The sequence below is a fragment of the Pantoea allii genome, from assembly GCF_002307475.1.
GTDB lineage: Bacteria > Pseudomonadota > Gammaproteobacteria > Enterobacterales > Enterobacteriaceae > Pantoea > Pantoea allii.
In genome coordinates, this window is the sequence record NZ_NTMH01000034.1 from 115,344 (window position 1) to 173,014 (window position 57,671).

The window sequence follows — 57,671 nt, forward strand, 5'->3', positions numbered from 1 at the left end:
CGGTAGAGGGCGAGCGTGAAATCCCCTTAGCTGAACGCCGGGTTGGCGCGCCGCTGCTGTGGAGCCCTGACGCGCAGGAAGATGAAATGCTGCGTCAGGACTGGGAAGAGTTAATGGATATGATCGTACTGGGCAAGGTGGAACGTATTACCGCCCGTCATGGTGCCTGGCTGCAAATTCGCCCGAAAGCGGCCAACAGCAAAGCGTTAACCGAAGGGATTGGCGATCGCGGACAGCCGATCATGACGCTGCCACGTGGTTTTTATCTCAAGAAAAGTTTTACCGGCCCCCTACTGGCACGCCATTTCCTGGTCTGACGACGGCGTTCTCATGTCCGATACTGTATTTAAAGGTGAGTTAGACAAATTTGGTGCGTATAATCTTTGTTTAATTTTCGTTTAGGATATGAGTGCAGGTATGTTCGATTGGATTTACGATCCCAACGCCTGGCTGGCGCTGGGTACCCTGACCATTCTGGAAGTGGTGCTGGGCATTGATAACATTATCTTTCTGTCGCTAGTGGTGGCGAAACTTCCCAAACACCAGCAAGCCCGCGCACGTCGTATCGGTTTGATGGGTGCCATGCTCATGCGTCTGGGTTTACTGGCCTCCATTGCCTGGGTCGCTAAACTCACCAACCCGCTTTTCACGCTGATGGATCATGCTTTTTCAGCACGCGATCTGATCCTCCTGTTTGGAGGATTATTTTTGCTGTGGAAATCCAGCATGGAGATTCATGAAACCATTGAAGGCGAAGAAACCGAGCACAAGAGCAACGTTAACTCGTTCTTTGGGGCGATTGTCCAAATCATGTTGCTCGACATCATTTTTAGTCTCGACTCGGTGATTACGGCCGTGGGCCTCTCTGATCATCTGTTTATTATGATGGCGGCGGTCGTCATTGCCGTGCTCATGATGATGTTTGCTGCCCGCACTATTGGCGAGTTCGTTGATCGCTATCCGTCGGTAAAAATGCTGGCACTTTCGTTCCTGATTTTGGTGGGTTTCACCCTGATTCTGGAAAGTTTCGCCGTGCATGTACCAAAAGGTTACATTTATTTTGCCATGTTCTTCTCAATGGCCGTTGAGTGCCTTAACCTTATGCGCAGTAAGAAAAAAGTGAGCTAGCGTTGTCAAGGGCGGCCCCGCGCCGCCCCGTTATTTTCAGATTGATACGATTAACCCAATCGGTAAAAGGATTTATTACTACACTTTTTGCTATGGACGATTCGTGAGGATAAGCATAATGAAAGGGCTGATTAAAATTGTATTACTGGCCGTTGCTGCGGTGACATTAGCGGGATGTAGTTCCAATTATGTCATGGCAACAAAAGATGGCCGTATGATTATGACCGAAGGCAAACCGAGTATTGATAAAGAAACGGGGCTGGTGCAGTACACCGATCAGTCGGGCCATACCGTGCAGATTAACAGTGATGAAGTCTCGACCATTATTGAACGCTAGATGCGAAACGTATCAGCCTGTCGCCACTCCCCTCGTCGGCAGGCTACTTCTCTTTGTTGTTCCCCTTTGTTACCCGCTACGCCTCGCGCTATAGTCCCTGAAGACAGAATACTTATCCCTACAGAAAAGGAAGCCGGCAATGCATTATCACCGTATCCCCCATAGCACGCTGGAAGTCAGCCAGCTTGGATTGGGCACCATGACGTTTGGTGAGCAAAACAGCGAAGCCGACGCCCACGCTCAACTGGATTTAGCTGTCAGTTCGGGCATTAACCTGATTGATACCGCCGAGATGTATCCGGTCCCGCCGCGTCCTGAAACCCAGGGGTTGACCGAAAAGTATATTGGTAGCTGGTTAAAAAAGACCGGCAGCCGGGATAAAATTATTCTCGCCAGTAAAGTCGCCGGGCCGACGCGCGGCAACGATGCATCGATTCGCCCTAACATGGCGCTGGATCGCAAAAATATCCGCGAAGCGCTGGACGCCAGCCTGAAGCGCCTCAATACCGACTACATTGACCTGTATCAACTGCACTGGCCGCAGCGCCAAACCAACTTCTTTGGCAAGCTCGGCTATCAATACAGTGAGAACAGCGTGCCTGTCACCTTGTTAGAAACGCTGGAAGCGCTGGCCGAGCAGGTACGGGCAGGCAAAATTCGTTATATCGGCGTATCGAATGAAACGCCGTGGGGCGTAATGCGTTACCTGCAACTGGCTGAAAAGCACGAGCTACCGCGTATCGTCTCTATTCAAAATCCCTACAGCCTGCTGAATCGCAGTTTTGAAGTGGGCCTGGCAGAAATCAGTCAACATGAAGGCGTGGAACTGCTGGCCTATTCATGCCTGGCCTTTGGTACGCTGAGCGGAAAATACCTTAACGGTGCGCAACCTGCTGGCGCGCGCAATACCCTGTTTAGCCGTTTTACGCGTTACAGCGGTGAGCAGTCGCAACTGGCGGTGGCGGAATATGTGGCGCTGGCTCAACAGCATCAGCTTGATCCTTCACAAATGGCACTGGCTTTTGTCCGTCAGCAACCCTTTGTTTCCAGCACCCTGCTGGGCGCGACCACGCTGGACCAGTTACAGATCAATATTGACAGCGCCAACCTGACCCTCAGCAATGAGGTTCTGGAAGCGCTTGAAGCGATCCATCGCCGTTATACCTATCCTGCACCTTGATATGCACTGCCAGCCGCTGTTGCGCGGCTGGCGTATATCGGCCATCGTCTTTCCCTTTCCCGACAGCCTGACTGCGCGCATTAGGCTTATTCCAGCGCCAGCAGTTCCTCAATGCGTTGCGCGCGACGAATTTCCCGCGGCTCGCCGTTTTCGAACAGGATCTCAGGAATCAGCGGACGGCTGTTGTAGTTGGAAGACATTGACGCGCCGTAAGCGCCGGTATCATGAAACACCAGGTAATCACCGACTTTAGCGGCTGGAATCGCCCGGGTTTCCACCTTGCCACCTTCAAGCTGGGTAAAGACATCGCCTGACTCGCACAGAGGCCCCGCGACCACGCTATCGATCGTCGTTTGCTCGTTGATAGTCCGGTTATCACCTGCCATCAGAGAGATATGGTGATAGCTGCCGTACATGGATGGGCGCATCAAATCACTGAAGCCTGCATCCACCAGCACAAAGTGACGACTGCCCATCTCTTTTACCGCCCGAACCTGCGAAACCAGCACACCTGACTCTGCGACCAGGAAACGGCCGGGTTCAATTTCCAGCTTCACGGCATGGCCCAGATGCTCAGCTACGCGCTGACGTGCGGCATCCCACAGGCCAAAATAGTGATCGGTATCGATCGCGTCTTCCCCATAGTGATAGGGAACAGACAGACCGCCGCCGGCAGAGATAGCCTCAATATCCTGACCAAATTGCACCACCAGATCGACCATCGCATCGCAGACCTGCTGCAGGTGCGCATAGTCCACGCCTGAACCGATATGCATATGAATACCGATGAGGCGCAGTCCATATTGTTCAATGGCGGCCTGTGCAGCAGGCAGATCGCTGGGCCAGATACCGTGTTTACTGTTTTCGCCGCCGGTATTGGTTTTTTGGCTATGCCCGTGACCAAAACCCGGATTGATACGCAGCCAGACCGCGTGTCCGGGAGACACGGCACCCAGTTGATGCAGCATGTCGACGGAGCCGGCATTCACCGGCACCTTGAGTTCAGCTATCCTGGCCAACGTGGCGTTATCCAGAACATCAGCGGTAAAGACGATTTCATCGCTGTTGGGCTTAAAGCCTGCCACCAGCGCACGCTCAATCTCGCCCAGGGAAACTGAATCGACTTTTACTCCCGCAGCATGCATCAGGCGCAGAATGTGCGTGTTAGAACAGGCTTTTTGGGCGAAACGCACCACGTCGAAGGCGTGCAGTTGGGCAATGCGCTGTTGAATAATCTGCGCATCATAAGCCCAGAATGGACCGTTATACTGGCGCGCTAGCGGCAATAAACGGTCAACGTTGAGGGCGGATTCAGTCGTATTGAGTGGACGAGGCATGAAATTTTCTCCTGTGGCAATAAAGCCATTAAGCCAGAATCGTGCCATGCCGAAAAATATCTGTTTTAATAGCATCTATGCAAAAATGATATGGAATAGCCTATGGCAAATATCAACTGGCGGCATATCGAGATTTTTCATGCCGTTATGACTAGTGGGAACCTCACTCAGGCTGCAACGCTGCTGCAAACCTCGCAGCCCACCGTCAGCCGTGAACTGGCGCGCCTTGAACGGCAGCTGAGTCTGAAGTTGTTTGAACGCGTGCGCGGCCGCTTACAACCCACGGTACAGGGATTACGTCTGTTCGAAGAGGTACAGCGCTCGTGGTATGGGTTGGATCGCATCATCGATGCGGCAGAGGGGTTGCGCCAGTTCCGCCAGGGCGAACTGTCCATCGCCTGCCTGCCGGTCTTTTCCCAGTCACTGCTGCCGCCTGTCTGTCAGACTTTTTTGCAGCGTTATCCCGATGTCAGTCTGAATATTATTCCGCAGGAATCGCCGCTACTGGAAGAGTGGCTGTCGGCACAGCGTTATGATCTGGGGCTCACGGAAACGCAGCATGCCCCCGCCGGGACCGTTCGGCAGGCGCTACTGACCTGCGATGAAGTGTGCGTGTTGCCGCAGCAGCATCGACTGGCACAGCACAGCGTGCTGACGCCGCAGGATTTTGCCGGTGAGAACTATGTCAGTCTGTCACGCACGGACAGCTATCGTCAGTTGCTCGACGCGCTGTTTCATGAACAGGGCGTGACGCGCAGGATGGTGATGGAAACCCACAGTGCAGCGTCCGTCTGCGCCATGGTGCAGGCCGGTGTAGGGATCTCAGTGGTGAATCCGCTGACGGCATTAGATTATGCCGACAGCGGTGTGGTCATGCGCCCTTTTAGCGTTGCCGTGCCTTTTACTATCAGCCTGGTCAGGCCGCAACATCGGCCAGCATCGGCCCTGGTCGAGGCGTTTGTGAGCCATCTGCAGCAACAGGTGGCCCGTTTTCCCGAGCAGATTGCGAACAAGCTCGCTTAAGCATGCACCCGGGCCGCCGTACCGCCTGACTTGCGGAAGGTGATCAGGCAAACGATCAGCCCAATCGCCGCCAGGCCAGCAGCGGCAACCGGCACCGCCGTCAGTCCATAGCCGCGCGCGATCACTGCCCCACCGACCCACGCGCCAAGCGCATTGCCCACGTTAAAAGCGGAAATATTCAGGGTTGAAACCAGATTGGGGGCTTCTTTACCGTGGCGCACAACATTGATCTGCAGGCCGGGAACCGTTGCAAAGGTTGCCATCGCCCACAGGAACAATGTGATTTCCGCCAGCCACAGCGCATGGCTGGTCCAGCTAAACAGCAGTGAGAACAGCGTAATCAGCGAAAAACTGCCGATCAGGCTCAGGGAGACTTTACGGTCGGCCATTTTGCCCCCCAGAATATTGCCCACGGTCAGGCCCGCGCCAATCAGGAACAACGTCCAGCTCACGCCACGATCGCCAATGCCGGTAACCTGCAACAGCAACGGCGCAATGTAGCTGAACAGTGCAAACATGGCGGCGGCGAAACATACCGTCATCAGCAATGACAGCCACAGTTTGCCATTTGCCAGCGCGCTGATTTCGCTTGCCAGATTGACCGGCTTCTCGTTTTTATTCCCCGGCAGACTGGTGATCAACGCGATAAATGCCAGCACGCCGATAGCCGAAACGCCCCAGAACGTGGCGCGCCAGCCAAACAGCTGACCAAACCAGGTTCCCAGCGGCACGCCTAAGACGTTTGCCAATGTGAGACCAGTGAACATCAACGCGACGGCTGAAGCCTGACGATCGGCGGAAACCAGACTGGCTGCAACCACCGACCCTATCCCAAAGAAGGCACCGTGACAGAGCGCAGTCACCACACGTGCCAGCATCAGTAAGTTATAACTGTAAGCCAGCGCACACAGCAGATTGCCGATGATAAAAATCACCATCAACAGGATCAGCGTTTTCTTACGCGGCAACTTCGCCGTTAACAGCGCCATGACTGGCGCACCGATTGCCACGCCTAATGCATAACCGCTAATTAACCAGCCAGCTGACGGAATGGTCACACGCAAATCGTTTGCGACTTCCGGCAGCAGGCCCATGATCACAAACTCAGTGGTTCCGATGGCGAACGCACTCAGCGCCAATGCCAGCAATGCAACAGGCATAACACTCTCCCAAAAATGATAATTGCTGCGTGACAGTTGACTCACGCAATGTTATGAACGAGCTATAATTTATGATCTACATCACACTGTGTATTACAGCATAGCTGCCTGTCATCTGATACTCACATAACAACAACAATCTATTGCGCAAATGGCAATAATTGACACACACACCAACTACGCTTATTAAACATACTGTTAGAGAAAGAAATACTGCTTTACGCACCAGACGTTGAGAAAGGTTGCCAGCGAAGTAGCCGTTTTTTTGCTAATACCGATTTTAGTTATCAATAAAGTATTAGCGTTGCCGATATAGCTCTTATGAATCGCCAGATGAAATGCAGTCCTACTGACGCGGAGAGAGAAAATGCAACGGCTTATCGTTTTAATGGTAATCAGTCTTACGGGCTGCTCAGTCGGTCATTATGAATACAGCAGAGAAGCTGAGAAACGCGTTGATATGACCGTGACCGGCATTCCAACCGTGCTGGGTGTGGGCACACTGGGTACCACCATTCCGTTAACCCCGAACTACAGCCTTACGGCGGCCCACGTGGCGAAATATTCGCTTTACCGTGTGAAAGCCTGGCATCCGGAATGCGATCTTGCGGTCGTGTACCACAAAAACAGCGAAGCCAACCTGCCCCCATCATTCCGTAACAGCCATATCGGCGACCAGGTGAATCTTTATGGTTACAGCTTCATCTCCGCCATGCCCGTGAGCTCAACAGGCAAAAACCTGGTGAACACGACGTTAGCCAATGACTGGAATAAAGCAAACTGCGTGGTCGTGGCTGCCAATGCAGGCGTGGTTAAGGGCATGTCAGGCGGCGCAGTTTATAACGCCTCTGATGACACCCTGGCTGGCGTGATTATCGGCTACAGTCAGCGCATCAACGATAACCATAGTGGTAAAACCTTGTATAAAGATGTGGCGCTGTATGTGCCCTATGCCCGTTTTCAGACCTGGCTGGATGATGCTGTGAAATCTTAGGATTTTTCATCCGGCAGTCCGGAATGCGTGCCCATCTGCTGCTGCGGTGGGTTAAGCCATCTGTCTTTGCGCGTTGCCTCGTAGTCGCGGTTGAGCGGATAAGTAATGCGATTCTCCGGCTTGCTGACCTCGCCGACCACCAGAAAGCGCGCGTCGGCGTCACTGTTATTAATAAAGGTGTGGCAAATACCGGTGCCGGCCGGAAAAGCCACTGCATCGCCCGGTGACAACGGGTAGAGTTCGCCATTGATCCAGGCATGGGGATAGCCTTCCAGCACGTAGATAAACTCTTCTTCTGCACTCTCTGCATGAGGATAAGACATGCGTCGTCCGGGTCGTAGCCTTTCATGATGGATGCCGAGCCGGGTTAAGCCCGACAGTTTTGCCAGAGGTGTACCAATGGACATCAGCTCATCGCTATCGGAATAATGTTCGTTGTCTTCGCCTTCCAGCGCTTGCCAGTGAAGAATGCAGTCAGGACGTTGCTTCATGATGATCGCTCCAGGTTGAGATTGTCAGCCTGGCAGACGAGGGAGGATTACTCAAGTCGATGCACATTGTGAGGTGTGGCGGGCAGCAGAAATGAAAAAAGGCCGGAATCACCCGGCCTTTAACCAGCAGCTGATAATTACTTTGAGCCAGGGCGCAACGCCGGGAACAGGATAACGTCACGGATGGTATGGCTGTTGGTAAACAGCATAACCATGCGGTCAATACCAATGCCTAACCCAGCCGTTGGCGGTAAACCATGTTCCAGCGCGGTGACGTAATCTTCGTCATAAAACATCGCTTCATCATCGCCCGCATCTTTCGCATTAACCTGCTGCAGAAAACGCTCTGCCTGATCCTGCGCATCGTTAAGCTCAGAAAAGCCGTTACCGATTTCACGTCCGCCGATAAAGAACTCGAAGCGGTCAGTGATTTCAGGATTCTCGTCGTTACGACGAGCCAGCGGAGAGACTTCAGCCGGATATTCAGTGATAAAGGTTGGCTGAATCAGGTGCGCTTCAGCGGTTTCTTCAAAGATTTCCGTCACTACGCGGCCTAAGCCCCAGCTTTTCTCAACCTTAATATGCAAGGACTGGGCAATGGCTACCGCTTTGTCGAAATCCTCCAGATCGGCCAAATCAGTTTCCGGACGGTATTTCTTGATCGCCTCACGCATGGTGAGTTTTTCAAACGGCTTACCGAAGTCGAATTCCTGTTCACCGTAAGGCACAACGGTGCTGCCTAACACGTCCTGCGCCAGGGTACGGAACAGGCTTTCGGTCAGTTCAATCAGGTCTTTGTAATCCGCATAAGCCATATAGAGTTCCATCATGGTGAACTCTGGGTTATGACGTGGCGAAATGCCCTCGTTGCGGAAGTTACGGTTGATCTCGAATACGCGATCAAAACCGCCCACGACCAGACGTTTCAGGTACAGCTCTGGCGCAATACGCAGATACATATCAATATCCAGCGCATTATGATGCGTGATAAACGGACGCGCCGATGCGCCGCCCGGGATCACCTGCATCATCGGCGTTTCCACTTCCATAAAGTCGCGTCCAACCATGAACTGGCGAATGCCGGCCATGATCTGTGAACGGATTTTGAAGGTGTTACGTGAGTCATCGTTGGCAATCAGATCAAGATAACGCTGACGATAGCGCGTTTCCTGATCGGCCAGCCCGTGGAATTTGTCGGGCAGCGGGCGCAAGGCTTTGGTTAACAAGCGCAGCTCTGAGCAGTGGATCGACAGCTCGCCGGTTTTGGTTTTGAACAGTTTGCCGCGCGCACCGAGGATATCGCCCAGGTCCCACTTTTTGAACTGCTCGTTGTAGATGCCTTCGGCCAGATCGTCACGCGCCACATACAGCTGAATGCGGCCGCCCACGTCCTGCAGAGTAATAAAGGAAGCTTTGCCCATAATACGGCGCGTCATCATGCGGCCAGCCACGCTGACCTCAATGCCTAAGTCTTCCAGTTCTTCGTTACTCTTCTCGTCATAGCTGGCATGCAGCCGATCGGAGGTGATATCACGACGGAAATCGTTAGGAAACGCCACGCCGTTTTCACGCAGCACGCTCAGTTTCTCGCGACGCGTTTTCAGTTCGTTATTTAACTCAAGTGCAACGTCAGCGCTCTGCGGTTGTTGTTCAGACATGTCGGTTCCTTATAGCCCTGCTTTTAAACTTGCTTCAATGAATCGGTCCAGATCGCCATCCAGCACCGCCTGCGTGTTACGCGTTTCCACGCCGGTACGCAGATCTTTAATACGTGAGTCATCCAAAACGTAAGAACGGATCTGGCTGCCCCAGCCGATGTCAGACTTATTGTCTTCCAGCATCTGCTTCTCGGCATTTTTTTTCTGCATCTCAAGCTCGTACAGCTTCGCCTTCATCTGCTTCATCGCCTGATCTTTGTTTTTGTGCTGAGAGCGATCGTTTTGACACTGGGTTACCGTACCGGTTGGAACGTGGGTAATACGCACCGCCGATTCCGTACGGTTAACGTGCTGACCACCGGCACCAGAGGCGCGGTAAACGTCAATACGCAGGTCGGCCGGATTGATGTCGATATCAATATCGTCATCCACTTCCGGATAGATAAACGCTGAGCTAAAGGAGGTATGGCGGCGACCACCGGAGTCAAATGGACTCTTACGTACCAGGCGATGTACGCCGGTTTCGGTGCGCAGCCAGCCAAATGCATAATCGCCAGAGACGCGAATAGTGACGGACTTGATGCCTGCCACTTCACCTTCTGACTCTTCAATAATTTCAGTCTTGAACCCTCTCGCCTCTGCCCAACGCAGATACATGCGCATCAGCATGCTGGCCCAGTCCTGTGCTTCTGTTCCACCGGAACCGGCCTGCAGATCAATGTAGCAGTCGGCGCTGTCATACTCGCCGGAAAACATACGACGAAACTCAAGCTCACCGAGTTTACCTTCCAGCACGTCCAGTTCAGCCACGGCTTCGTTGAAGGTTTCTTCATCGTCGGCTTCTACCGCCAGGTCAAGCAGCCCCTGCACATCTTCCAGCCCCTGGTTCATCTGATCGAGCGTATTAACGATGGCTTCCAGCGAGGAGCGCTCTTTACCCAGCGCCTGAGCACGTTCCGGTTCGTTCCAGACGTCGGGCTGTTCCAGTTCTGCGTTTACTTCTTCAAGGCGTTCTTTCTTGGCATCGTAGTCAAAGATACCCCCGAAGAACGTCGCTGCGCTCGCTGAGGTCCTGAATACGGTATTTGACCGGGTTAATTTCAAACATGTGTTTAGCGTCTTTTTTACGTTCGATGGAATAAGAAATTCAGCCTGCGAGTTTACCCGAAACCGACGGCAGTTTGTAGCGTTGAGAAAATGCGCAGGTCTTAATCTTTCGGCTCAGTCAGATGGACTGGCTAAGCCGAAACGGGCGTGACGATGGTAATCATGACGACAGGGGGAACAGTGCCGCGCAATCCGCCTGCCCGGCTAGCTGAGCGGCCAGAGGTGTTCAACAATCAGTTGCACCGACCGGTTACCGCGGTACTCATTGATATCAAGCCGGTACGCGAGTTCAACCTGACGCACGCTGCTGTCAGGCCACAGCGTGGTATCCACATTAAACGCGATACCGTCAATCAGCGGCCCGCCTTCCAGCGGCTCAACCATCAGCTTCAGGTGACGTTCACCGACCAGGCGCTGCTGCAGTAGCCTGAACTTGCCGTCGAAAGCCGGTTCAGGAAAGGACTGGCCCCAGGGACCGGCATCGCGCAGCATTTCCGCCGTCTGAATTGAAAACTCGGCGGGCTGTAACGCGCCATCCGACCAGATAACGCCCTGTAACGCTTCTCCGGCCAGCCATTCGCCTACCAGGTCGGCAAAGCGCTGCCGAAATTCCTCGTAGCGCGTCGCTTCCAGCGACAGTCCCGCTGCCATAGCATGGCCGCCAAACTTCTGCATCAGGCCGGGATGCAACGTATCAAGACGTTCCAGCGCGTCGCGCAGATGCAAACCCGCAATCGATCGTCCCGATCCTTTCAACATGCCGTCACCGGCAGGTGCAAAGGCAATGACCGGGCGATGGAAGCGCTCTTTCAGGCGGGAAGCCAGAATGCCGACCACGCCCTGATGCCATTCGGGGTGATAAAAGGCCAGCCCCAGCGGCAGATCGCTTTGCTCGCTCTCCAGCTTTTGGCATAACGCCAGCGCCTCGCTCTGCATGCCCTGCTCTATCTCTTTGCGCATCTGGTTAAGCGCATCCAGTTCACTGGCTAACATGCGTGACTGGCTGAGATCGTCGGTCAGTAACAGCGCCACGCCAACAGACATATCATCCAGGCGTCCGGCAGCATTAAGCCGCGGACCCAGCGCAAAACCCAGGTCGCTGGCGGCCAACTGGCGGGCATCGCGGTTGGCGATTTCCAGCAGGGCTTTAATTCCCGGTCGGCATTTGCCAGCCCGGATGCGGCTCAGGCCCTGCCACACTAAGATGCGGTTATTCGCATCCAGCGGCACCACATCCGCCACCGTGCCCAGCGCCACCAGATCCAACAGGTCCGCCAGATTAGGTTCCGCTCGCGTGGCCCCAAACCAGCCCTGGGTTCGCAGATGCGCGCGCAGGGCCATCATCAGATAAAAGGCCACGCCAACGCCCGCTAACGAGCGAGAGGGAAAATCACAATCCGGCAGGTTGGGATTCACAATGGCATCAGCATCCGGCAGCGTTTCGCCCGGCAAGTGGTGGTCAGTGACCAGCACCGCAATGCCGTGCTGATGCGCCACCTGCACACCGGCGTGGGAGGAGATACCGTTATCCACGGTCAATATCATCTCGGCACCGCGCGCCCTGGCCTGCTCCACCACTTCCGGACTCAGACCGTAGCCATCTTCAAAACGGTTGGGCACCAGATACTGCACGTTGCTGTATCCCATGCTGCGCAGTGCCAGCACCGTCAGCGCGGTACTGGTGGCACCGTCGGCATCAAAATCGCCCACAACCATGATGCAACGGCCATCCAGCAGAGCCTGATGAAGCAAACTCACGGCCTTGTCTATGCCGCTTAATGCGCTGAAAGGCAGCAGGTTTTTCGCGCCTCTTTCCAGCTCGGCGGCATCGGTAACGCCGCGTTGCAGATAAAGCCGACGCAGGAGTGGCGGTAAATCAGCCGGTAACGCCAGCTGATCGGCCACCGCCTCACGGCGACGTAGTTCGACTTCGTGCTTTACCACGCCTTAACCACCACGCTTTTGATTATCCAGTACCTGCTTGAGTTCCTGTGGGCTTTGATAGCCTGGGATCATCATTCCGCTATCGGTCAGAATAGCTGGCGTACCCTGAATGCCGAACAGCACACCCAGTTGGTACTGCTTGCCGATATCGATATTGCATGAGGCTGGCGCATCCATCTTCGGCACATCGCCTTTCATCGCCTCATCAAAGGCTTTGTTGCGATCGGCGCTGCACCAGACGGCCTTCATGGCGCTGGCGACTTTGCCGTTCATGCCTTCACGGGGGAAAGCCAGATAGCGAACGGTGATGCCCAGCGCGTTATAGTCCGCCATTTGCTCATGCAGTTTGTGGCAGTAGCCGCAGGTGATATCCGTAAACACCGTCACCACATGCTGCTCTTTTGGCGCTTTATACACGATCATTTCCGGGACCAGCGCCTCAACTTTCTTATCCAGCAGCGCATTCGTGACGTTGACCGGCTGAGTGCCGCTGACATCATAAAGCGGCCCCTGGATCATGTGTTTACCATCATCGGTAACGTACAGCACGCCACTTTCGGTGAGCACGGTTTTAAAACCCGGCAGGGGTGAAGGTTGAATCTCAGTCTGGTGCAAACCCAGTTTTTTCAGGGAAAGCTGAATGGCGCTGTCATCAGCGTGGGTCAATCCGGAAAAGGCGCTGGCCAGAAGCGCCAGCATGGCAACATGTTTGTTCATTGTTTTCCTTACTATCCGTCGGTTATGCGCGCGGATGATGCTGTTGATGTAACAGTCGCAGACGTTCCGTGGCGACATGAGTATAAATCTGTGTCGTTGAGAGGTCGCTGTGCCCCAGTAACATCTGTACGACACGTAAGTCAGCCCCGTGGTTCAGCAAATGCGTGGCGAAAGCATGGCGCAGCACGTGCGGTGAAAGCTTTTCGCTGTCGATGCCCGCCAGCGTGGCGTAATGCTTGATACGATGCCAGAAGGTTTGTCGCGTCATCTGCTGGGCACGGTTACTGGGAAAGAACACGTCCAGCGTCTGCCCATTGAGCAGCCATGGCCGCCCGTGCTCCATATAATATTCCAGCCAGTAAACCGCCTCTTCACCTAATGGCACCAGGCGTTCTTTATTGCCTTTACCGATCACCCGCACCACGCCCTGACGCAGGCTGACATCATTCAGGGTCAGTCCCACCAGTTCTGAGACACGCAAGCCGGTGGCGTATAATAATTCCAGCATGGCTTTATCGCGCAGTTCAAGCGGCACATTGACATCCGGCGCCTGCAGCAGGCGATCTACCTGCGCCTCGCTCAGATCTTTTGGCAACCGCTGGGGCAGTTTGGGGGCTGCCAGCATCGCGCTGGGATCGTCAGATCGAATCTTTTCGCGGTAGAGGTACTGAAACAGGCGGCGCATGGCGCTGAGCAGGCGTGCAGAGCTGGAGGCTTTATAGCCGCCCTCAAGCCGCTCCGCGAGAAACTGTTGCAGATCGGGCGCACTCAGCGTCGTGAGCGTCAAACCGTTATGCACCAGCCAGCCAGTGAGGGTTTGCAGATCCTGTCGATAGGAAGACAGGGTATTTTGCGCCAGATTGCGCTCAATCCATAGCGCATCAAGAAACTGTTCTGTCAGTTCACTATCTTGCACGTTTTCCCCACCGTTCAGTATGAAATCGTGCTCATTATGCCTGATTCAACCCTGCTTCTGATACAATTACGCCAAAGTCAGGATTAACAGAGCACTATCTGCATGAAAATAGGTCTTTTTTACGGTTCCAGTACCTGTTACACCGAAATCGTAGCGGAGAAAATTCGTGATTTTATTGGTGACGAGTTAGTGACGTTGCACAACGTGAAAGATGACGATCCGCGTCTGATGGAAGAGTATGATCTGTTGATTTTGGGCATTCCTACCTGGGATTTTGGTGAGTTACAGGAGGACTGGGAGGCAATCTGGCCTCAGTTACCCACTCTCAATCTGCATAACAAGATAGTGGCACTGTACGGCATGGGCGACCAGATTGGCTATGGCGAGTGGTTTTTGGATGCTTTGGGCATGCTGCATGAGCTGCTACAGCCAATGGGCGTGCAGTTTGTCGGCTACTGGCCACTGGACGGCTATGAATTCACCAGCCCCAAACCGCTGAGCGCTGATGGCAAACAGTTTGTCGGGCTTGCGCTGGACGATGTTAATCAGTTTGAAGCGACGGATGAGCGCGTCGAACAGTGGTGCGAACAGATTCTGACCGAGACTGCCGACCGGCTGTAACCTCTGTTCTGCAGCCCTTGTCCAGAAAGCGGTGTTAAAAAACCGCCGTTCAGAAACGGGGGCTAAGAAGCCGCTGTTAATTCACCGTCTTCAGACAGGGTTATCCAGAAATTATTGTTTTGAAGGTCATGTTTTAAAAGACATGTTTTGAAAACCGTGCTTTAAAACCGTGTTCTGAAAGCCCTGTCCCGGGCGCGTTATTCTGGAAACCTTATTCAGGGAACATTGTTCCGGAAACGTTGTTCTGCAAAAAGTGTTCTGGGAAGCGTGTTCTGACAACATGGCTCTGGAAGCCTTGTTCAGCGCGTCAGGTGTCACTGAAACAGCGAGCCCGTAACGCGCGCCATTCCTCTGGCTGCATGTTGTCCTGCATCAGCCAGAGCCGTAAAGTCTTGCCGTTGCCATTGCGCAGGACCAGCAAGACCGCGCCGGGTAACCAGTACAACGGCTGCTGCGTTTGCCAGCTGTCACCTTGCCAGCGCCAGTCGCGATTGCTGTCGCGCTGTAACCAGCCGTGCCGTTGGCGTAAACGGCGATCCTGTCGCCACCCTTCCCACAGCACTACGGCGACCAGAACCGACTTAATCATCCACTCTGCCGCAGGCAGCTCCATTATCCCGACGCCTGCTATAGTCATTAACAGCGTCAGGGTTAAGGTCGTGCGTGCGTGCAAAGAGGGATGAAGTTTACATCGCCACCGGTCCGCGTTCACGATTGCGCTGCTGGATAAGTTTAACCATACGATTCAGTTCGGGATCGCCCGGTTCGCCATGGTTCATCAACCAGTTGAAAAGATCGGGATCGTCACTTTTCAGCAGGGCGATAAACACTTGCTTATCCGTGTCATTGAGCGTGTCATATTCGTACTTAAAGAACGGCATAATAGCGATATCCAGCTCCAGCATGCCACGACGGCAGGCCCAGTGAATTCGTGATTTATCATCAATATCCATGCAACAGTTTCCACATTTCACATCGTGGCCGCTAGTGTACCCTGGATTAATGCTGACTGCAGGCTCACAACGCAACCCTGTGCAACGCGCCGCAGAGTCAGGTTTTTTTAACGCCTCAGTACGCGTTTTGTGCGCCCTGTTCAGTAAACAGGTTGCATTGCCAGTGTGCTCTTTTAACATTGAAGACATTGTTCCGGATGAACCTTCATACTCAGGATTTATCGATGCCAACATTTACGCTTCCCCCACGTCAGCCCGCAGCCTCGTCACGCCTGCCGTTAACGTTAATCTCTCTGGATGCCTGGGCACTGGTTTCCGTCGTCGGCCCCGACAGCACGCCTTATTTGCAGGGCCAGTTGACTCTGGATGTGGCAGCGCTGGATGCGGCTCACCATCTGCCTGCCGCCCACTGTGATGCTAAGGGCAAGATGTGGAGCAACCTGCGTCTGTTTCATCGTGGTGAGGGCTATGCCTATTTGGTGCGTCGCGAGCTGCGAGACACGCAGTTGCCTGAGCTGAAAAAATATGCCGTTTTTTCTAAAGTCACTCTGGCGGCGGATGACGATGTCGTTTTGCTGGGCGTCGCCGGTTTCCAGGCGCGTGCCGCGCTGGCGAATGTCTTTGACACGCTGCCCGACCACTCAACTCCCGTAGTACAGCAGGGGGATACAACGCTGTTGTGGTTTGAACATCCCGCAGAACGTTTTCTGCTGGTCACGTCGCTTTCACAGGCAGAAGCGCTGAAACAGAGGCTGGCAGAGGATGCGCAGTTCAATGACAGCACACAGTGGCTGGCGTTAGATATCGAAGCCGGTATTCCGATTATCGACGCGGCTACCAGCGCGCAGTTTATTCCCCAGGCTGCAAACATGCAGGCACTGGACGCAATTAGCTTTAAAAAAGGCTGTTACACCGGCCAGGAAATGGTGGCAAGGGCCAAGTATCGCGGCGCGAATAAACGTGCGCTCTACTGGCTGTCAGGCCAGGCCAGTCACCTGCCCGCCGCTAACGACTCGCTTGAGCTGCAGATGGGCGAGCGCTGGCGTCGCACGGGCACCGTTCTTGCGGCGGTCCAGCTGGACGATGGCGTAACCTGGGTGCAGGTCGTGATGAACAACGATCTGGAGCCGGACAGCGTACTACGTGTTGAAGGCGATGAAGGCGGTAAGCTGCAGATTCAGCCCTTGCCTTACTCGCTGGAAGAAAACTGAGTTCAGGGGCGGGATCTTGTCCCGCCCTTTTTTCTTTACATGACGTAGAAGTAGATGGCGCAGAAATGGCAAATACAGCCGCCTAAGACAAAACCGTGCCAGATAGCATGATTAAAGGGCACCCGACGCGCGACGTAAAAAATCACGCCCAGGGAATAGATGATGCCGCCCAACGCCAGCAGCCAGATCCCGCCTGCCGACAGTTTCATCGCCAACTGATAAACCACAATCAGCGAAAGCCATCCCATGCAAAGATAAGTAACCAGGGACAGCACCTTAAAGCGATCGGCGATAGTCAGCTTAAAAAGAATGCCCAACAGCGCCAGGCCCCAGATGACCGCCATTAATCCATAGGCCAGAGGCGACTGTAACCCCACCATCAGGAACGGCGTGTAAGTGCCTGCAATCAACAAGTAGATAGCGCAGTGGTCAACTTTTTTCAGCACGCGCTTAGCACGCGGATGACTGACAGCATGGTAAAGCGTTGAGGCCAGAAACAGCAGGATCATGCTGCCGCCGTACAGGCTGGAACTAACGATAGTGGTTATTCCAGCGTTCATCGCCATTGCCTTATCAAGCAACAGCACTAATCCTACAATCCCAAACAGGCAACCGAGCCCGTGACTGATACTGTTGGCAATTTCCTCTGCCAGTGGATAACCCTGCGTCGGTAAACTTTTGTGAGTCATAACATTCCTGCCTGAAAAGTGATAACAACTGCAGCTTTATCGTGCAACAGAGTACCCAGAAAAACTTTCAGTGTACAAGTGTAAGCTTAAAATAATTATTGCGGTCAACCCCTACACGATTTCTGGTAAAATGCTGGCTAGTCAATTGCCTGATGAGTTTTTCCATGTTCTCGCATCACGATCTTGCCACCCTGAACGATCTTGAAATGCAGGTTTATCAGTACATCATCAAACATCGCGACAGTGTCAGTTACATGACCATCCGCGATCTGGCCGAGCAGGCAGCGGTGTCGACCACCACCGTATTGCGTTTTTGTCGCAAAATGCAGTGTGAAGGCTGGTCAGAATTTCGTATCCGGCTGCGTCTGGCGCAGGAGCAAACGGCCCCTGTGCTGCCGGTCTCGGGCGTCGCGGATATGCTGAGTTTCTTTAAAAGCATCAACAACGATGAGTTTGAGCAGGTCATGCGTCAGGCGGCAGAGATGATCAATCTGGCTGAGCGGGTGTTTTTTATTGGCGTGGGAACATCGGGAAGCCTGGGAAAATATGGGGCGCGTTTTTTCTCGAACGTCGGTAAGTTCAGCCATGCCATTGACGACCCTTATTATCCGGTGAGTCCGAGCTTATATGAAAACGCCCTGGCTATTATCCTTTCTGTTTCCGGCGAAACGGAAGAAGTGCTGCGTATCGCCAGTCAGTTCAGCCTGAATAAGTGTAAAATCATTGCCATCACCAATAGTGAAACCTGCTCACTGGCAAAAATGAGCGACTTTACGGTGTCCTATCATGTACCGGTGATACGAATGGCAGACCACAGCGATATTACGACTCAGGTCCCGGTCATGTATATTATTGAGTCTCTAGGCCGGAAACTGGGTAAATAAAACAAGGCGTTTTTTCGCCGTAACAAATCCCTTTTTTGCTACGGTGTTATAGCGTGACATTATTAAGTGCTTTGCTACACTCAGCCCAATTTTATTGTCAGGGGAGAGAGCGTAATGAGCTTACCAAAAACGTTTCTGTGGGGCGGTGCGGTCGCGGCACATCAGGTGGAAGGCGGCTGGGATCAGGGCGGTAAAGGCATCAGTATTGCCGATGTGCTGACCGGCGGTTCGCATGGTGTGGACCGGGTCATCACCGACGGCGTCCAGCCCGGAAAATTCTATCCTAATCATCAGGCTGTTGAATTTTACTCTCATTACAAACAGGATATTGCGCTGTTTGCTGAGATGGGTTTTAAATGCTTCCGTACCTCAATTGCCTGGACCCGTATTTTCCCGAATGGCGATGAATTGCAACCCAATGAAGCCGGTCTGCAATTCTATGACGATCTGTTTGATGAATTACTTAAATACGGTATTGAGCCGGTTATTACCCTTTCCCATTTTGAAATGCCCTATCATCTGGTTAAAGAATACGGTGGCTGGCATAACCGTAAAGTCGTCGATTTCTTTGTTCGCTTTAGTGAAGTCGTACTGAAACGTTACAAGAACAAAGTAAAATACTGGATGACCTTTAACGAAATTAATAATCAGCGTAACTGGCAATATCCGCTGTTTGGTTACTGCTGCTCAGGCGTTATTTTCACTGAACATGAAAAACCTGAACAGGCGATGTATCAGGTCATGCATCATCAGTTTGTTGCCAGCGCCAAAGTAGTGAAACTGGGTCATGAGATCAACCCGGACTTTCAGATTGGCTGCATGATCGCCATGGTGCCGGTTTACCCCTTCTCCTGCCATCCGGATGACGTCCTGCTGGCGCAGGAAGCCATGCATCAACGTTATGTATTCAGTGACGTGCAGATGCGGGGTTACTACCCGGCTTATGCACTGAAAGAGTGGGCGCGCAAAGGCTATCACATTGAAATGGAAGCTGAAGATGCTGAAACCCTGCGCAATGGCTGCGCGGATTACGTGGGTTTCAGCTATTACATGAGTACTGCCGTGCAGACCAGCGCCAGCGGCGTAGATGACCCCATTACCGGTTTTGAAGGCGCGGTTAAAAACCCGCATGTTAAAGCCTCAGACTGGGGCTGGCAGATTGATCCCGTTGGCCTGCGCTATACGCTTAACGAGTTGTACGAGCGCTACCAAAAGCCCCTGTTTATTGTGGAAAATGGCTTTGGTGCCATCGATAAACCGAATGCACAGGGCATCATCGAGGATGATTACCGCATTGATTATCTGGCCGCACATATTGAAGAGATGAAGAAAGCCGTTACACATGATGGTGTGGATCTTATGGGATACACGCCGTGGGGCTGTATCGACTGTGTGTCTTTCACCACCGGTCAGTACAACAAACGTTACGGTTTTATTCATGTGAATAAAAACGACGACGGCAGCGGCGATTTCTCGCGCGCGAAGAAAAAGAGCTTTGCCTGGTATCAACAGGTTATCGCCAGCAACGGCGAAAAACTGTAAGTCCGTGCCGCAGCGCTCTGCTGCGGCATAATTTTAGCGCCCGCCAGCGGCATCAATAATGCTGCCGGTAATGTAAGAGGCGGCATCGCTGGCTAACCAGACGATGGCTTCTGCAATTTCTTCAGCATAACCGCCGCGCCCCATTGGAATTCCGCTGGCCAGCCGGTTGACTCTGCCCGGCTCGCCCCCGTCCGCATGCATCTCGGTGTAGATCATCCCCGGACGTACGCCATTGACACGGATTCCCTGCTGAGCGACTTCCAGCGACAGGCCTTTGGTCATCGTATCCATCGCGCCTTTCGATGCTGCGTAATCGACATATTCATTTGGCGACCCCGTGCGGGCCGCAGCAGACGACACATTAACAATGCTACCGCCCTGCCCGCCATGATGGGTTCCCATCCGCCGGACGGCTTCCCGACTGCAGAGAAAGGGGCCAAGCACGTTGGTGGCAAAAACCTGCTGAATACGCGAGGCATCCAGTTGCTCAAGGCGACATTGCTGAAACAGTATGCCGGCATTATTCACCAGCAGCGTGAGCGGCAGATCTTCCTGATCCAGCCGCTGAAACAGCGACATCACCTGCGCTTCATCACTGATGTCGGCCTGAACGCTAAAAGCCTCACCGCCCTGACGCACTATCTCATCCACAACCTGATGGGCCTCACTGGCGCGTGAGCGGAAATTTACCGCCACCCGGTAGCCGCGGGACGCCAGTAAGAGGGCCGTCGCGCGACCAATGCCGCGACTGCCGCCGGTAACGAGTGCGAGTTGCATGGCTGTCTCCATAAAAAAGGGCCGAAAATCGGCCCTCAGAAATAAATGCGTTAACCTGACTTAAGCATAGTCGCTCATCGGCACACACGAACAGAACAGGTTACGGTCGCCAAAGACATCATCCAGGCGCTTGACCGTCGGCCAGTATTTATTGTGTCCGCCTGCCGGGAACACGGCCAGCTCACGGCTGTAGGGATGCGACCATTCTCCGATGACTTCCGTTTGCGTATGAGGCGCATTGACCAGAGGGTTATCCTCAAGTGACCACTCTCCCTGCTCAACCCGACTGATTTCCATGCGAATCGCCAGCATGGCATCAATGAAGCGGTCCAGTTCGATTTTGCCTTCCGATTCTGTCGGTTCCACCATGAGCGTTCCGGCTACCGGGAATGACATGGTCGGCGCATGGAAGCCATAGTCGATCAGGCGTTTAGCAATATCCAGCTCACTGATGCCGGTTTGCTCTTTTAACGGACGAATATCGAGAATACATTCGTGCGCCACACGACCATCGCGTCCTGCGTAAAGAATGGGATAGGCCGATTTCAGGCGGCTGGCAATATAGTTAGCGTTAAGGATCGCGACCGAACTGGCCTGCTTCAGTCCTTCTGCCCCCATCATGCGGATATACATCCAGCTGATAGGCAGAATGGATGCGCTGCCAAATGGCGCGGCGGAGACGGCGCCCTGCTGCGTCAGCATGCCATCAATCTGCACCACGCTGTGTCCCGGAACAAACGGGGCCAGATGGGCTTTCACGCCGATCGGTCCCATTCCCGGGCCGCCACCGCCGTGCGGTATGCAGAAGGTTTTGTGCAGGTTGAGGTGCGAAACATCTGCGCCGATGTAGCCTGGCGTGGTGATGCCCACCTGCGCATTCATGTTGGCACCATCAAGGTAAACCTGACCACCGTGCTGATGCACGATCTGGCACACCTCACGGATGGTTTCTTCATAAACACCGTGGGTGGAGGGATAAGTCACCATAATGCATGACAGTTTATCGCCGGCCTGAGCCGCTTTTTCACGCAGGTCGCCAAGGTCGATATTGCCCTGTTTGTCACAGGCTACCACCACGACATCCATGCCTGCCATCTGCGCTGAGGCCGGATTGGTGCCGTGCGCCGAGCTGGGAATCAGGCAAAGATGACGTTCACCTTCACCACGGCTTTCGTGGTAACGACGAATCGCTAACAGTCCGGCATATTCCCCCTGCGCACCCGAGTTAGGCTGCATGCAGAGGGCATCGTAACCGGTCAGCTGTACCAGCCACTGTGAAAGCTGCCCAATCATTTGCAGGTAACCACCCGCCTGTTCTGCCGGGCAGAACGGATGCAGTTCGGCAAATTCAGGCCAGGTGATGGGGATCATCTCGGCGGCCGCGTTGAGTTTCATGGTGCAGGAACCCAGCGGAATCATCGCCTGATTCAGTGCCAGATCTTTTTTCTCCAGGCTGTGCATATAGCGCATCATCTCAGTTTCACTGTGATGACGGTTAAACACCGGATGAGAGAGAATTTCACTTTTACGCTGCTGCCCGGCCGGAACCGACTGGCTGTCAGCCGCGACCTGGCTGTCGAGTTGGTCGATATCCTGACCGTGTTCATCACCCAGCAGAATAGCGAACAGCGTGCTGATGTCTTCACGGCGCGTGGTTTCATCCAGCGTGATGCCGACTGCATTATGAATGTCGCTACGCAGGTTAACGCCAAAACTCAGCGCACGGTTAAGCACGCCCGCTTTATCTGCAACCTCTACCGTCAGCGTGTCAAACCAGTGGCTATGACGCAGTTTCAGCCCACCACGCTGGAGTCCGGCAGCCAGAATATCGGTGAAGCGATGGATACGCGACGCAATACGTTTCAGTCCAACCGGCCCGTGGAACACCGCATACAGCCCCGCGATATTGGCCAGCAGCACCTGTGAAGTACAGATGTTGGAGTTGGCTTTTTCACGACGGATATGCTGCTCGCGGGTTTGCATCGCCATACGCAGGGCGGTATTGCCTGCCGCATCGCGGGAAACGCCGATAATACGGCCTGGCATAGAGCGCTTGTGCTCGTCGCGGCTGGCGAAGAAGGCGGCATGAGGCCCTCCATAGCCCATTGGCACACCAAAGCGTTGGGCGGAACCAAATACAATGTCCGCCCCTTGTTTGCCCGGCGACTCAAGCAGCACCAGCGCCATAAAGTCGGATGCCATGCTCACCACCACCTTGCGCGCTTTCAGCTCGCTAATCAGGTGGGTAAAGTCGTGTACTTCTCCGGTGGTGCCGACCTGCTGTAGCAGCACACCAAACAGGTTGTCGTGATCCAACGCTTTGGCCGGACTATCGATAATCAGTTCAAAGCCAAAGGTTTCGGCGCGGGTACGCACCACATCCAGCGTTTGTGGATGAATATCGTCAGCGATAAAGAACCGGTTGGCATTTTTCAGTTTGCTGATGCGTTTTGACATCGCCATCGCTTCAGCGGCGGCGGTGGCTTCGTCCAGCAGTGAAGCGGAGGCAATGTCCATGCCGGTCAGATCAATCGTGACCTGCTGAAAGTTAAGCAGTGCCTCAAGGCGGCCCTGCGAGACTTCTGGCTGATAGGGCGTATAAGCCGTATACCAGCCCGGATTTTCCAGCATGTTACGCAAAATTACCGGCGGCGTGATCACCGCACTGTATCCCATGCCAATCCAGGATTTATAAAGCAGGTTTTGTCCGGCAATGGCCTTTAACTCAGCCAGCGCCTGTTGTTCAGTTGCGGCATCGCCGACAGCGGGCGGGCCTGGCAACTGAATGTCGGCGGGGACGATAGAACCAATCAACGACGCCAGAGAGCTGGCACCGATCGCCTCCAGCATGACGGCCTGTTGTTCTGGCGACGGACCAATATGGCGCTCGATAAAGGCACCGTTGTGTTCAAGCTGGCTGAGAGTCTGAGTCATGAGCTGTAAATCCTGAATCGGGCTGGGGAACAGAGAATGCAAGTCAGATATGTGCGGCCCCGATAAGAGGCCGCACAACGATTACTCGTCGATGGAGGCTTTATAAGCATCCGCGTCCAGCAGCGAGTCAATTTCGGACTCATCGCTGGCTTTGATCTGGAATAACCAGCCACCGTCATAAGGCTCGCTGTTCACCTGTTCAGGGGAATCGTTCAGGGAGTCGTTCACTGCCACAATTTCACCGCTGACGGGCGCATAAATATCTGAAGCGGCTTTGACCGATTCGGCGACGGCGCACTCTTCTCCGGCAGAGAAGGTGGCACCGACCTCAGGCAGGTCAACAAACACCATATCGCCCAGTAACTCCTGCGCATGTTCGGTGATACCAACGGTATAGGTACCGTCCGCATTTTTGCGCAGCCATTCGTGACTGTCGCGGTATTTCAACTCTGCTGGCACATTGCTCATCGCCATTTCTCCTGTAATTATATGTTACTGCGCAACCGGTTTTCCGGCGCGAACGAAAATCGGTTTAGTGACTTTTACAGGCATTTCACGGTTACGGATTTCAACAATCGCGTTCTCACCGATACCTGCCGGCACGCGGGCCAGGGCAATGCTATAACCCAACGTAGGGGAGAAAGAACCGCTGGTGATCACACCCTGCTGCATCTGACCCTGTTGATCGGTAAAACGTACGGGCAAGCCGTTACGCAGTACGCCTTTTTCCGTCAGAATCAGCCCAACCAGTTTTTCAGTGCCCTTTGCTCGCTGGCTTTCCAGCGCTTCACGTCCAATAAAGTTGCGGTCAGTTGGCTCCCAGCTAAGCGTCCAGCCCATATTGGCCGCCAGCGGTGATACGCTCTCGTCCATTTCCTGACCGTAGAGATTCATGCCCGCTTCCAGACGCAAAGTATCACGTGCGCCCAGTCCCGCAGGTTTGACGCCTGCGCTCAGCAAGCGCTGCCAGAACGCGACGGCTTCGGCGGCAGGGAGCGCAATTTCATAGCCCGCTTCGCCCGTATAGCCGGTGGTGGCGATAAACAGCTCTCCGGCTTGTACACCAAAGAAGGGTTTCATGCCCTGCACCGCCTGGCGCTGCGCATCGCTGAATAACGTTTGCGCTTTTTGCTGGGCCTGCGGGCCTTGTACAGCGATAAGCGCCAGATCGTCACGCTCTGTTAACGCAACGCCGTAACCCTGGGCATGCTCACTGATCCAGGCCAGATCTTTTTCACGCGTCGCGGAATTGACCACCAGACGGAAAAACGTCTCGTCCATAAAATAAACAATCAAATCGTCAATCACGCCACCAGAGGCATTCAGCATGCCGGTGTAGAGCGCTTTGCCCGGCTGGGTCAGTTTGGCGACATCGTTTGCCAGCAGGTAGCGCAGAAACTCGCGCGTGCGCTCACCTTTCACATCAACAATCGTCATATGCGACACATCGAACATGCCGGAATCGCTGCGTACAGCATGATGCTCATCCATTTGCGAGCCATAGTGCAACGGCATCATCCAGCCGTGGAAATCCACCATCCGCGCGCCATTTGCCTGGTGCTGTTCAAACAACGGTGTGTGCTGAGTCATAACCATCCTGTGCAGAAACGAGTGAGTTTGAAACTACGCCGCCATGTTGCCGACGCAAACGTTCTCTTTGCCTTGACGTTACCACCGAACCTGACGATTAACCATAAGCAAAGCGAGGTCGAAAGACGTTGCACAGCCTAACCAGGGAGAAAGGCAAACAGGACAAAAAACTGTAATTTTGTGATTAGCCACGCAATAAATACGCCATGGTGATTTATACGCAGCAATTTTATGCGCGAAGCCTGGCAGGATGTTAAAAAAATAGCGGGACGAAAAGGCTCAGGGATAAAAAAAAGTAATGCGAAACATCAGGCAAAATTAGAATAAATCAAATGAGGCGCAATCAGGGTGCAGCACTGCATTTTTATGGTGCAGCGGATTAAGGCGATAAAAAAAAGCCAGCACGAATGCTGGCTTTTCGCTGCAGGGTGGCGTTAGCGAAGCCACTCTGGCATATCATTCAGGCCCATTGCCTGACGGAGCATTATCGGCTTCACGCCCGGCAGATTATCGGCTAATTTCAGGCCCAAATCGCGAAACAGCTTCCTGGCAGGATTGTTGCCAGCAAACAATTCACGGAAGCCCTGCATCCCGGCCAGCATCATTGCTGCACTGTGTTTACGACTGCGCTCATAGCGGCGCAGATAAAGGTGCTCCCCAATATCTTTGCCCTGCTGGTGAAGACGGCGAATTTCGCCGATCAGCTCTGCGGCATCCATGAATCCCAGATTGACGCCCTGCCCTGCCAGCGGATGAATGGTATGCGCCGCATCGCCCACCAGCGCCAGTCGGTGAGCGGCAAAGTTACGTGCATAACGTGCCGTCAGCGGGAAACACTTGCGTTCCCCTTCCAGCTCGCACAGCCCCAGCCGCATATCAAACGCGACGGACAACTGTTGATTGAACAGCGACTCTGGCATGGCTTCCAGGCGGCTGGCTTCCTGGGGTGAAAGCGACCAGACGATTGAGCAAAGATGCGGATCCTGCATGGGCAGGAACGCCAGAATGCCATCGCCGTGAAAGACCTGACGAGCCACGCCGCCATGGGGCAAGGCTGTACGAATATTCGCCACCAGCGCATGGTGGTCGTAATCCCAGAAGGTCAGGGGAATGTCGGCTTTGTTACGCAACCAGGAGTTGGCCCCGTCCGCCGCAACCATCAGCCGCGCGCTCATCATGCTGCCATCTTGCAGCGTAATAAAGGCTTCATTATCGCCAAATGCCACTTGCTGTAGCTGTGAAGCCGCCAGTAACGTGACATCACTGCAGTTGCTGGCGCGCTGCCACAGGGCGGTGTGGATCACGGGATTTTCGATGATGTGCCCAAGATGCGCCAGCCCCTGCTGCTCGCCATCAAATGCGATCGCGCCAAAGCTGTCACGCTCCCAGACTTCCATCGCCTGATAAGGGCTGGCGCGGAGGGACAAAATAGTTGACCAGACATCCAGCTTTTGCAAAAGACGTTCACTGGCCGCATTAATCGCGGATACGCGCACAGAGGGAGATGCGCCTGCATCAAATTGCGGCTCGGCCGACTGTTCCAGCACGGCAATGCGTAATCCGCTCCCTTGCAGACCGCAGGCCACTGCCAGCCCTACCATTCCGCCGCCAGCGATCACCACATCGTAAGTTTGCATCAGTGCCTCTCAGTTAACGCTTAACCCAGCCGAGCGTACGCTCAGCCAGAAGATTTCTCAGCCACGGCAGATGATCCATTGCCAGCAAGCCCAGGTTGCGCCCGACGACCAGCGGCGCATGACGATTAGCAAACAGACGTACCAGCCCGTCAGTGATGCCCACGGTAATGGCCCGGTCCTGTTGGCGACGTTGCTGGTAGTGCTGCAAAACCCCGTAGCTACCGGGATCTTGTTGCTGCCGATGTGCATTGGCCAGGGTTTCAGCCAGTGACATCACATCCCGCAGACCCAGGTTAAATCCCTGACCGGCTATCGGATGCAGCGTCTGCGCAGCGTTTCCGACGGTGACTACACGATGGGAAACCGCAGGATTGGCCTGCTGTAACGCCAACGGATAAACATCACGCTTGCCGGTATGGGTGAATTTGCCCAGCCGCCAGCCAAAGGCGCGCTGAAGCTGGCTGAGGAATACCTCGTCGTTCCAGCTTTCTACCTGCGGGCGCTGCTCCAGCGGATGGCACCACACCAGCGACAGACGGTTGTTTGACATTGGCAGCAGCGCCAGGGGACCAAACTCGGTAAAACGTTCAAATGCCCGGCCCTGATGAGGACGCTCACTGGTGACGTTGGCGATAAGCGCCAACTGCTGATAGGCCTCTGCCTGCCACTGAATGCCGCAGGCGGCAGCAACGGCAGAACGGGTGCCATCAGCGGCCACCAGTACCTCGCCTTCCAACTGCTCACCATTATCAAGCGTAACCTGCACGCGTTCCTGGGTGCGGGCTACCTGAGTCACGCGTGACGGACAACGCAGTGTGACGCCAGGTGCCTGCTTAAGCTGCGTAAACAGCTGCTGTCCTACGTCGAATAACTCAACCACGTGCCCCAACGCGGGAATCGCATAATCGCGGGCGGCCAGGGATACAAAACCGGCATGACCGCGATCGGAAACATGGATAGTGGTGATGGGAGTGGCACAGGGTGAAATACGCTGCCAGAGATTGATATCAGCAAGTTGCTGGCAGGTGCCCGCAGACAGCGCAATCGCACGCCCGTCATAGCCCGGATGCGTGCGGCTGGCAGGTTCGCTGCTTTCAATCAGCGTCACGGGCAGTGCGCCCTGTGTCAGGTGTGAAATCGCCAGCGCCAGCGTGGCGCCGGTCATTCCACCACCGGCGATAAGAATGGTCATACCGCGCGTGCCGCCGCCATCAGTGCCTCAATGGCATCGGGGTCTTTCACCACGCTGTCGGTAAGATTCTCGTTACCGTTTTCAGTAATCACGATGTCATCCTCAATGCGGATGCCGATACCGCGGTATTCCACAGGCACATCCGCATCTGGCGCGATATACAGCCCCGGCTCAACCGTGATAACCATGCCCGGTTCCAGGATACGATCGCGGCTTGGCGTGCCGTAGTGCCCCACATCGTGGACATCCAGACCTAACCAATGGCCCAGGCCATGCATAAAGAATTTGCGATGAGCGTCTTCGGCGATGAGTGCATCCACCTCGCCCTGCATTACGCCCAGCTCAACCAGTCCAGTGACCATAATGCGCACGACGTCATCATTGACCTCGCGGATGCTGACACCGGGACGGAATCGGGCGAGTGCCGTTTCTAAAGATTTGAGTACGATATTGTAGATAGCCCGCTGCGGCGGGCTGAACTTGCCATTAACCGGAAAAGTCCGGGTAATATCGCCCGCATAACCCTGTAATTCGCATCCCGCATCAATGAGCACCAGGTCGCCATCCTGCATCTCACACTCATTTTCGGTGTAGTGCAGAATGCAGCCGTTTTCACCGGCGCCTACGATAGTGTTGTAAGACGGGAAGCGCGCACCATGACGGTTAAATTCGTGATGAATTTCGCCTTCAAGATGATATTCAAACAGGCCTGGACGACAGGTTTGCATGGCGCGAGTATGTGCCAGCGCACTGATCTCGCCTGCGCGACGCAACAGCGCAATTTCTTCAGGGCTTTTAAACAGGCGCATCTCATGCACCCAGGGACGCCAGTCAGTCAGACTAGCCGGTGCACTCAGATTCTGGCGAAAGCCCTGACGCAGTTTATCCAGCGCACTAAACACCAACTTGTCAGCCTCAGCATACTGGCCCTGCGCGTGATACACCTCATCCAGACCGTTCAGCAGCAGGTGGAGTTGTTCACCGATATCGTTCCATGGCAGAGCACGATCCACGCCCAGTTTAGCGGGCGCCGCGTCCTGTCCCAGACGGCGGCCAAACCAGATTTCTGCAGTCAGGTCGCGCACACGATTAAACAGCACGCTGTGATTGTGGTTCTCATCACTTTTGATCAGTACCAGTAACGCCTGCGGCTCATTGAAGCCGGTGAAATACCAGAAGTCACTGTTCTGACGGAACGGATATTCACTGTCGTTACTGCGTGTTACTTCAGGCGCGGCAAAGATTAACGCTGCGCTGCCCGGAACCATTTTCGCTAACAGCGCCTGACGGCGCTGCTGGAAATTTTCCAGTGAAATCATGTCTGCACTCCCTGTTGAACTCAGATATCTGGCTTAGTGTAGCGTTGGCTTTTGTACTTCTGGTGCGGTTGGTTGCGGGCGCGTGAAGGTATCGTGACAGAGTAGCGCAGCAACGCGAACATACTCGATCACCTCTTCCAGCGACTGCTCGAGTTCTTCCTGATCTTCGTCTTCGTCATAGCCAAGCTGAGCAATCGTGCGCAGATCGTCAATGGCCTCACCCGTTTCGCCGGTGACCTTATCCAGTTTAGGCTGGGTTACGCCCAGGCCAAGTAAAAAATGATTCACCCAGCCCGCCAGAGCATCAGCACGGTCAAACACCGTGATGTCATCATCGCCAGGCAGCATCAGTTGAAAAAGAAAGCCATCGTCCTCAAGCGCAGTAGCAATGCTGGCATGCAGAGACTGCAGTGGCTGAGACAGCGTTTGCGAAAAAGCCATGCCTTCATTCGCGAGATCATGGACCAGCGTTTTCCAGCTGTTATCCTGATTACCGCCACACAGGATGCCGCTAAGCAATCCGTGCATTTCCGCGGGCGTCATACCGACGCCGTGGTGTGAGAGCGCCGCCGCCAGCGCGTTGTAATCGGGGGTTGCGTTCTGTGAAGACATCATTTTTCATCGTCGTTGGCTGTAAGAGTTCGTGGTATGCTACCACTAGCTGCCTCAAGGTTTCCAGAAAAGGGGTTGTATCTTATTTCTCAGGTCTATATAGTTGCCCGCCTCCCAGGCCATTGAAGGCTAAGGGGAATGGCGAGCCAGGTAATCAGTCAGGAAGGTGGCATGTCTGCACAACCGGTAGATTTACAAATTTTTGGTCGTTCTTTGAGAGTAAATTGTCCGCCTGAACAGCAAGATGCGCTGAACGCGGCGGCAGAAGATCTCAATCAACGGTTGCAAGATTTAAAAGTTCGCACTAGAGTCACAAATACAGAGCAACTGGTGTTCATTGCCGCGTTAAACATTTGCCATGAACTGGCACAAGAGAAAGGTAAGACGCGTGACTATGCTGCTAATATGGAACAACGAATCCGTATGCTACAGCAGACAATTGAACAGGCATTAGTTGAGCAAGGTCGCATAACCGATCGCGAGGATGCGAAGTTCGAATAACACTTCATGGTCGCTGTGCTACACTGACGGTGAAGTAAATTTTCTCTGAGATGTTTGCAAGTGGGCCAGTCCCCTGAGCCGATATTTCATACCAACAGAATGTGACGCTCCGCAACCTGTGAGCATGCTCGGTCCGTCCGAGAAGCCTGATGGTTGCGACGGCATGTTCACCTTGAACCAAGGGTTCAAGGGTTACAGCCTACGGCGGCATCTCGGAGATCTCCTTTCTGGTAGTACTGCTTTATCTCCCACCAGGCATGATATAATGCGTCGCTCAAGCGACCTTGTCTGGGGGAAACCATGTCAGAACCCTCTTTGCTACCGCGACAGGACATCCGTCAGCATGTTCGTCATTTACGTCGCGCACTCAGCCCCGAACAGCAACACGCTGCAGCCGATCAGCTTGCGGAACACGCGATTAACGTTGCGCCGATTGCCGACGCCAGCAACATAGCGCTGTTTTTGTCTGTCGATGGCGAAATCAATACGCGACCACTTATCGCAAAGCTGTGGCAGCAAAACAAACGGGTTTATCTGCCGGTTCTGCATCCCTTTGCTGCCGGTCATTTGCTTTTTCTTCGCTATACGCCGGAAACACAGTTAATCCAAAATAAGCTGCGCATTCCCGAACCTCCGCTCGATATCCGCCATCTGGTTACACTTGATAAACTGGACGTAATGATGGTGCCGCTGGTGGCATTTGACCGCACCGGGCAGCGTTTAGGCATGGGCGGCGGTTTCTATGACCGCACCTTACAGAACTGGAAACAGCACGGGTTCCTACCGATTGGGGTTGCCCACGATTGTCAGTTGGTTGATGTGCTGCCTGCTGCGGCCTGGGATATCCCCCTGCCCGCGGTACTGACGCCGTCTAAACTCTGGCTATGGGATGAATAAACCCAGGCACGCTCGTGCGCCTGGGTTTATGACAGCGGTGGATTAGTAAAGCAGACGGGCGCGGATAGTACCCGGAATAGCCTTCATGAGCTGCAAGGCTTTCTCAGCCAGTTCATGCTCGGCGTCAACGTCAATCACCACATAACCCATCATCGGCGAGGTTTGCAGGTACTGAGCGGCAATATTGATGCCCTGCTCAGCAAAGATCTGGTTGATCGCGGTGAGGACGCCAGGGCGGTTCTCATGTATATGCAGCAGACGACTGGCGCTCACGCCGTGCATCGGCAATGAGACTTCAGGGAAGTTAACGGCGGACAGCGTTGAACCGTTATCCGAGTATTTAGCCAGCTTACCTGCGACTTCAATACCAATATTTTCCTGCGCTTCTTCGGTAGATCCACCGATATGCGGCGTCAGGATAACGTTGTCGAATTCGCTCAGTGGTGAAATGAACGGATCGCTGTTGGTCGCAGGCTCTACCGGGAATACGTCAATAGCGGCTCCGCCAACCTGCTTACTTGCCAGCGCGTCACACAACGCCGGAATATCCACTACGGTGCCGCGTGAGGCGTTTATCAGCAACGCGCCGGGTTTCATCTGCGCCAGTTCATTGGCAGAGATCATATTTTGCGTGGAGGCGGTTTCAGGTACATGCAGGCTGACGACATCGCTCATGTTCAGCAGTTGCGTCAGGCTACGAACCTGTGAAGCGTTGCCGAGCGGCAGTTTGTTTTCAATATCGTAGAAATAAACGTGCATGCCCAGGCTCTCAGCCAGCACGCCCAGTTGCATACCGATATGACCATAGCCAATGATGCCGAGCTTTTTACCGCGCGCTTCAAATGAGCCCTTGGCAATTTTATTCCAGACGCCGCGGTGCGCCTTCGCATTCGCTTCCGGTACACCACGCAGCATCAGCAGCATTTCGCCAATAACCAGTTCGGCAACAGAGCGCGTATTGGAGAAAGGCGCATTAAACACCGGGATACCGCGCTTAGCGGCCGCATTTAAATCAACCTGGTTCGTTCCGATGCAGAAACAGCCCACAGCCACCAGTTTTTCTGCAGCGGCAAAAATCTCTTCGGTCAGTTGGGAACGGGAACGGATACCGATAAAATGCGCATCGCGAGCGGACGCTTTCAACGCCTCGGCATCCAGTGCGCCTTTGTGGAATTCAATATTGGTGTAACCTGCAGCACGGAGGTTTTCCAGCGCACTCTGATGGACACCTTCCACCAGCAGGAACTTAATTTTGTCTTTTTCCAGTGATACCTTTGCCATTTCCCAACCCTATTCAGAATTCAACGAGGACTGAACGCAGCCAGCCGTCTGTCAAAATATCAAAAAAATCGCCTGCGGCAATACAAACGATTGCCTGCCCGTCAGCATGGCCGGGCTCAGAGGGCGCACTTTGCCAGACAAAATCATGGGTTGGCCGCATCGGAAAGAACGAACCCGCTGCCGATGACGGTTATGTGACATAAGTCACCAAATTTTGACCTGGTAAGAAAAGTTTTTTAAATCAAAAAAAAGCGGGCGCCGTTCAGCGCCAGGCGCATTATTTTTTGAGAGTTTTGACGCCGTCCGGCCCACCAATCAGTGCAACGTCTGCGCCGCGCGTCGCAAACAGCCCAACGGTGACCACACCGGGCAAGGCGTTGATGGTTTTTTCCAGCTCAATGGGATTGAGAATACGCAGATTGTGCACATCAAGAATGATATTGCCGTTGTCGGTCACTACATTCTGACGATATTCAGGTAAGCCCCCCAACTTCACCAGTTCACGCGCAACATAACTGCGCGCCATCGGGATGACTTCAACCGGTAGCGGAAAGCGTCCAAGCACATCCACTTCTTTGGATGCATCGGCGATGCAGATAAACTTTTTGGCCACTGCAGCGACGATTTTCTCACGCGTCAGCGCAGCGCCACCGCCTTTAATCATCTGCATTTGTGGGTTAATTTCATCGGCACCATCGACATAAATGGCCAGGTCATCGATTTCGTTCAAATCAAACACCTGAATGCCCAGGCTTTTCAGCTTTTGCGTTGAGGCTTCGGAACTGGAAACGGCACCGTCAATCTGATGTTTAATGCTTGCGAGCGCATCAATAAAGTGGGCGGCAGTAGAACCTGTTCCAACACCGACGATTGTCCCGGGCTGGACATAATCAAGTGCAGCCCAACCAACAGCTTTTTTCAGTTCATCCTGGGTCATGATATGTTTAGAACCTGTGCGATAAGGAATTGCGCGTAGTATAAAGCAAGGCTTGCTGAAAATGCTCGGATGCATTGGGCGGATTTAATGCTTTGGAAGCCAGCCCACAAAAATTTCCCCGACATTGCCGTTGGCACTTTTGTGGCATAGTGACGTCCATCCTGAAGGAGAGAGAAAAATAATGAAACGCCCTGACTACAGAACGCTTCAGGCGCTGGACGCAGTGATACGTGAACGCGGCTTCGAACGTGCCGCGCAAAAGCTGTGCATTACGCAATCTGCCGTATCGCAGCGCATTAAACAGCTGGAAAACCTGTTTGGTCAGCCACTGTTAGTTCGCACCGTGCCGCCTCGCCCTACCGAGCAAGGTCAAAAACTGCTTGCGCTGCTGCACCAGGTTGAGTTGCTGGAGGAAGAGTGGCTGGGCGATGAAATCAGCGGGACAACGCCGCTGCTGCTGTCGCTGGCGGTGAACGCCGACAGTCTGGCAACCTGGCTGTTGCCCGCATTAAAAGACGTACTGGCCGATTCGCCGGTGCGTCTGAACCTTCAGGTTGAGGATGAAACCCGCACTCAGGAACGCCTGAGACGAGGCGAAGTGGTTGGCGCAGTGAGTATCCAGCCCCAGCCGCTGCCAAGCTGTCTGGTGGATCAACTGGGTGCCCTGGATTATTTGTTTGTGGCCTCAAAGGATTTTGCAGATCGCTTTTTCCCCAACGGCGTAACGCGTTCCGCCCTGCTTAAAGCGCCAGCGGTGGCCTTTGATCATCTGGATGATATGCATCAGGCCTTCTTGCAGCAGAACTTTGATTTATCTCCGGGCAGCGTTCCCTGCCATATCGTCAACTCATCCGAAGCGTTTGTGCAGATGGCGCGGCAGGGATCGACCTGCTGTATGATCCCTCACCTGCAGATTGAACGCGAACTGGCAAGTGGCGAGCTCATCGATCTCACGCCGGGGCTGTATCAACGTCGGATGCTGTACTGGCACCGCTTTGCGCCAGAAAGCCGGCTGATGCGTCGGGTAACGGATGCACTGATTGCCCATGGCCATCGGGTGCTACGTCAGGATACGGCGGAATAGCGGGCGGTCGACAGATCATAAAAGCGCTAAAGGCCAGGAAAAACGAGCTGGCTGAACGTTGTGTGCCAAACGCCTAACCTTTGCCGCAGCAAAAGTTGGGCGTTGCGGTGAGAAGGTGTAGTTGTGAAAGCGGCAAGGCGTTAATGGCCGTCAGGGCATTTTTCAGAAGGCAATACGCAGCGCTGAGCAAAGGGAATCCACCCGGATTTACCCGCAAGGATGCGGGTAAAAGGCGCAGCCGGCACAGCGTTGTGCCGGCTGTGCCGGTCCGTCAGGTTGATGAGCGATGTGAAGGAACCGCATCAGCGGCGCAAGGACCGCCTGGCAAACATTGCCCCTGATGGCTTAACCACAACACCAATAACGGCTTACTGTGCCGTATTCGGTTTCATCTCAAACACCACATCCACCTGGTCATCAAAGTTAATACTTTGCTGATCGTAGGTTTCCTGCGCAGACGTATCTGCCGCAGCCGAGGCTTTAAACATGCGGTTCATGGGCATTGGCTGATAGTTTGCCACCTGATAACGAATGCTGTAGATCGGGCCCAGTTTGGCATTAAAGCCTTCAGCTAGTTCAGCGGCCTGTTGGGTCGCATTCTTAATCGCGGCTTTACGCGCCTGCTGCTTGTAGCTCTCTGGATTGGCGACGCCCAGTTCGACACCGCGCACTTCGTTCAGACCGGACTTCAGCGCACCATCAAGGAGATCGTTCAGCTTGTCCAGCTGACGAACGGTGACCTGCACCTGACGCACCGCACGATAGCCTTTAAGCTGCGATTTACCATCTTTGGTGTAGTCATACTCTGGCTGCGTCGTCAGGTTCGCCGCTTCAATGTCTTTTTTCTCAATACCGTTTTTTTGCAGGAAATCAAAATATTGCGCTACGCGACTATCGACCTGCTTTTTTGCTTCAGCGGCATCTTTCGATGAGACATTCACCACAATTGACAGCGTCGCGATATCCGGGCGGGCATCTACGGTTGCCTTACCTGACGTAACAACATGGGGTCCGTTCGGCAGTTCGTCAGCCTGTACGCTCAAAGGCAATGCCCCTGCGCTCATCATCGCGGCAAGCGCCAATGCTTTCAGTTTCATGAAAGTCCTCCTTGAAAAGGTCAGTTCGATGGCTTCCAGTATATGAAGCCCACAAGCGCATCATATTACGCCTTGGTTGGAGTGGAGATTATGGCAAAAGTTCGGCAGATTGACCTTAATAACCGGTTTTCGTTTACCTTTTGGTCAAAACCCAGTGATGACCTGTCGGGCAAGCTGAAACGCAATAAACCACATTACCGCCCCAACCAGCAGGTTAATGAGGCGCTGAGCACGCGCCGTTTGCAGTAAAGGCGCGAGCCACGCAGCCAGCAGCGCCAGACCAAAAAACCAGATTACCGACGCGCTGATGGTGCCCAGTGCAAACCACTGTCGCGCCGTCGTTCCTGGCAACTGACCACCAAGGCTGCCCAGCACCACAAAGGTATCAAGATAAACATGCGGATTCAGCCAGGTCACCGCCAGCATCGTCGCAATAATTCGCCCTCTGCTTTGCGTTGCGTGCATCCCTGATGCCAGTTCAATATTGCGGCTAAACGCCGTACGCAAGGCTCCCCAGCCGTACCACAGCAGGAAAGCAACGCCTGCACAGGTAATCATCATCAGGAGCAGTGGCGATTGATTCAGTAGCGCGCTGCCACCAAAAATGCCCGCACAGATTAAGGCGATATCACTTAGCGCACAGAGCGCCGCCGTCATGAGATGATACTGACGCTTTACGCCCTGGTTCAGCACAAAGGCATTTTGTGGGCCTAACGGCAGGATGAGCGCAGCCCCAAGAGCAAGCCCTTGAAAATAAATGGTTAACACAGGATGTTATTCCTTACATCGGTGAGATGCAGGGATTATAGAGAGCGGTTTGGATTAGCGGAAATTGAAAAATTTAATCTGCCATTAACGAAATTAATGGGCGGCACGGGCCGCCCATCGCACGACTTACTGGGTCGCGGTCACGTCGCTGTCTGGCTGTTTAACCTGATGCAGGTGTACATCCATTTGTGGATAAGGAATGCCGATGCCTTTGCTATCCAGCGCACGCTTGAAGTTCTTCAGCAAATCCCAGTAGACGTCCTGCAGATCGCCGCTATTACTCCAGCAACGAACAACAAAGTTAAGCGAAGATGCGCCTAATTCGTTCAGGCCAATCTGGATGCCACGATCTTTTAATACCCGCTGATCGGCTTCAACGACATCACGCAACAGAGCAATCACCTCATCCACATCGGCTTCATAAGCCACTCCGACGATAAATTCATTACGACGCACAGGCTCACGCGAAAAGTTAACGATATTACCGCTGATGATTTTACCGTTCGGCACCACCACAATTTTGCCATCGGCGGATTTCAGGGTGGTAGAGAAGATTTGTACATTGAGTACGGTCCCCATTACGCCGCCCAGATCGACGAACTCGCCGGTACGGAACGGACGGAAGGTGACGAGCAGCACGCCAGCCGCTAAATTGGAGAGCGAACCTTGCAAGGCCAAACCGACTGCCAGACCAGCGGCACCCAGCACCGCGATGACCGAGGCCGTTTGCACTCCCACACGACCCAGAGCAGCAATAACCGTAAAGGCGATAACGCCATAGCGTACCAGAGCGGAAAGGAAATCGGCGACGGTGGCATCAATATGGCGCGCGCGCAGCAGCCGATTAACCGTGTTTGAAATCACCCTGGCAATGATCATGCCGACAATGATAATGGCAATCGCCGCCACGATATTGACGGCATAGCTCAGAATCAGTGCCTGGTTATGCACCAGCCAGCCACCGGCACTGTTGATGCCATTAACAACATTCAAGTCTTCCATTTGTAAGCCCTGTTGATGGTTCCCCCTGCGGGGAAAAACAAAAACTGCCAGATGTAATCCGACACCCAAGGGTTAAGGGTAATCAATTATTTAGCCAGGCGCCAAAATGAGTGACATATTAAGACGGCTTTGTACGATTACTCATCAGTGCCCCAGAAGCCACGGTTTTGCTCACTGCACATGGCTCAGGATATTAATGAGCCTGCCGAAAGGATCGCGGACATAAAAACGACGGACGCCCCACGCTTCTTCCGTAAGCCCATATTCCACCGTTAGCCTCGCGGCGACAACGCGTCGGTACACCTCATCAAGATTATCGACCTCAATGGACAAGTCCGGCACAGGCGTGCCTGCACCGCCTTCCAGCGCAATGCTGAGCTGGGGCGCCATAGCATTCTCCGCAGCCCAGGTCACAATCCATCCGTGATCCATGGTCAGTTTCAGGTCGAGAATGTCACCATAAAAGCGTTTAGCTTCTTCCGTATTTTTGCCCTGAATATTCGCGACGATGCGTTTGACAGCCATAAGATCGCCCTCACCTGTTAACTCACAGACAAAGCATACCGGGGACGATGCGATGAGGTTGTGACAGCCGGTCAGAAAGTGTCGCCCTGTAAGAAGAAATAACCCGGGGGTAAGCGGAAAGGATAAAAAAAAGTCCCGATCGGACGATCGGGACTGCGTCATTCATCCGGCGTTCTTGCGAACTCAGACGAGTGCGTTGTGATGCTTACAGAACGTCAACGGCGTTGAGTTCTTTGAACGCCTGCTCCAGACGCACCACCATGGATGCCTGAGCAGAGCGCAGCCATACACGTGGATCGTAGTATTTCTTGTTTGGCTTGTCTGCGCCTTCTGGGTTACCCAGTTGCGCCTGCAGATAGCCTTCGTTCTTTTTGTAGTACTGCAGGATGCCGTCCCAGGTTGCCCATTGGGTATCGGTATCGATATTCATCTTGATCACGCCGTAGCTGATAGACTCTTCGATTTCTGCAGCAGATGAACCTGAACCACCGTGGAATACAAAGTCCAGCGCGTTGTGCGGCAGACCGTGTTTTTCACAAACATATTTCTGTGAATCACGCAGAATCGTTGGGGTCAGTTTTACGTTGCCTGGCTTGTAAACGCCGTGCACGTTACCGAAGGATGCCGCAATGGTGAAACGCGGGCTGATCGCATTCAGTTTTTCGTACGCGTAGTTTACGTCTTCTGGCTGGGTGTAAAGTGCAGAAGCGTCCATATGGCTGTTATCTACGCCATCTTCTTCACCACCGGTGCAGCCCAGTTCGATTTCCAGGGTCATGTCGATTTTCGCCATGCGCGCCAGGTATTTGCTGCTGATTTCGATGTTTTCTTCCAGTGACTCTTCAGACAGGTCGATCATGTGAGAAGAGAACAGTGGCTTACCGGTTTTCTTGAAGTGCTCTTCGCCCGCGTCCAGCAGGCCGTCGATCCACGGCAGCAGTTTCTTGGCGCAGTGGTCGGTATGCAGGATAACCGGCACGCCGTACTGTTCAGCCATCAGATGCACGTGATGTGCGCCAGAGATAGCACCGAAAATCGCTGCGCCCTGTGGCTTGTCTGTTTTAAAACCTTTACCGGCGATGAATGCAGCACCACCGTTGGAGAACTGTACGATAACCGGCGCTTTTACTTTCGCGGCAGCTTCCAGTACAGCGTTAATTGAGTCGGTGCCGACGCAGTTGACCGCTGGCAGAGCGAATTTGTTCTCTTTCGCTACTTTGAAGATCTTCTGAACGTCATCACCAGTGACAACGCCGGGTTTTACGAAATCAAAAATTTTAGACATGATTGTGTCCTGTTTCGTGACCGGTTATCCCCAATACGGGGACAGCGATTTAAACGCCCTGTTTCGGGCGAGTTTTCAGGCGATGCCGCAGGGCATCGCCCCCAAAGGATTACTGCTTCGCACGCTCTTCCAGCATGGCTACGGCAGGCAGTTTTTTGCCTTCAACGAACTCAAGGAAGGCACCGCCGCCGGTAGAGATATAGGAGATTTTGTCTTCGATCCCAAACAGATCGATGGCAGCCAGCGTATCACCGCCGCCTGCCACTGAGAATGCGTCGCTGTCTGCAATCGCGTTTGCCACAATTTCGGTGCCTTTACGGAAGTTCGGGAACTCAAACACGCCAACCGGGCCATTCCACAGGATGGTTTTGGCATTCTTCAGAATGGTTGCCATGGCCTGAGCAGTTTCGTCGCCGAAGTCCATAATCTCTTCGTTATCTGCGACTTCTGAAACCTTTTTCACGGTTGCCGGGGCAGTTTCAGAGAATTCCGTGCCAACACGGGAGTCGGTTGGAACAGGAATACCATATTGATCGCGCAGGCCTTTTGCCGCCTCAACGAAGTCTGGCTCGTACAGCGATTTGCCCACGTTGTTGTCGATCGCGACAAAGGTATTCGCAATGCCACCGCCGACAATCACGGTATCAGCAATCTTCACCAGCGACTGCAGCACATCGAATTTGGTCGATACTTTAGAACCCCCCACCACGGCCACCAGCGGACGCTCAGGGCTTTTCATCACTTTACCCAGCGCTTCCAGTTCTGCAGACAGCAGTGGACCTGCACAGGCGACAGGCGCAAATTTACCGACGCCGTGCGTCGATGCCTGGGCGCGGTGCGCGGTACCAAACGCATCCATCACGAAGACGTCGCACAGCGCAGCATATTTCTTAGACAGCGCTTCGTCGTCTTTCTTTTCGCCTTTGTTAAAGCGCACGTTTTCCAGCACCACCAGTTCACCTGCGCCGATGTCGACACCGTCAAGGTAGTCTTTCGCCAGGGTAACCTGAGTACCGTTCAGTTTTTCTTTCAGGTAGTTCACTACTGGCAGCAGTGAGAATTCTTCATTGTATTCACCTTCGGTCGGGCGACCCAGGTGAGAGGTAACCATCACTTTGGCGCCCTGTTTCAACGCCGCTTCGATAGTTGGCAGTGAAGCACGAATACGTGCATCCGACGTCACTTTCCCTTCTTTCACTGGTACGTTGAGATCGGCGCGAATTAATACGCGTTTGCCAGCAAGATCCAGATCGGTCATCTTAATTACGGACATGGTGAACCCTCTCGTTGATTCTCATAAGTTTTGCCAGACGCAAACCGCGTCTTACCTGAAACCGCTTGCGGCCATCGCTAACGTTGTGTCGAGCATTCGGTTAGCAAAGCCCCATTCGTTGTCACACCAGACCAGGGTTTTGATCAGATGCTGACCGCTGACCCGCGTTTGTGTACCGTCCACAATGGCACTGTGCGGATCATGGTTGAAATCTACTGAGACTAACGGCAATTCCGTATAGTCAACTATACCACGAAATGCCCCTTCTGCCGCGCTTTGCAACAAGGCGTTAACCTCGCAGGCCCGTACGGGCTGGCGTACAGAAACGCTGAGATCAATGGCTGTCACGTTGATCGTCGGCACGCGAACCGCGATGGCTTCGAAGCGATCGTTAAATTTCGGAAAAATACGCGTAATGCCCGCCGCCAATCGGGTATCGACCGGGATGATAGACTGACTGGCCGCACGCGTACGGCGCAGATCGCTGTGATAAGCGTCAATCACCTGCTGATCGTGCATCGCCGAATGGATGGTCGTTACCGTGCCCGACTCAATACCAAAGGCGTCATCCAGTAGCTTAATCACCGGAATGATGCAGTTGGTGGTACAGGATGCATTAGAGACAATACAGTCCGTTTGTTTCAGTTCCTGCTCGTTGACGCCGTACACCACGGTTGCATCAAGATCGTTACCACCCGGATGGGAAAACAGGACTTTTTTCGCCCCCGCACGCAAATGGGCTTCGCCATCGTCGCGGGAACCATAAACGCCGGTACAGTCCAGCACCACGTCAACGTTAAGCTCGCGCCAGGGCAGCTCATCCAGTCCGGCATGGTGCAGAATGCGAATAATATCGTCCCCGACCCACAGCTGGTCACGCTCCTGACGGACATCCAGTGCAAAACGTCCATGGCTGGTGTCGTACTTCAGCAGGTGCGCCATGCCTGCGGCTTCAGCCAGTTCGTTAACCGCCACCACCGTAATTTCAGCGCGGCGCCCCGTTTCATACAGTGCACGCAACACGTTGCGTCCAATGCGACCAAAGCCGTTTATCGCTACCCGAATGGTCATCTTTCTCCTGCCAAACCAGACTGAAAAAAAGGTGCTGATAGCCTGAGCGTTTCGCTGCATTTTGTACAGGAGATTCTTAGCCCGGGACAGGGCAAAGCGGCCCAAACTGAAACGGTTCAGCTAGGATAATGGAAGGAAGGAATAACGGGAATGATTGCGATCAAGGGCGCTGCTTATTTTTGGATCTACGTCACAAAAATGGGCAAAAAATCGCTATTACTGGAGGAATAATTTGGTTAATAAGGGGACGGATTCCGCCCCCTTTAATCAGAAGGCAGGCGCGCATTCACTCGCCTGCCTCTCTTTACTATGCCAGCAACGCTTTGGCTTTCGCTACCACGTTATCTACCGTGAAGCCAAAGACTTCAAACAGCTTCTCAGCTGGCGCTGACTCACCAAAGGTAGTCATGCCGATGATTGCGCCGTTCAGACCGGTATATTTAAACCAGTAATCTGCAATACCGGCTTCAATCGCAACGCGTGCGGCAACGGCTTTTGGCAGGACCGATTCACGATATTCAGCCGACTGCTTGTCGAAGGCATCGGTAGAGGGCATGGATACTACACGTACCTTACGGCCTTCATCGGTCAGCTTCTGATACGCGGCTACAGCCAGTTCAACTTCGGAACCGGTGGCAATCAGGATCAGCTCTGGCGTGCCTGCGCTGTCTTTCAGCACGTAACCGCCACGCGCGACGTTTGCCAGCTGCTCCGCGGTACGATCCTGCTGTGCCAGATTCTGGCGAGAGAAGATCAGTGCGCTTGGGCCGTCTTTACGCTCAATGGCATATTTCCACGCAACCGCCGATTCAACCTGGTCACACGGACGCCACAGGCTCATGTTTGGCGTGGTGCGCAGGCTTGCCATCTGCTCTACCGGCTGGTGAGTCGGGCCATCTTCGCCCAGACCAATGGAGTCGTGGGTATAAACCATGATCTGACGAATTTTCATCAGGGCAGCCATACGGGCGGCGTTACGCGCATACTCAACAAACATCAGGAAGGTTGCGGTGTAAGGCAGGAAGCCACCGTGCAGCGCCAGACCGTTAGCAATGGCGGTCATACCAAACTCACGCACGCCATAATGGATATAGTTACCGGCTGCGTCTTCATTGATTGGCTTAGAACCTGACCAGATGGTGAGGTTGCTTGGTGCCAGGTCAGCAGAACCGCCCAGATATTCTGGCAGGATTTTACCAAAGGCTTCGATAGCATTTTGTGACGCTTTACGGCTGGCAATTTTCGCCGGATTCGCCTGTAACTGCTCGACAAACTTCTGCGATTCCTGCTGCCAGTTAGCTGGCAGGTCATTGCTCATGCGGCGGGTAAACTCAGCGGCCAGCTCAGGGAAAGCCTTAGCATAGGCTGCAAATTTGGTATTCCATGCCGCTTCTTTGGCCTGGCCCGCTTCTTTAGCATCCCATTCAGCATAAATATCTGAAGGAATCACGAAAGGAGGATATTCCCAGCCTAACTGCTTACGGGTCAGTGCAATTTCGTCATCGCCCAGTGGCGCGCCGTGTGAGTCATGAGTACCGGCTTTATTCGGTGAACCAAAACCAATAACGGTTTTGCACATCAGCAGTGAAGGCTTGTCGCTAACGGCTTTCGCTTCTTCAATCGCTTTGGCGATAGCATCGGCGTTGTGACCATCTACGCCGCGTACCACGTGCCAGCCGTACGCTTCGAAGCGCTTAGCGGTGTCATCGGTAAACCAGCCGTCAACGTGACCATCAATTGAAATGCCATTGTCATCATAGAATGCCACCAGCTTGCCCAGCTTCAGCGTACCCGCCAGCGAGCAAACTTCGTGTGAAATGCCTTCCATCATGCAGCCGTCACCCATAAAGACCCAGGTATTGTGGTCTACGATGTCATGGCCCGGACGGTTGAACTGCGCTGCCAGCGTGCGTTCAGCAATGGCAAAACCCACCGCGTTAGCAATGCCCTGCCCCAGCGGACCGGTGGTGGTTTCCACGCCGACGGTATAGCCGTACTCAGGGTGACCCGGCGTTTTAGAGTGCAGTTGACGGAAGTTTTCCAGCTCACTGATCGGTAAATCGTAGCCGGTCAGGTGCAGCAGGCTGTAAATCAGCATGGAGCCGTGGCCGTTAGACAGCACAAAACGGTCACGATCGGCCCAGTGTGGGTTGGTTGGGTTATGATTGAGATAGCCGCGCCACAATACTTCGGCGATATCCGCCATGCCCATCGGGGCACCCGGGTGTCCCGATTTAGCTTTTTGCACTGCATCCATACTTAACGCGCGAATGGCGTTGGCAAGATCTTTACGAGAGGGCATCTTCTACTCCAGTTCGGATTAATGATTTGCGCCTTAACCTGTTGTAATTAATCAGCTATCGGGCAAAGCACGGGGAAAAGTTTCACCACAATGTACATGAAAAACGGGGCAAAAGTAATGTGGTAAAACGCTAAATGTTCCCGCTTCGTCTGGCTTTTCCAGTAATGTCTGCTAGCAAAATGGCCTATCGCGAACTATAACCTGTTGGTTCAACCACCTGGCGCAGATTCAGGTGATTGTTTTTTATCTTGTTACTTATGGGACGACAGAATGAAAATTCAAAAAACGGCACTGGCTCTGGGCCTGGTTGCATTGCTAAGTGGTTGTGAAGGCGTAAACAGTGATGGTCTGCTGCAGTCGGGCGCACAGGCTTTCCAGGCTTACACCCTGAGCGATGCTCAGGTTAAGCAGCTCAGCGATCAATCCTGCGCCCAGATGGACAAAGAAAACCAGGTGGCACCGGCTGACAGCGAATACCAGCAACGTCTGAACAAAATCGCTGCGGCGCTGGGTGACAACATCAATGGCATCCCGGCGAACTACAAGGTTTATCAGACCAAAGATGTTAACGCATGGGCCATGGCCAACGGCTGCATCCGCGTCTACAGCGGTCTGATGGATATGATGACCGACAATGAGGTCGAGGCGGTGCTGGGCCACGAAATGGGCCACGTTGCGCTGGGCCATACGCGCAAAGCGATGCAGGTCGCCTTCACCACGACGGCAGCACGTACCGCGGCAGCTTCGGCTGGCGGGATCATTGGTTCGCTGTCACAGTCACAGTTGGGTGATTTGGGCGAAAAACTGGTGAATGCGCAGTTCTCGCAGACGCAGGAAACACAGGCCGATGACTACTCCTACAGCCTGCTGAAGAAGCGCGGTATTGATCCCGTTGGGCTGGCAACCAGCTTTGAAAAACTGGCAAAACTGGAGAAGGGCCGTCAAAGCTCTATGTTTGACTCGCATCCTGACTCGGAAGCCCGTGCTCAGCACATTCGCGATCGCATTGCCGCAGACGCTAAATAACGCGTTATCAGAGGGATAACCCTGAGGTTATCCCTCTGTCACATCAGCCTTTGTTGGCAGCCTGGACGTGCAACATGTCCAGCGCCAGGGTGGCCGCGGCAAGAGCCGTCAGATCGGCGTGATCGTAACCCGGTGCAACTTCCACCAGATCCATCCCCACGATATTCATGCCCTGTAAACCCCGAATCAGCTTGGTCGCTTTATCAGTGGTCAAACCGCCAATGACCGGCGTACCGGTGCCCGGTGCATGTGCAGGGTCCAGACAGTCGATATCAAATGTCAGATAGACCGGCAGATCGCCAACGGTGCGTTTAATTTCAGCCAGAATATCGTCCACGCTACGGTCGTTGACCTGAGCGGCATCCAGCACGTTGAAGCCCAGGCTCTTGTCGAACTCGGTACGAATACCAATCTGCACCGAGTGCTGAGGATCGATCAGCCCTTCCTTCGGTGCGGTAAAGAACATGGTGCCATGGTCAAACGTTGGGCCATTAGAGTAGGTATCGGTATGCGCGTCAAAGTGCACCAACGCCATTTTACCGAAGTGCTTCGCGTGCGCGCGCAGCAGAGGCAGCGTGACGTAGTGATCGCCACCGAAGGTCATCATACGTTTGCCGTTGGCCAGCAGTTTCTCTGCATGGGCCTGCAGCTTGTCAGACAGATCCTGTGAATCGCCAAAGGCATAAACCAGATCGCCACAGTCCACCACGTTCAGACGCTGACGCAGGTCAAACTCCCACGGCCAGCGGCAACCTTCCCAGGCGAGATTGGTCGAGATCTGACGGATAGCGCCTGGGCCAAGACGGCTGCCCGGACGGCCCGAGGTGGCCGCATCAAAGGGCACGCCGGTGATCACCCACTCTGCATCGCTGTCGTAAGGCTGGAAATTTACCGGGAAACGCATAAAACCAAAGGCATTAGAAACCAGTGAATTGTCGTACTGATTGCCAAGGGTATTGTACATAAGTCGTCCTCTGTCTGTGCTTGAGTCGGGTCTGGCCCGCGCACCATGAAGGTTGAGATAAAAAAATCCCTCCCGCGTCGTTAGGCCCGACGAGGAAGGGATGAGTTGCTGCCGATTATCAACAATGTCCCGGCAAGCTGCAAGCGCTTCGCGGGGCTTTATTCGTCTTCTAAATAGGTGTAGCCATACAGACCACTTTCAAACTCTTGCAGGAACTGCTCGCGCAGTTCGTCATCCAGTTCGGAGGTCTGAATTTGCTTACGGAACAGCGTCATCAGTTCGTTTGGATCAAGCTGAACATACTGCAGCATATCGGCTACGGTATCGCCTTCATCCGACAGCTGGACTTCCACTTCCCCATTCTGGAACGCGAACACGTCAACCGCTTCGGTGTCACCAAACAGGTTGTGCATATTGCCCAGGATTTCCTGATAAGCGCCCACCATAAAGAAGCCGAGCATCGGTGGATTGTCCACGTCGTACTCGGGCATCGGCATGGTTGTCGCAATCCCATCACCATCCACATAGTGATCGATGGTGCCGTCTGAGTCACAGGTGATATCCAGCAACACGGCGCGACGTTCCGGCTTTTTATTCAAGCCTTCCAGCGGAAGCACAGGGAACAGTTGATCAATGCCCCACGCATCCGGCATTGACTGGAACAGCGAGAAGTTAACGTAGATCTTGTCCGCCATACGTTCCTGCAGCTCGTCGATAATAGGACGGTGTGCACGGTTGCTGGGATCAAGATGCTGCTGAATATAGTGACAGATGCTCAGATAGAGTTGCTCTGCCCACGCGCGTTGCTTCAGGCTGTAAGTGCCCGATGAGTAACCCGTATGGATATCAAACAGGTCCATCTGGCTGTCATGAAGCCATTCACGCAGGGAGCGGCGGGTGTTCGGCTCGTGCATCTCCTGCCAGGTTTCCCACATGCTCAGGATAGGACGAGGCGCGTCTTCAATATCTGGCGCTTCTGGCTTACTGAATTCGTTACGCTCAACGCCGATGATGTTAGACACCAGCACCGTATGGTGCGCCGTAACTGCGCGACCGGATTCGGTGATAACCGTTGGGTGCTCAAGACCATGCTCGTCACAGGCCGCGCCAATTCCCCAGATCACATTGTTGGCATATTCATTCAGCCCGTAGTTAACCGAACAGTCGGACTGCGAACGGGTACCTTCATAGTCAACGCCCAGACCACCGCCGACGTCAAAGCACTTAATGTTGACGCCCAGTTTCGCCAGCTCAACATAAAAGCGTGCTGACTCACGTACGCCGGTGGCGATATCGCGGATGTTAGACATCTGCGATCCCAAATGGAAATGCAGAAGCTGCAGGCTGTCCATCCGACCGGCTTCACGCATGATGTCGACCAGCTTAAGGACCTGGGTGGCAGACAGACCAAATTTGGATTTCTCACCACCGCTCGACTGCCATTTACCGGAGCCTTGTGAAGCAAGACGGGCGCGAATACCCAGACGTGGCACCACGTTCAGGCGTTCCGCTTCTTCCAGCACCATGCGCACTTCGGTCATCTTCTCAAGTACCAGATAAACCTTGTGACCAATCTTCTCGCCAATCAACGCCAGACGAATATATTCACGATCTTTGTAACCATTACACACAATCACTGAACGGGTCTGCCCGGCATGGGCCAGCACCGCCATCAGTTCGGCTTTTGAACCGGCTTCCAGGCCCAGCGGTTCGCCGGAGTTAATCAGAGATTCAATCACGCGCTTGTGCTGGTTAACTTTGATGGGGTAAACCAGGAAGTAATCACCGGTATAGCCGTAAGACTCACGCGCACGTTTAAAAGCCCCGTTAATGGAGCGCAGGCGGTGTTGAAGAATCTGAGGGAAACAGAACAGTGCGGGCAGGCGTTGGCCTTGAGCCTCACGCTCCTTGACCAGCTTAGCCAGATCGACGCGCACATCCGGGCGATCCGGGTCCGGGCAGACGCTAATATGACCCAGTTCATTGACGTCATAGTAGTTGTTGCCCCACCAGGCAATGTTATACGTTCGCAGCATCAGGCTGGCGTCTTGATCGTTCATCGCCACCTCCTGCATTGAGCGGAGTGCACCTTGTTCGCCAGCTGACGAACCCTTGATATTCTTCATGCCGTCAGACATCGCGAACCTCAATTTTCCGTTGAAAGATAATAATGTAAACCGACTCAAAGGTCGGAAGTCTGAAAATTCGTTGCCACATATTACGTCATGCTCTGTCTGCGTCGCGAACCCGCACGATGCATCGTTGAATACCTAAGTGTAAAACACTCAGCCATGTCAGGTGCAAAAGGGTCGCGAATAATTGACGACGCTCGCAGCCTGGGCGATATAAACCGCTATCGCGTCAGAGGTTAGCCAGCGCTTGTGTCGGGATAATTACCGAAACCAATAAAATGTCGGCAGAAGAGAAATAAAGGTGGGAAACAGGATAACGCCGGCGCAACGCCAGCACGCGAAGAACCCGTGAGTGGGAACATAAGGCTCATAACTCGTATCACCTCCGCACAGGTCAAAGACATGTGGAAAAGCATCAGGGTGAAAGCCAGACAGTTGTCTGACAGGCGCGACGCGCTAGCACGTCATCCTTTTTTTTCTGCTGAGAACGCAGCGGCGTTTTATACATTTTGCGCACAAAAAATGCAAAGAGATTATTTGCTTAATGCCTCCGCCATAAACAGAATTATCCACTGCGCAGCATAAAGTTAACAGCGTAACCTCAAAAAGGGCTGGTAATTCGCTCACCCCGTAACCTAAAATAGACGTCCAGATGGTTTTCCATCTAAACAGGTTAATATCCAGGCGGTGTTGGCCTGCGTGCTGACACTACCTGACTGCTCACGGCTTTGCCTTAAGGGGCGTTAAGTCAGCTAATACTCACTTGCGCTATGCAGTCGAATTCAAACCATTGGTAAGGTAAAGAACATAATGGCTAAACATCTTTTTACATCCGAGTCCGTATCCGAAGGACATCCTGATAAAATCGCCGACCAGATTTCTGATGCCGTGCTTGATGCCATCCTGGAACAGGATCCGAAAGCGCGTGTGGCCTGCGAAACTTACGTGAAAACCGGTATGGTGCTGGTTGGCGGCGAAATCACCACCAGTGCCTGGGTCGATATCGAAGAAATCACCCGTAATACCGTTCGTGAAATCGGCTATGTTCATTCCGATATGGGCTTTGATGCCAACTCTTGCGCAGTGTTAAGCGCGATTGGCAAACAGTCTCAGGATATCAACCAGGGCGTTGACCGTAGCGATCCGCTGGAGCAAGGCGCGGGTGACCAGGGCCTGATGTTTGGCTATGCCACAAACGAAACTGATGTTCTGATGCCCGCACCGGTGACCTATGCGCACCGTCTGGTTCAGCGCCAGGCTGAAGTGCGTAAGAACGGCACGCTGTCATGGCTGCGCCCGGATGCTAAAAGCCAGGTGACCTTCCAGTACGACGACGGTAAAATTGTTGGGATTGATGCCGTCGTGCTGTCAACCCAGCACAGCGAAGACATCTCACAGACAGCGTTGCAGGAAGCGGTGATGGAAGAAATCATCAAGCCTGTCCTGCCTGCCGAGTGGCTGAATGCATCCACTAAATATCACATCAACCCGACTGGCCGTTTCGTTATCGGTGGCCCGATGGGTGACTGCGGCCTGACCGGTCGTAAAATCATTGTCGATACTTACGGCGGGATGGCCCGTCACGGTGGCGGCGCATTTTCTGGTAAAGATCCGTCTAAAGTTGACCGTTCAGCCGCCTATGCTGCCCGCTATGTTGCCAAAAACATCGTGGCCGCGGGCCTGGCCGATCGTTGTGAGATTCAGGTTTCCTATGCGATTGGCGTCGCTGAGCCGACCTCTATCATGGTCGAGACCTTTGGCACAGAAAAAGTGTCTACTGAACAGCTGACCTTGCTGGTGCGCGAGTTCTTTGACCTGCGCCCTTATGGCCTGATTCAGATGCTGGACCTGCTGCATCCTATCTATAAAGAAACCGCTGCCTACGGCCACTTCGGTCGCGAGCATTTCCCTTGGGAAAAAACCGACAAAGCTGCCCAGCTGCGTGAGGCTGCGGGCCTGTAAGGCTGACGCATCACTGAAAAGCCCCGCCATCTGGCGGGGCTTTTTTTTGCCTGTTCTGCTTCCTTTTCATGGCGTTTTTTCCTTCTGCACATTTTTTTAACTCAACTACACTTTCTTTCGTCTTGTAATCTGCTGATGTGTTAACGCTTACAATTTGAAACGCTTTATATATCGGCTATTTAGGAATTTATCGCCGTAGTTATTCTTCTGAAAATGCGTTATTTTCAGCGTCATCTGATAGGCGTTAAACAGAACATTGTCAGAAACTTCGAGGGTGCTATACCTCACTGGTTACTTGACCTTTCTGGGTTGTAAATGCTGGATTTCAGGGTTTCAGCAAGTGTAAGCGATTACATCAATGTGATCGGGCTCACTTTTTGCTCAGTTAAGGTTTTTTAACATCGATAACAACAATGATGGATAATTTTGGAGGCAACCATGCCTGGCAATTCACATAAAAGCAGAACCTCAAATAAGGCAATGACCTTATTTGTCTGCTTTCTGGCAGCCCTCGCAGGCCTGCTGTTTGGGTTGGATATCGGCGTTATTGCCGGTGCTCTGCCCTTTATCGCGAAGGACTTTAACGTCACTGCCCATCAACAGGAGTGGATTGTCAGCTCCATGATGTTTGGTGCAGCGATCGGTGCCATCGGCAGCGGCTGGATGTCATCCCGTCTGGGCCGTAAGAAAAGCCTGATGGCCGGTGCGATTCTGTTTGTTATTGGCTCACTCTGGTCAGCCATGGCACCGAACCCTGAAATGCTGATCAGCGCACGTGTGCTGTTGGGTCTGGCGGTAGGTATCGCCTCTTACACCGCGCCGCTTTATCTTTCAGAGATTGCCCCTGAAAAAATTCGCGGCAGCATGATCTCGCTGTACCAGTTGATGATCACCATCGGTATTCTGGGTGCTTATCTTTCCGATACGGCGTTCAGCTTTACAGGTAACTGGCGCTGGATGCTGGGCGTTATCACTATTCCTGCCCTGCTGCTGCTGGTTGGCGTGTTCTTCCTGCCTAACAGCCCACGCTGGCTGGCGGCGAAAGGCAACTTCCGCGATGCGCAACGCGTACTGGATCGCCTGCGTGATACCAGTGAGCAGGCAAAGCGCGAGCTGGATGAGATCCGTGAAAGCCTGAAGATCAAACAGTCAGGCTGGGGATTATTTACCAGTAGCAGCCACTTCCGTCGTGCGGTGTACCTGGGCATTCTGCTGCAGGTTATGCAACAGTTTACCGGCATGAACGTCATCATGTATTACGCACCGAAAATTTTTGAGATTGCAGGTTTCTCAAATACCACCCAACAGATGTGGGGAACGGTGATTGTCGGCCTGGTTAACGTACTGGCAACCTTTATTGCTATCGGTCTGGTGGATCGCTGGGGCCGTAAGCCTACCCTGATTCTGGGCTTCCTGGTCATGGCGGCCGGTATGGGCGTTCTTGGCACCATGCTGCATATGGGCATTCATTCGTCAGGCGCGCAGTACTTCGCGATTGGCATGCTGCTGATGTTTATCGTGGGCTTTGCCATGTCAGCCGGTCCGTTGATCTGGGTTCTGTGTTCTGAAATTCAGCCGCTGAAAGGACGCGATTTCGGTATCACCGTGTCAACGACCACCAACTGGATCGCCAACATGATTGTCGGCGCAACCTTCCTGACCATGCTGAATACGCTGGGCAATGCACCGACCTTCTGGGTTTACGGTCTGCTGAACGTCTTCTTCATCGTACTGACGGTTATGTTAATTCCCGAAACCAAAAACGTTTCGCTGGAGCACATTGAACGTAACCTGATGGCAGGTAAAAAGCTGCGCGACATCGGTCAGTAAGCCTCCGCTTTTCATGTGTATCCCACAGCCAGTCAGTGAAAACTGACTGGCTTTTTTGCTGGCGTTTTACCGGCGTTCTCTCTCGAAAAATCCCCCGCCTTATTATTGTCCAGCCATGGCTATTCGCCCGTAGTCACCGTCGCTGCTTCATTTTTCTTTCATTAAAGTCGAATAACAATACGCCGATAAATTAAATGACGTTTTCATTATAAAAATAATTTTTCAGACTTTACGTTTACCAGGAAATCAAATGAACAGCACCAGCATAAAAAAGACAATGAGCACCCGTGCTCAGATGCTGCTGGCCGGCGGAATGACGATTGTCGTGGGGTTTACTGCGACTATCGGATTACTTAGTTGGCAGTCATCCAAAGAACAAAAATCCCTTGCTGCCGAATACCTGCAGCAAATTGCTGCCGGTCATGGCGGGCAAATCCAGCAAGAACTGACTCACGCGCTGGATGCCGCGCAAAATCTGGGACAAAGCCTGGCCGCTCTGCCTGCGGCGGGGATAACCGATCGCAAAGTTGCCGATAAGCTCATGGAATATGCGCTGCACAAAAACCCAGACTTTGTGTCGATGACCGTGGTGTTTGAACCCGATGCCTTTGACGGCCGCGATAGTGCCTTCGTCGGGCAGCAGGGCACGCCACCTGGTGGTCGCTATGCCTGGTACATAGACCGGGACAAAGACGGCCGTTACAAAATGAATCCGGCACTGGATTATTTGCAGCCCGGTGCCGGAAATTACTATTTGCTGCCGAAGGAAACGCTAAAGGACACACTGATTGAGCCTTACAGCTTCGCTTATGATGGCGCAAAGCCAGCGTGGTTAACCTCGGTGGCAACGCCTGTCATGGTCAACGACAAACTGAAAGTGGTGGTCAGTTCCGATATCCTGCTGTCCGCCATCCAGAAAAAGGTCAATCAAATCAAACCCTGGCAGGGAACCGGCTATGCGCTGCTGCTCTCGAATAGCGGCAACGTGATTTCCTCCCCCGATGCAGGTGAAGCCGGTAAAAAATGGCAGGGCAATGCAAACGGCTATCGTACGGCAGTGACAGAGCAGTACGATCCCGTCCTGAAAGAAAAAGCCATGTATACCTGGTACCCAATAAGCGTGGGCAACAGCACTAAACCCTGGTATGTCGGGATTGTCGCACCGGTCAGCCAGGTGATGGCGGCGGCTGACCAGCAGCTTTACTGGGCTATAGCGTTGATGATAATCAGTGTTCTGTCCGTAGGGGCCGTGTTGGGACTGTTATTCAACCGTAAAGTAATGCGTCCGCTGGGCGGTGAACCCGCAGAGGCGGCGCGCATTGCGCTGGCGGTTGCTGAGGGCCGGTTAAACAACGGCATTCAGGTGGCGCCAGGCGACAGCAGCAGCCTGTTTTATGCTTTACACACCATGCAGGCACAGTTACAGAGTATCGTGGGTCAAATCAAAGACGCCAGCACCTCGGTCCAGCAGGGTGCGGGCGAGATTGCCAGTGCGAACCTCAATCTCGCCTCACGCACCGAGGAACAGGCGGCGGCGCTGGAGCAGACTGCCGCGAGCATGGAGCAGATTAGCGCCGCCATTCGCATGAATGCGGACAATGCACAGCAGGCAACGGGCCTGACCGAAAATGCCACGCGTATCGCCAGCCGGGGAGAAACCCTGGTGGATCAGGTGGTAACGACCATGGCCCAGATCGATGAAAGCTCAAAGAGAATCGGTGATATCACCACGCTGATTAACAGCATCGCGTTCCAGACCAACATTCTGGCACTCAACGCCGCCGTCGAAGCGGCTCGCGCCGGAGAACAGGGGCGCGGCTTTGCTGTGGTGGCCTCTGAAGTGCGTAATCTGGCTCAGCGGACGACCAGCGCCGTGAAAGATATCTCCGCCCTGATTGAAGCGTCCGCCGTGCGGGTCGAAAATGGTGTTGTACTGGTCAACGATGCGGGCAAAACCATGCATGAGATGACGACTGCCGTTTCATCCGTGCAGCATATCATCGGCGAAATCGTTGCCGCCTCCGATGAGCAAGCTCGCGGCATTGCGCAAGTGACCATCGCCGTCAACGAAATGGATGGGACCACGCAGCAGAATGCCGCGCTGGTTCAGCAGATGTCAGCCGCGTCGAGTTCTCTTGAGGACCAGGCCCGGCAACTGGCGCAGACGGTTAAGCAGTTTCATTAAAAAGCGGGTTGAGCCGGTCGGCCAGCATACCTTTTTGCAGGCGGTGTATTGCTGTTGAGTTCCTCGCCTGCGCCGCTTATGCTGAGCGCCATGAAAACAGCCCGCCTTCCCATTGCCCTGCAACAAGCCGTTATGCGCGCCCTGCGTAGCGCGCTTGAGCGGGCCAATGAAAAGCTTGAACGCCATTATCCTGAGCCAACGCTGGTTTATCAGCAGCGTGGCACCGCCGCCGGCACGGCCTGGCTGGAAAAATGGGAAATTCGCCTCAATCCCGTCCTGCTGATGGAAAATCAGCAGGCCTTTATTGAAGAAGTTGTTCCCCATGAGCTGGCCCATTTGCTGGTGTGGAAAACCTTTGGCCGCGTCGCGCCCCATGGCAAAGAGTGGAAATGGATGATGGAGAGCGTTCTGGGCGTGCCGGCACGGCGCACCCATCAGTTTGAAGTCGAGTCAGTGCGCAGCCGCACTTTTGCTTATCGCTGCCAGTGTCAGCAGCATCAGCTTACCGTGCGTCGCCATAACCGCGTGCTCCGAGGCGAAAGCGAGTACCGCTGCGTGCACTGCGGTAGCCTGTTGAAAGCCGACGTGTCTCCCCTCTCCTGAACGGATTCTCATTCCGCCTGCGCCCGCATTCTGGTACCCTGCCGCCCTTTTAAGGATCAGGGGTAAAACTGGAATATGTCTCGCAAATTAATCATAACCACGGCGCTGTTACTGGCATCTTTTAACAGCCAGGCCCTTAACCTCAATAACTATCATCAAAATAATTTTCAGCAGGCCAAAGCCTTCGCCGCAGAGATTAACCAGGATGCGCCAGGCAGCTTTTATTGTGGCTGTAAGATTAGCTGGCACGGAAAAAAGGGCGAGCCTGACCTGAACAGTTGTGGTTACCAGCCGCGCAAAAATGCCAACCGCGCCGCGCGTATTGAGTGGGAACATGTGATGCCTGCCTGGGAGTTCGGTCATCAACGTCAGTGCTGGCAGAATGGCGGCCGCAAAAATTGCAGTAAAGATGCCGACTACCGCCGTATCGAAACCGACCTGCACAATCTGCAGCCGGCCATCGGTGAGGTGAATGGTGACCGCGGCAACTACGCTTACAGCCAGTGGAACGGCACTGAAAAGCAGTACGGCCAGTGCACCATGCAAATTGATTTTAAAAACAAGCAGGCGCAGCCGCCAGAGCGGGCTCGCGGCGCAATCGCCCGCACTTACTTCTACATGCGTGACCAGTATCATCTGCGCCTGTCGCGTCAACAAACCCAGTTATTCACGGCCTGGGACAAGCTCTATCCGGTGAGCAAATGGGAATGTGAGCGCGACCAGCGCATCGCGCGTGTACAGGGGAATCATAATCCTTATGTGCTCGAGGCTTGCAAGCGTTAAAATCCCTGCCCTAAACTAACGGTTTCACCGCCCCGCCGCGTTAATCCCGCGGCGTTTAGCTCTCAGGGACCTTATGCGCATACCTCGCATTTATCACGCACAGCCTGTTCACGTTGGCAGTGAAATTACGCTGGACGACGACGCCGCCAACCATGTAGGCCGCGTGCTCCGTATGACCAGTGGGCAGCATGTAGAACTGTTTGATGGCAGTAATCTGACTTTCGCAGCAGAAATCACGCATGTTGATAAAAAACGTGTAAAAGTATCCATCACGGCAAGCCAGGAAGACGATCGCGAATCACCGCTTTATCTGCATCTCGGTCAGGTGATGTCTCGCGGCGAAAAAATGGAATTTACTATTCAGAAATCGATCGAACTGGGTGTAAATGTCATTACGCCGCTGTTTTCTGAACGCTGTGGTGTCAAACTGGATGCCGAACGTCTGGCAAAAAAAATTCAGCAATGGCAAAAAATTGCCATTGCTGCCTGCGAACAGTGTGGTCGTAACCGGATACCTGAAATCCGCCCGGCCATGACGCTGGAAGCCTGGTGCAGTGAAGCAGAAAGTGGGTTAAAACTAAATCTGCATCCGCGCGCCAGCCACAGCATCAATACGTTGCCCCAGCCGGTCGAACGTATCCGCCTGTTGATTGGTCCGGAAGGTGGGCTGTCAACAGATGAAATTGCCATGACGGCGCAGCATGGTTTTACCGATATTCTGCTTGGCCCACGGGTTTTACGCACCGAAACCACGGCACTGACCGCCATCACGGCACTTCAGGTGAGGTTTGGTGACCTGGGTTAAGCGATACTTTTAGCTTCATCGGGTCGCGCTCAGCACAAACCGCGTCCTGACTGTTCAGCCCCTTTTCGCCCGAACGGAACGAGACGGTAATCCCCGCCTCCTTCAGGAGATAATAATGATCAAGCTTGGCATCGTGATGGACCCGATCTCATCCATCAACATTAAGAAAGACTCCAGCTTTGCAATGCTGCTGGAAGCACAGCGCCGTGGTTACGAAATTCACTACATGGAGATGAACGATCTCTCCCTGCGCGGTGGCGTGGCTTTCGCCCGCACTCGCCTGCTCAGCGTGGAACAGAATGCCGAAAGCTGGTATCAGTTTGGCAGCGAGCAGGTGATTAAACTGGCTGATCTGAACGTCGTGTTGATGCGAAAAGATCCGCCATTCGACACCGAATTTATCTACTGCACCTATATCCTGGAGCGCGCAGAAGAACAGGGCACGCTGATCGTTAACAAGCCGCAAAGCCTGCGCGATTGTAACGAAAAACTGTATACCGCCTGGTTCGCAGAATTCACGCCAGATACGCTGGTCACCCGCTCTAAGCAACAGCTGCGGGCGTTCTGGCAGGAGCATGGCGATGTCATTATGAAGCCGCTGGACGGCATGGGCGGCGCGTCCATTTTCCGCGTGAAGCAGGACGACCCGAATTTCGGTGTTATCGCAGAAACCCTGACTGAACATGAAAGCCGTTACTGCATGGCGCAAAATTACCTGCCGGCGATCAAAGACGGTGATAAGCGCGTTCTGGTGGTCGATGGCGAACCGGTTCCCTATTGCCTGGCGCGTATTCCGCAGGGGGGAGAAACCCGCGGTAACCTGGCGGCTGGCGGACGCGGCGAAGCTCGCCCGCTGAGCGAAAGCGACTGGGAAATTGCCCGCCGTGTCGGCCCTGCCCTGAAGGCCAAAGGCCTGATTTTTGTCGGGCTCGACATTATTGGTGATAGACTGACTGAAGTTAACGTGACCAGCCCGACATGCATTCGTGAAATCGAGGCCGCGTTCCCTGTCTCCATCACCGGTATGCTGATGGACGCCATCGAGAAGCGCCTGGGCTGAGCATAACGCTGGGGCCATGCTCCGTGATCAACCCAACACCGGTGCAGATGTCACGCACCGGTTATCTTTGGTAAAGCATGTGAGAATGAATTTACAGCATCACTTTTTAATTGCCATGCCATCGTTGCAAGATCCCTTTTTCAAACGTTCTGTGGTCTACATTTGCGAGCATAACGAAGAAGGGGCAATGGGGCTGATTATCAATAAGCCGATGGAAAACCTGACGGTTGACGGCATTCTGAAAAAGCTCAAGATCGCCGAAGAAAACCGCGACCCGGCAATCAATCTTGATAAACCGGTGTTCAGCGGTGGTCCGCTGGCAGAAGATCGCGGCTTTATTCTGCA

The 57,671-nt window shown here is 53.7% G+C and carries 53 protein-coding genes and 1 other RNA gene (2 of these 54 cut by a window edge); 23 read left to right on the forward strand and 31 right to left on the reverse strand.

Annotation, left to right across the window (positions count from 1 at the left end; all coding sequences use genetic code 11):
• From mutH to CMR03_RS13670, 4 genes are all read left to right on the forward strand, one after another.
• On the forward strand, positions 1–317 hold the 3' portion of the coding sequence (gene mutH, locus CMR03_RS13655) for a DNA mismatch repair endonuclease MutH (protein ID WP_096011765.1). It extends 361 nt beyond the left edge of the window; only the last 317 of its 678 coding nucleotides appear in the window; its start codon lies off the left edge, out of view; it ends in the stop codon at positions 315–317.
• 100 nt (positions 318–417) lie between these two features.
• On the forward strand, positions 418–1,128 hold the full coding sequence (locus tag CMR03_RS13660; protein WP_096011766.1) for a TerC family protein: 711 nt from the start codon (positions 418–420) through the stop codon (positions 1,126–1,128).
• A gap of 118 nt (positions 1,129–1,246) precedes the next feature.
• Positions 1,247–1,465, forward strand: coding sequence for a YgdI/YgdR family lipoprotein (locus tag CMR03_RS13665; protein ID WP_063880792.1), 219 nt, complete (start codon positions 1,247–1,249; stop codon positions 1,463–1,465).
• A 139-nt stretch (positions 1,466–1,604) separates the two neighbouring features.
• On the forward strand, positions 1,605–2,645 hold the full coding sequence (locus CMR03_RS13670) for an NADP(H)-dependent aldo-keto reductase (RefSeq protein ID WP_063880793.1): 1,041 nt from the start codon (positions 1,605–1,607) through the stop codon (positions 2,643–2,645).
• Between the two features lie 86 nt (positions 2,646–2,731).
• Here CMR03_RS13670 and lysA read toward each other — a convergent pair whose 3' ends face one another.
• Positions 2,732–3,982, reverse strand: a complete 1,251-nt coding sequence (gene lysA, locus CMR03_RS13675; RefSeq protein WP_096011767.1) for a diaminopimelate decarboxylase — start codon at positions 3,980–3,982, stop codon at positions 2,732–2,734.
• Positions 3,983–4,084: 102 nt separating this feature from the next.
• Between lysA and CMR03_RS13680 the strand changes: the two genes are divergently transcribed.
• Positions 4,085–5,005: a LysR family transcriptional regulator gene (locus tag CMR03_RS13680; protein ID WP_096011768.1), complete on the forward strand. Its 921-nt coding sequence runs from the start codon at positions 4,085–4,087 to the stop codon at positions 5,003–5,005.
• Here CMR03_RS13680 and CMR03_RS13685 read toward each other — a convergent pair.
• Positions 5,002–6,165, reverse strand: coding sequence for an MFS transporter (locus CMR03_RS13685; RefSeq protein WP_063880796.1), 1,164 nt, complete (start codon positions 6,163–6,165; stop codon positions 5,002–5,004). The genes CMR03_RS13680 and CMR03_RS13685 overlap by 4 nt on opposite strands.
• Before the next feature lie 367 nt (positions 6,166–6,532).
• Between CMR03_RS13685 and CMR03_RS13690 the strand changes: the two genes are divergently transcribed.
• Positions 6,533–7,159 (forward strand): hypothetical protein, encoded by a 627-nt coding sequence (locus CMR03_RS13690; protein ID WP_063880797.1) that lies wholly within the window; start codon positions 6,533–6,535, stop codon positions 7,157–7,159.
• Here the strand turns inward: CMR03_RS13690 and CMR03_RS13695 are convergent.
• The 6 genes from CMR03_RS13695 to xerD all read right to left on the reverse strand — a co-directional run bounded on the left by CMR03_RS13695 (position 7,156) and on the right by xerD (position 13,992).
• On the reverse strand, positions 7,156–7,650 hold the full coding sequence (locus tag CMR03_RS13695) for a cupin domain-containing protein (protein WP_096011769.1): 495 nt from the start codon (positions 7,648–7,650) through the stop codon (positions 7,156–7,158). The genes CMR03_RS13690 and CMR03_RS13695 overlap by 4 nt on opposite strands.
• A 137-nt stretch (positions 7,651–7,787) precedes the next feature.
• Positions 7,788–9,308, reverse strand: a complete 1,521-nt coding sequence (gene lysS, locus CMR03_RS13700) for a lysine--tRNA ligase (RefSeq protein ID WP_096011770.1) — start codon at positions 9,306–9,308, stop codon at positions 7,788–7,790.
• A 9-nt stretch (positions 9,309–9,317) separates the two neighbouring features.
• Positions 9,318–10,416 (reverse strand): peptide chain release factor 2 gene (prfB, locus tag CMR03_RS13705; protein ID WP_096011771.1). Its coding sequence is split into 2 segments (ribosomal slippage): positions 9,318–10,340 and positions 10,342–10,416, totalling 1,098 coding nucleotides; the frame shifts between segments, so codons are not numbered across the junction.
• Between the two features lie 203 nt (positions 10,417–10,619).
• Entirely contained in the window at positions 10,620–12,359 is a 1,740-nt protein-coding gene (gene recJ, locus CMR03_RS13710) for a single-stranded-DNA-specific exonuclease RecJ (RefSeq protein ID WP_096011772.1), read from the reverse strand.
• 3 nt (positions 12,360–12,362) lie between these two features.
• Positions 12,363–13,076: a bifunctional protein-disulfide isomerase/oxidoreductase DsbC gene (dsbC, locus tag CMR03_RS13715; RefSeq protein ID WP_063880801.1), complete on the reverse strand. Its 714-nt coding sequence runs from the start codon at positions 13,074–13,076 to the stop codon at positions 12,363–12,365.
• Between the two features lie 22 nt (positions 13,077–13,098).
• Complete coding sequence (gene xerD / locus CMR03_RS13720; protein WP_096011773.1) at positions 13,099–13,992, reverse strand: site-specific tyrosine recombinase XerD; 894 nt, start codon at positions 13,990–13,992, stop codon at positions 13,099–13,101.
• Positions 13,993–14,094: 102 nt separating this feature from the next.
• Here xerD and fldB point away from each other — a divergent pair, with 102 nt between their 5' ends.
• A complete protein-coding gene (fldB, locus tag CMR03_RS13725) occupies positions 14,095–14,613 on the forward strand; it encodes a flavodoxin FldB (RefSeq protein ID WP_063880803.1) in 519 nt (172 codons plus the stop codon).
• A 307-nt stretch (positions 14,614–14,920) separates the two neighbouring features.
• Here fldB and CMR03_RS13730 read toward each other — a convergent pair whose 3' ends face one another.
• Together CMR03_RS13730 and sdhE are read right to left on the reverse strand one after the other, a co-directional pair.
• Positions 14,921–15,325, reverse strand: coding sequence for a protein YgfX (locus CMR03_RS13730; protein ID WP_096011774.1), 405 nt, complete (start codon positions 15,323–15,325; stop codon positions 14,921–14,923).
• The gene (gene sdhE, locus CMR03_RS13735) at positions 15,300–15,566 is read right to left on the reverse strand and encodes an FAD assembly factor SdhE (RefSeq protein ID WP_063880805.1); all 267 of its coding nucleotides are present in this window, start codon (positions 15,564–15,566) and stop codon (positions 15,300–15,302) included. Before sdhE ends, CMR03_RS13730 begins: the two co-directional genes overlap by 26 nt.
• A 224-nt stretch (positions 15,567–15,790) precedes the next feature.
• On the opposite strand from sdhE, the gene ygfZ reads away from it, so the two are divergent.
• The gene (gene ygfZ, locus CMR03_RS13740) at positions 15,791–16,777 is read left to right on the forward strand and encodes a tRNA-modifying protein YgfZ (protein ID WP_096011775.1); all 987 of its coding nucleotides are present in this window, start codon (positions 15,791–15,793) and stop codon (positions 16,775–16,777) included.
• A 35-nt stretch (positions 16,778–16,812) separates the two neighbouring features.
• Here the strand turns inward: ygfZ and trhA are convergent, their stop codons facing one another.
• Positions 16,813–17,466 (reverse strand): PAQR family membrane homeostasis protein TrhA, encoded by a 654-nt coding sequence (gene trhA, locus CMR03_RS13745; RefSeq protein ID WP_096011776.1) that lies wholly within the window; start codon positions 17,464–17,466, stop codon positions 16,813–16,815.
• A gap of 164 nt (positions 17,467–17,630) precedes the next feature.
• Here trhA and CMR03_RS13750 point away from each other — a divergent pair, with 164 nt between their 5' ends.
• Together CMR03_RS13750 and CMR03_RS13755 are read left to right on the forward strand one after the other, a co-directional pair.
• Positions 17,631–18,350, forward strand: a complete 720-nt coding sequence (locus CMR03_RS13750) for a MurR/RpiR family transcriptional regulator (RefSeq protein ID WP_063881244.1) — start codon at positions 17,631–17,633, stop codon at positions 18,348–18,350.
• A 114-nt stretch (positions 18,351–18,464) separates the two neighbouring features.
• Positions 18,465–19,892, forward strand: coding sequence for a 6-phospho-beta-glucosidase (locus tag CMR03_RS13755; protein WP_096011777.1), 1,428 nt, complete (start codon positions 18,465–18,467; stop codon positions 19,890–19,892).
• A 33-nt stretch (positions 19,893–19,925) separates the two neighbouring features.
• On the opposite strand, the gene CMR03_RS13760 is transcribed toward CMR03_RS13755, so the two are convergent.
• The 8 genes from CMR03_RS13760 to CMR03_RS13795 form a co-directional block, all read right to left on the reverse strand.
• Complete coding sequence (locus tag CMR03_RS13760) at positions 19,926–20,669, reverse strand: SDR family oxidoreductase (protein ID WP_096011778.1); 744 nt, start codon at positions 20,667–20,669, stop codon at positions 19,926–19,928.
• Positions 20,670–20,729: 60 nt separating this feature from the next.
• A complete protein-coding gene (gene gcvP / locus CMR03_RS13765; protein ID WP_096011779.1) occupies positions 20,730–23,603 on the reverse strand; it encodes an aminomethyl-transferring glycine dehydrogenase in 2,874 nt (957 codons plus the stop codon).
• 81 nt (positions 23,604–23,684) lie between these two features.
• Positions 23,685–24,071: a glycine cleavage system protein GcvH gene (gene gcvH / locus CMR03_RS13770; RefSeq protein WP_063880811.1), complete on the reverse strand. Its 387-nt coding sequence runs from the start codon at positions 24,069–24,071 to the stop codon at positions 23,685–23,687.
• Positions 24,072–24,095: 24 nt separating this feature from the next.
• Positions 24,096–25,193, reverse strand: a complete 1,098-nt coding sequence (gene gcvT, locus CMR03_RS13775) for a glycine cleavage system aminomethyltransferase GcvT (protein WP_096011780.1) — start codon at positions 25,191–25,193, stop codon at positions 24,096–24,098.
• A gap of 434 nt (positions 25,194–25,627) precedes the next feature.
• The gene (gene ubiI, locus CMR03_RS13780; RefSeq protein WP_096011781.1) at positions 25,628–26,830 is read right to left on the reverse strand and encodes an FAD-dependent 2-octaprenylphenol hydroxylase; all 1,203 of its coding nucleotides are present in this window, start codon (positions 26,828–26,830) and stop codon (positions 25,628–25,630) included.
• 13 nt (positions 26,831–26,843) lie between these two features.
• Positions 26,844–28,022, reverse strand: coding sequence for a 2-octaprenyl-6-methoxyphenyl hydroxylase (gene ubiH, locus CMR03_RS13785; protein WP_096011782.1), 1,179 nt, complete (start codon positions 28,020–28,022; stop codon positions 26,844–26,846).
• A complete protein-coding gene (gene pepP / locus CMR03_RS13790; RefSeq protein ID WP_096011783.1) occupies positions 28,019–29,341 on the reverse strand; it encodes a Xaa-Pro aminopeptidase in 1,323 nt (440 codons plus the stop codon). Before pepP ends, ubiH begins: the two co-directional genes overlap by 4 nt.
• 33 nt (positions 29,342–29,374) lie before the next feature.
• On the reverse strand, positions 29,375–29,953 hold the full coding sequence (locus tag CMR03_RS13795) for a YecA/YgfB family protein (RefSeq protein WP_063880815.1): 579 nt from the start codon (positions 29,951–29,953) through the stop codon (positions 29,375–29,377).
• 171 nt (positions 29,954–30,124) lie between these two features.
• On the opposite strand from CMR03_RS13795, the gene zapA reads away from it, so the two are divergent.
• The 3 genes from zapA to CMR03_RS13810 all read left to right on the forward strand — a co-directional run bounded on the left by zapA (position 30,125) and on the right by CMR03_RS13810 (position 31,351).
• A complete protein-coding gene (zapA, locus tag CMR03_RS13800; protein WP_063881246.1) occupies positions 30,125–30,454 on the forward strand; it encodes a cell division protein ZapA in 330 nt (109 codons plus the stop codon).
• Between the two features lie 39 nt (positions 30,455–30,493).
• Positions 30,494–30,677, forward strand: a non-coding RNA gene (gene ssrS, locus CMR03_RS13805) — 6S RNA.
• Between the two features lie 77 nt (positions 30,678–30,754).
• The gene (locus CMR03_RS13810; RefSeq protein ID WP_063880816.1) at positions 30,755–31,351 is read left to right on the forward strand and encodes a 5-formyltetrahydrofolate cyclo-ligase; all 597 of its coding nucleotides are present in this window, start codon (positions 30,755–30,757) and stop codon (positions 31,349–31,351) included.
• 42 nt (positions 31,352–31,393) lie between these two features.
• Here the strand turns inward: CMR03_RS13810 and serA are convergent, their stop codons facing one another.
• Complete coding sequence (gene serA, locus CMR03_RS13815) at positions 31,394–32,632, reverse strand: phosphoglycerate dehydrogenase (protein WP_063880817.1); 1,239 nt, start codon at positions 32,630–32,632, stop codon at positions 31,394–31,396.
• 277 nt (positions 32,633–32,909) lie between these two features.
• The gene (gene rpiA / locus CMR03_RS13820) at positions 32,910–33,569 is read right to left on the reverse strand and encodes a ribose-5-phosphate isomerase RpiA (RefSeq protein ID WP_063880818.1); all 660 of its coding nucleotides are present in this window, start codon (positions 33,567–33,569) and stop codon (positions 32,910–32,912) included.
• 181 nt (positions 33,570–33,750) lie between these two features.
• Here rpiA and CMR03_RS13825 point away from each other — a divergent pair, with 181 nt between their 5' ends.
• Positions 33,751–34,653: a LysR family transcriptional regulator ArgP gene (locus tag CMR03_RS13825; RefSeq protein ID WP_063880819.1), complete on the forward strand. Its 903-nt coding sequence runs from the start codon at positions 33,751–33,753 to the stop codon at positions 34,651–34,653.
• Positions 34,654–35,021: 368 nt separating this feature from the next.
• On the opposite strand, the gene CMR03_RS13830 is transcribed toward CMR03_RS13825, so the two are convergent.
• The 8 genes from CMR03_RS13830 to tkt all read right to left on the reverse strand — a co-directional run bounded on the left by CMR03_RS13830 (position 35,022) and on the right by tkt (position 43,976).
• On the reverse strand, positions 35,022–35,750 hold the full coding sequence (locus tag CMR03_RS13830; protein ID WP_063880820.1) for an oxidative stress defense protein: 729 nt from the start codon (positions 35,748–35,750) through the stop codon (positions 35,022–35,024).
• Positions 35,751–35,894: 144 nt separating this feature from the next.
• A complete protein-coding gene (gene argO / locus CMR03_RS13835) occupies positions 35,895–36,518 on the reverse strand; it encodes an arginine exporter ArgO (RefSeq protein WP_096011784.1) in 624 nt (207 codons plus the stop codon).
• Positions 36,519–36,644: 126 nt separating this feature from the next.
• Positions 36,645–37,520: a small-conductance mechanosensitive channel MscS gene (mscS, locus tag CMR03_RS13840; RefSeq protein WP_063880822.1), complete on the reverse strand. Its 876-nt coding sequence runs from the start codon at positions 37,518–37,520 to the stop codon at positions 36,645–36,647.
• Positions 37,521–37,691: 171 nt separating this feature from the next.
• A complete protein-coding gene (locus CMR03_RS13845) occupies positions 37,692–38,045 on the reverse strand; it encodes a VOC family protein (protein ID WP_096011785.1) in 354 nt (117 codons plus the stop codon).
• A gap of 205 nt (positions 38,046–38,250) precedes the next feature.
• On the reverse strand, positions 38,251–39,330 hold the full coding sequence (fbaA, locus tag CMR03_RS13850) for a class II fructose-bisphosphate aldolase (protein WP_013027074.1): 1,080 nt from the start codon (positions 39,328–39,330) through the stop codon (positions 38,251–38,253).
• Between the two features lie 109 nt (positions 39,331–39,439).
• Positions 39,440–40,603 (reverse strand): phosphoglycerate kinase, encoded by a 1,164-nt coding sequence (gene pgk, locus CMR03_RS13855; RefSeq protein WP_063880824.1) that lies wholly within the window; start codon positions 40,601–40,603, stop codon positions 39,440–39,442.
• Between the two features lie 51 nt (positions 40,604–40,654).
• On the reverse strand, positions 40,655–41,674 hold the full coding sequence (gene epd / locus CMR03_RS13860; RefSeq protein WP_096011786.1) for an erythrose-4-phosphate dehydrogenase: 1,020 nt from the start codon (positions 41,672–41,674) through the stop codon (positions 40,655–40,657).
• Positions 41,675–41,981: 307 nt separating this feature from the next.
• The gene (tkt, locus tag CMR03_RS13865) at positions 41,982–43,976 is read right to left on the reverse strand and encodes a transketolase (protein WP_063880826.1); all 1,995 of its coding nucleotides are present in this window, start codon (positions 43,974–43,976) and stop codon (positions 41,982–41,984) included.
• A 270-nt stretch (positions 43,977–44,246) separates the two neighbouring features.
• Here tkt and loiP point away from each other — a divergent pair, with 270 nt between their 5' ends.
• A complete protein-coding gene (loiP, locus tag CMR03_RS13870; protein WP_063880827.1) occupies positions 44,247–45,002 on the forward strand; it encodes a metalloprotease LoiP in 756 nt (251 codons plus the stop codon).
• Positions 45,003–45,045: 43 nt separating this feature from the next.
• Here loiP and speB read toward each other — a convergent pair whose 3' ends face one another.
• On the reverse strand, positions 45,046–45,966 hold the full coding sequence (speB, locus tag CMR03_RS13875; RefSeq protein WP_063880828.1) for an agmatinase: 921 nt from the start codon (positions 45,964–45,966) through the stop codon (positions 45,046–45,048).
• A 158-nt stretch (positions 45,967–46,124) separates the two neighbouring features.
• Positions 46,125–48,104, reverse strand: coding sequence for a biosynthetic arginine decarboxylase (speA, locus tag CMR03_RS13880; protein WP_074181035.1), 1,980 nt, complete (start codon positions 48,102–48,104; stop codon positions 46,125–46,127).
• Positions 48,105–48,908: 804 nt separating this feature from the next.
• On the opposite strand from speA, the gene metK reads away from it, so the two are divergent.
• The 8 genes from metK to CMR03_RS13925 all read left to right on the forward strand — a co-directional run.
• A complete protein-coding gene (gene metK, locus CMR03_RS13890; protein ID WP_063880829.1) occupies positions 48,909–50,060 on the forward strand; it encodes a methionine adenosyltransferase in 1,152 nt (383 codons plus the stop codon).
• A gap of 438 nt (positions 50,061–50,498) precedes the next feature.
• Complete coding sequence (locus CMR03_RS13895) at positions 50,499–51,890, forward strand: sugar porter family MFS transporter (RefSeq protein ID WP_063880830.1); 1,392 nt, start codon at positions 50,499–50,501, stop codon at positions 51,888–51,890.
• A gap of 250 nt (positions 51,891–52,140) precedes the next feature.
• Positions 52,141–54,075, forward strand: coding sequence for a methyl-accepting chemotaxis protein (locus CMR03_RS13900; protein ID WP_096011787.1), 1,935 nt, complete (start codon positions 52,141–52,143; stop codon positions 54,073–54,075).
• A 90-nt stretch (positions 54,076–54,165) separates the two neighbouring features.
• Complete coding sequence (locus tag CMR03_RS13905) at positions 54,166–54,678, forward strand: SprT family zinc-dependent metalloprotease (RefSeq protein WP_074181059.1); 513 nt, start codon at positions 54,166–54,168, stop codon at positions 54,676–54,678.
• Between the two features lie 75 nt (positions 54,679–54,753).
• Positions 54,754–55,461 carry a deoxyribonuclease I gene (gene endA / locus CMR03_RS13910; protein WP_096011788.1) on the forward strand — a complete coding sequence of 236 codons (708 nt, stop codon included), beginning with the start codon at positions 54,754–54,756 and terminating at the stop codon, positions 55,459–55,461.
• Between the two features lie 73 nt (positions 55,462–55,534).
• Positions 55,535–56,266 (forward strand): 16S rRNA (uracil(1498)-N(3))-methyltransferase, encoded by a 732-nt coding sequence (gene rsmE / locus CMR03_RS13915; RefSeq protein ID WP_096011789.1) that lies wholly within the window; start codon positions 55,535–55,537, stop codon positions 56,264–56,266.
• A gap of 115 nt (positions 56,267–56,381) precedes the next feature.
• Positions 56,382–57,326, forward strand: a complete 945-nt coding sequence (gene gshB / locus CMR03_RS13920; protein WP_063880834.1) for a glutathione synthase — start codon at positions 56,382–56,384, stop codon at positions 57,324–57,326.
• An 85-nt stretch (positions 57,327–57,411) separates the two neighbouring features.
• Positions 57,412–57,671, forward strand: the beginning of a protein-coding gene (locus tag CMR03_RS13925) for a YqgE/AlgH family protein (protein WP_063880835.1). The gene runs 304 nt beyond the window's last position; 260 of the gene's 564 nt are visible here — the first part of the coding sequence; its start codon is at positions 57,412–57,414; its stop codon lies beyond the right edge, outside the window.

What these genes read in the sequence shown, in the direction of transcription:
- CMR03_RS13660 (WP_096011766.1), top strand. Translation starts at nt 418, where the DNA reads ATGTTCGATTGGATTTACGATCCCAACGCCTGGCTGGCGCTGGGTACC.
- CMR03_RS13665 (WP_063880792.1), top strand. Translation starts at nt 1,247, where the DNA reads ATGAAAGGGCTGATTAAAATTGTATTACTGGCCGTTGCTGCGGTGACA.
- CMR03_RS13670 (WP_063880793.1), top strand. Translation starts at nt 1,605, where the DNA reads ATGCATTATCACCGTATCCCCCATAGCACGCTGGAAGTCAGCCAGCTT.
- lysA (WP_096011767.1), bottom strand. Translation starts at nt 3,982, where the DNA reads ATGCCTCGTCCACTCAATACGACTGAATCCGCCCTCAACGTTGACCGT.
- CMR03_RS13680 (WP_096011768.1), top strand. Translation starts at nt 4,085, where the DNA reads ATGGCAAATATCAACTGGCGGCATATCGAGATTTTTCATGCCGTTATG.
- CMR03_RS13685 (WP_063880796.1), bottom strand. Translation starts at nt 6,165, where the DNA reads ATGCCTGTTGCATTGCTGGCATTGGCGCTGAGTGCGTTCGCCATCGGA.
- CMR03_RS13690 (WP_063880797.1), top strand. Translation starts at nt 6,533, where the DNA reads ATGCAACGGCTTATCGTTTTAATGGTAATCAGTCTTACGGGCTGCTCA.
- CMR03_RS13695 (WP_096011769.1), bottom strand. Translation starts at nt 7,650, where the DNA reads ATGAAGCAACGTCCTGACTGCATTCTTCACTGGCAAGCGCTGGAAGGC.
- lysS (WP_096011770.1), bottom strand. Translation starts at nt 9,308, where the DNA reads ATGTCTGAACAACAACCGCAGAGCGCTGACGTTGCACTTGAGTTAAAT.
- dsbC (WP_063880801.1), bottom strand. Translation starts at nt 13,076, where the DNA reads ATGAACAAACATGTTGCCATGCTGGCGCTTCTGGCCAGCGCCTTTTCC.
- fldB (WP_063880803.1), top strand. Translation starts at nt 14,095, where the DNA reads ATGAAAATAGGTCTTTTTTACGGTTCCAGTACCTGTTACACCGAAATC.
- sdhE (WP_063880805.1), bottom strand. Translation starts at nt 15,566, where the DNA reads ATGGATATTGATGATAAATCACGAATTCACTGGGCCTGCCGTCGTGGC.
- ygfZ (WP_096011775.1), top strand. Translation starts at nt 15,791, where the DNA reads ATGCCAACATTTACGCTTCCCCCACGTCAGCCCGCAGCCTCGTCACGC.
- trhA (WP_096011776.1), bottom strand. Translation starts at nt 17,466, where the DNA reads ATGACTCACAAAAGTTTACCGACGCAGGGTTATCCACTGGCAGAGGAA.
- CMR03_RS13750 (WP_063881244.1), top strand. Translation starts at nt 17,631, where the DNA reads ATGTTCTCGCATCACGATCTTGCCACCCTGAACGATCTTGAAATGCAG.
- CMR03_RS13755 (WP_096011777.1), top strand. Translation starts at nt 18,465, where the DNA reads ATGAGCTTACCAAAAACGTTTCTGTGGGGCGGTGCGGTCGCGGCACAT.
- CMR03_RS13760 (WP_096011778.1), bottom strand. Translation starts at nt 20,669, where the DNA reads ATGCAACTCGCACTCGTTACCGGCGGCAGTCGCGGCATTGGTCGCGCG.
- gcvP (WP_096011779.1), bottom strand. Translation starts at nt 23,603, where the DNA reads ATGACTCAGACTCTCAGCCAGCTTGAACACAACGGTGCCTTTATCGAG.
- gcvH (WP_063880811.1), bottom strand. Translation starts at nt 24,071, where the DNA reads ATGAGCAATGTGCCAGCAGAGTTGAAATACCGCGACAGTCACGAATGG.
- gcvT (WP_096011780.1), bottom strand. Translation starts at nt 25,193, where the DNA reads ATGACTCAGCACACACCGTTGTTTGAACAGCACCAGGCAAATGGCGCG.
- ubiI (WP_096011781.1), bottom strand. Translation starts at nt 26,830, where the DNA reads ATGCAAACTTACGATGTGGTGATCGCTGGCGGCGGAATGGTAGGGCTG.
- ubiH (WP_096011782.1), bottom strand. Translation starts at nt 28,022, where the DNA reads ATGACCATTCTTATCGCCGGTGGTGGAATGACCGGCGCCACGCTGGCG.
- pepP (WP_096011783.1), bottom strand. Translation starts at nt 29,341, where the DNA reads ATGATTTCACTGGAAAATTTCCAGCAGCGCCGTCAGGCGCTGTTAGCG.
- CMR03_RS13795 (WP_063880815.1), bottom strand. Translation starts at nt 29,953, where the DNA reads ATGTCTTCACAGAACGCAACCCCCGATTACAACGCGCTGGCGGCGGCG.
- zapA (WP_063881246.1), top strand. Translation starts at nt 30,125, where the DNA reads ATGTCTGCACAACCGGTAGATTTACAAATTTTTGGTCGTTCTTTGAGA.
- CMR03_RS13810 (WP_063880816.1), top strand. Translation starts at nt 30,755, where the DNA reads ATGTCAGAACCCTCTTTGCTACCGCGACAGGACATCCGTCAGCATGTT.
- serA (WP_063880817.1), bottom strand. Translation starts at nt 32,632, where the DNA reads ATGGCAAAGGTATCACTGGAAAAAGACAAAATTAAGTTCCTGCTGGTG.
- rpiA (WP_063880818.1), bottom strand. Translation starts at nt 33,569, where the DNA reads ATGACCCAGGATGAACTGAAAAAAGCTGTTGGTTGGGCTGCACTTGAT.
- CMR03_RS13825 (WP_063880819.1), top strand. Translation starts at nt 33,751, where the DNA reads ATGAAACGCCCTGACTACAGAACGCTTCAGGCGCTGGACGCAGTGATA.
- CMR03_RS13830 (WP_063880820.1), bottom strand. Translation starts at nt 35,750, where the DNA reads ATGAAACTGAAAGCATTGGCGCTTGCCGCGATGATGAGCGCAGGGGCA.
- mscS (WP_063880822.1), bottom strand. Translation starts at nt 37,520, where the DNA reads ATGGAAGACTTGAATGTTGTTAATGGCATCAACAGTGCCGGTGGCTGG.
- CMR03_RS13845 (WP_096011785.1), bottom strand. Translation starts at nt 38,045, where the DNA reads ATGGCTGTCAAACGCATCGTCGCGAATATTCAGGGCAAAAATACGGAA.
- fbaA (WP_013027074.1), bottom strand. Translation starts at nt 39,330, where the DNA reads ATGTCTAAAATTTTTGATTTCGTAAAACCCGGCGTTGTCACTGGTGAT.
- pgk (WP_063880824.1), bottom strand. Translation starts at nt 40,603, where the DNA reads ATGTCCGTAATTAAGATGACCGATCTGGATCTTGCTGGCAAACGCGTA.
- epd (WP_096011786.1), bottom strand. Translation starts at nt 41,674, where the DNA reads ATGACCATTCGGGTAGCGATAAACGGCTTTGGTCGCATTGGACGCAAC.
- tkt (WP_063880826.1), bottom strand. Translation starts at nt 43,976, where the DNA reads ATGCCCTCTCGTAAAGATCTTGCCAACGCCATTCGCGCGTTAAGTATG.
- loiP (WP_063880827.1), top strand. Translation starts at nt 44,247, where the DNA reads ATGAAAATTCAAAAAACGGCACTGGCTCTGGGCCTGGTTGCATTGCTA.
- speB (WP_063880828.1), bottom strand. Translation starts at nt 45,966, where the DNA reads ATGTACAATACCCTTGGCAATCAGTACGACAATTCACTGGTTTCTAAT.
- speA (WP_074181035.1), bottom strand. Translation starts at nt 48,104, where the DNA reads ATGTCTGACGGCATGAAGAATATCAAGGGTTCGTCAGCTGGCGAACAA.
- metK (WP_063880829.1), top strand. Translation starts at nt 48,909, where the DNA reads ATGGCTAAACATCTTTTTACATCCGAGTCCGTATCCGAAGGACATCCT.
- CMR03_RS13895 (WP_063880830.1), top strand. Translation starts at nt 50,499, where the DNA reads ATGCCTGGCAATTCACATAAAAGCAGAACCTCAAATAAGGCAATGACC.
- CMR03_RS13900 (WP_096011787.1), top strand. Translation starts at nt 52,141, where the DNA reads ATGAACAGCACCAGCATAAAAAAGACAATGAGCACCCGTGCTCAGATG.
- CMR03_RS13905 (WP_074181059.1), top strand. Translation starts at nt 54,166, where the DNA reads ATGAAAACAGCCCGCCTTCCCATTGCCCTGCAACAAGCCGTTATGCGC.
- endA (WP_096011788.1), top strand. Translation starts at nt 54,754, where the DNA reads ATGTCTCGCAAATTAATCATAACCACGGCGCTGTTACTGGCATCTTTT.
- rsmE (WP_096011789.1), top strand. Translation starts at nt 55,535, where the DNA reads ATGCGCATACCTCGCATTTATCACGCACAGCCTGTTCACGTTGGCAGT.
- gshB (WP_063880834.1), top strand. Translation starts at nt 56,382, where the DNA reads ATGATCAAGCTTGGCATCGTGATGGACCCGATCTCATCCATCAACATT.